Genomic DNA, 57671 nt, shown 5'->3' on the forward strand with positions numbered 1-57671 from the left:
CGTCGGCGAACAGCGACGTCGAGGTCATGCGGAAGTCGATGTTGGTGAGCAGGTCGAGCTTGCCCTCGGGGGCCTCGTCGCGCCAGACGACCTCCTCGGGACGACGCTCGGGCGGGGTCTCGTGCGCACGCAGCGACGAGTCCGCGCCGAGCAGGTGCTTGATGAAGTACTCGTTGCCCTTGGCCGAGTTGCCGATGAGGTTGGCGCGCCAGACCGTCAGGACGCGCGGGAAGTTCTGCGGGTCGTCGGGGTCCTCGACCGCGAACCTGAGGTTCCCGCTGCGCAGCTCGGAGACCACGTGGTCGGCGACCGGCACGCCTGCCGCCGCGGCCTCGTCGCACAGGTCGAGCGGGTTGCGGTCGAACCCGGGGTGCGAAGGCGTCCAGCCCATGCGGGCCGCCTGCGTCAGGCAGTCCATCATGCTGCGGTCCTTGAGCGTGCCCGGCCCGGTCGGCGACGCGAGCTCGTCGGCACCGAAGCCCTCGTAGCGCCACTGGTCCGTCGCGGTGTACCAGAACGCGGTGCCGGCCATGTGGCGGGTGGGGCGCTGCCAGTCGAGCGCGAAGCCCATGTGCTGCTGCCCCGTCACGGGACGGGCCTTCTCCTGCCCGACGTAGTGCGCCCAACCACCGCCGTTGACGCCCTGGCACCCGGTCAAGGTCAGGAGCGCGATGAACGTCCGGTAGATGGTGTCCGCGTGGTACCAGTGGTTGGTCCCCGCGCCCATGATGATCATCGACCTGCCCTTGCTGACCTCGGCGTTGCGCGTGAACTCGCGCGCGATCCGGGTGCACTGCTCGGCCGGGACCCCGGTCAGGGACTCCTGCCAGGCCGGCGTCCCGGGCGACGTCGGGTCGTCGTAGCCCGTGGGCCACGACCCGGGCAGCCCGTCCCGGCCCACGCCGTACTGCGCCATGAGCAGGTCGAACACGGTCGTCACGAGGCGCCCGCCCACGCGGATCGCCGGGACGCCGCGCAGGACCGAGGAACCTCCCTCGGTCGCGCCGACGTCGAAGCGCGGCAGCTCCACGACGACCCCCTGCGCCTCGGCTCCCGCGTGCGTCAGGCCCAGCAGGCTCAGCGCCGGGTCGTGGTCCTCGAGGTCGAGGTTCCAGCGCCCCACGCCGTCCTCGGTCCAGCGGTCGGCGAGCGTGCCGTTCGGCACCGTGAGCGCGTCGGCCGCGGTGTCGAGGAAGACCGGGCGGAACTCGGGGCGCTCGCCCGTCGCCCCCGCGACGGGCAGCCCGTCCAGGTCGGCCGCCGTGAGGAACTTGGCGGGCCGGAAGACCGGGGCGGGCGCGCCGTCGGGCACCTCGGCCCGGCTCGCGTCCTGCGCGGCCCCCGCCGCGCCCTGCGACGCGGGGGCCTCGTCGAGCGTGACGAGGAACGGCGCGTCCGTGTACGTGCGCGAGTACGCCTCGAAGTACGGGACCTGGCGGTCGCGGTAGAACTCGGTGAGCAGCACGTGGCCCATGGCCTGCGCGAGCGCGCCGTCCGTGCCCGGGGCGGGCGCGAGCCAGTCGTCGGCGAACTTCACGTTGTCCGCGTAGTCGGGGCTGACCGCGACGACCTTGGTCCCCTTGTAGCGGGCCTCGGCCAGGAAGTGCGCGTCGGGCGTGCGCGTCACGGGGACGTTCGAGCCCCACATCATGATGTAGCTCGAGTTCCACCAGTCGCCCGACTCGGGGACGTCGGTCTGGTCCCCCCAGATCTGGGGGCTCGCGGGCGGCAGGTCCGCGTACCAGTCGTAGAAGCTCAGCAGGGTCCCGCCGATCATCGACAGGAAGCGCGTCCCGACACCGAAGCTCGCCATCGACATCGCGGGGATCGGGGTGAAGCCGACGCAGCGGTCGGGCCCGTACGCCTTGATCGTGTAGACGTGGGCAGCGGCCATGATCTCGGTCGCGAGCTCCCAGTCCGCGCGGACCAGGCCGCCCTTGCCGCGGGCCCGCTTGTACAGCGTCGCCTTGAGCGGGCTCTCGACGACCTCGGCCCACGCGAGCACAGGATCGCCCAGGCGGCAGCGCGCGTCGAGGTACATGTCGAGCAGCACGCCGCGCACGTAGGGATACCGCACGCGCGACGGCGAGTACGTGTACCAGGAGAACGAGGCCCCGCGCGGGCAGCCGCGCGGCTCGTACTCGGGGCTGTCGAGCCCCGTCGTCGGGTAGTCCGTGCCCTGGTGCTCCCACGTGATGAGGCCGTCCTTGACGTACACGTCCCACGCGCACGAGCCCGTGCAGTTGACGCCGTGCGTCGAGCGCACGACCTTGTCGTGCGCCCACCGGTCACGGTAGAACCGGTCCCACTCCGAGGGGTCAGTCTCGATCATGGCGTGCGCCGAGTCGAACACCTCCGTCTGCGGGAAGTGGCTGCGCGTCTTGAGCAGCTTCTTCATCAGGGGCGACATCGTCGCCGGGTCGTCGATGGTCATGGCGAGTGCTCCTCGGGAACGGCGTGGGGGGCGTTCGTGCGATGGTTGTCGTGGTGAGGACGTCGGCCGGGGGCAGCCGGACGCCTCGATGTCAGTGGTCCACGAGCGGGAAGAAGTGGGGCGAGCAGGTGCCCAGGCAGCAGGTCTACGGAGGGTTCGACGGCACGACGGGTCGCAGCGACCACGGCGGACGACGCACGCACGTCATCCAGCTGCTGCGCGACTCCAAGGCGCCGGTGTCCGTCCAGGACATCGCCGACGAGGTCGGCATCCACCAGAACACCGCGCGCTTCCACCTGGAGTCGCTCGTCGACGCCGGGCTCGCCGAGCGCACCCAGCAGACCCGGACGACTCCCGGCCGGCCCAAGGTGCTCTACCGCGGCACGCTGCCCAACCAGACGCACGAGCGTGCGCAGGCCTACCGGCTCCTGGCCGAGGCGCTCACGACCGCGGTCGCAGCCAACGTGCCCGAGGCCGCGACCCTCACGTACACCGTGGGGCGCACGTGGGGGCACAAGCTCGCCGAGTGCCCCGATCCGGGCGAGGTCCTCAGCGAGGACGAGGTCTCGACCAGGCTCGTGTCCAAGCTCGACGCACTGTGGTTCGCGCCGACGCCGCGCGGCGAGCCGTCCGCGCACGTCTCCGCGCCCGGCAACGGCATGGACGCGCTCGTGCTCAACAACTGTCCGTTCGTGGCGACCGCCCGCAGCACCCCGCAGGTCGTGTGCTCCCTGCACGCGGGCTTCATCAACGGCACCCTGGCCGAGCTCGGCTCCGACCTGCGCGCCACGGCGCTCGTGCCGAACTTCGGCCAGCACCACTGCGTCGCGCGGCTCGAGACCGTCGACCGGGAGAGGCACGACGACGCCGCACCGATCCCGATCGTCGTGTCCGGGGGGCCGGAGGCCGTGGGACCGGGTGCCCCCGGACCGCGGGCCGTGGGCCGGACCGCAGGCCCCGCGCCCGACGCCTGCTGAGCGTCGGGCCCGGGGGCCGGTGTCGGGCACTGCAGGCGACCGCACGGTCAGCTCTTGGCCTCGGCACCGGGCCGTGCGTAGAAGTGCCAGGCGATGCCCGCGCACAGCAGCGCGTAGGCGATGATCCCGCCGAACACCGCCGTCCTCGGCAGGTAGTTGAACAGCATCGAGAACAGGAACGGCCCGAACGCGGCGATCGCGGCCGTCCAGCCGATCACACCGCCGGCCTGGCGGGCCGGGAAGATCATCGGCATCTGCTTGAACGTCGCGGCGTTGCCGATCCCGCAGAAGAAGAAGATGAGGACCATCCCGGTCATGAAGACCGGCAGGCTCGGCGTCTCGCCGTCCGCGACCGTGACCTGGCCGAACAGGACGAGCCCGGCCGAGGCCGCCACGCCCACCCCGGACACCACGGTCCAGACGCCGCCGCCGAACCGGTCGCACAGCGGCCCCCAGCACATGCGGGCGAGCGAGCCGACGAGCGCGCCGAGGAAGACCCACGTGAGGTACTCGGGGCCGAACTGCTGCTTGAGCAGCATGCCGAACGTGCCCGCGAGGCCGGAGAAGATCCCGAAGGTCAGGACGTACTCCATGGTCATGAGCCACGTGTGCTTGTTCTGGAAGATGTCGAACTGCTGCTTGAGGTTGGCCTTGACGGGCACCGACTTGAGCAGGGTCCACGCGAGCACGACGCCGACGAGGGCGAACGGGATGAAGATCAGGCCCGGGTTCTGCAGCCAGACCTGCCGGGGCTCGGCGTTCTGCGGGTGCGCGAGCTGACCGGCGAGGCCGAACATCCCGAACCCGATGGCCCACGGGACGACGAACTGGACGACCGAGACACCGAAGTTGCCGATGCCGGCCTGCAGGCCCAGGGCCGTGCCCTGCTTGCTCTTGGGGAAGAAGTACGACGTCGAGGGCATGTAGCCCGAGAAGACGCCGCCGCCGAGGCCCGCGGCGAGGGCGAGCGCGACGAGCAGCGCGTACGACGGCTGCGTCGGGAGCATCACGACCCAGGTCCACCCGACGAACGGGATGATCATCAGGAGCGCGGACAGCGTGAGCATCTTCCGGGTCCCGAGCATGGGCGGCAGCATCATCCAGACGATGCGCAGGAGCCCGCCCGTCAGGCCGGGCATCGCGAGCAGCCAGTAGGACTGGCTCTCGCTCAGGTCCCACCCGGTGACCGTGCCGAGCGTGGGGATGAGGGCCCCGGGCAGGTACCAGATGATGAACGCGAGCATGAGGTTGAACGTCGTGACCCACAGGGTGCTCCACGCGACCTTCGAGTCCCAGCGCTGGGGATCGTTGGGGTCCCAGTCGAGGAGGTCGCGGCGCGCGTCGGTGCTCACCTGGTGTGCTGGTCTGGGGGCTACGTCGGCTGTGACCACCGGGTGTCTCCGTTCGAGAAATGGGGCTGGGGGCACCCACAACTTATGGACGAGTCCACTCGTGCGTACCGGGACCTTGGTCCCGTCAGGGCGACGTTGGTCCCGAACCGGGACACGGGCCGGGAAGGGCCCCTGACCTGCTGCTTTGCCGGTTCGGGGCGTTGTTGCGGATCAACTCGGGCAGGCCGTGGCCCGCGAGGCCCGTGGTGCCCGACGGCGGGCTGCAGCAGGCGCACGGGCGGCGGCGGGCACGGGTCGTTTCGCCCGAAGAACGGGGCGCCGGCCCGGCGCGGAGCGTTGGTGCTCGAACTTTGTGCTTTCCGTCACAAAGTGCCGTATCAGGGGGGCGGGACGGGCGCCGTCCTGGACGGGCGCCCTCCGGTGTCGGCGCAGGTCGTCCGCTGCGCGGGCGGCTACGCCCGCGTCGCCCAGAACACCACGGCAGCGCTCGCCGCGACGTTGAGCGAGTCCACTCCCCCGGCCATCGGGATCTTCACGACGTGGTCGACGGCCGCGAGCGTCGAGCGGTGCAGCCCGTGCCCCTCGGTACCGAACACGAACGCCGACCTCTCGTCGCCCCGCGCGACGTACTCGTCGAGGGTCAGCGAGTCGTCCGACAGCGCGAGCGCCGCGACGGTGAACCCGTGCTCGCGCAGCTCCTCGACGCCGCCGGGCCACGACTCGAGCCGCGTCCACGGCACCTGGAACACCGTCCCCATCGAGACCCGGACGCTGCGCCGGTACAGCGGGTCCGAGCACCGGGGCGAGACGAGCACCGCGTCCACCCCGAGACCGGCCGCCCCGCGGAAGATCGCGCCGACGTTCGTGTGGTCGACGATGTCCTCCAGCACCGCCACGCGCCGCGCGCCCTGTCCGTCCCGGGCCGTGGTCAGCAGCTCGTGCACGCTCGGCAGGACGGGGCGGTGCATGGCCGACAGTGCACCGCGGTGAAGGTTGAACCCCGTGATCGACTCCAGGACGGCCGGTTCGGCGACGTACACGGGGACGGGTTCGCCCGTCCCGCCGGGCCCGTCGTCCAGCCCGACGGCGGAGATCGCCTCCTCGAGGCCCGGGAGCCACTTCTCGGCCATCAGGAAGGAGCGTGGCCGGTGCCCTGCCGCGAGCGCCCGGTGGATCACCGTGGTGCTCTCCGCGATGTACATGCCCTTCTCCGGCTCGTTCTTCGAGCGGAGCTCGACGTCCGTGAGGTTCGTGTAGTCGGCGAGGCGCGGGTCGGCGGGGTCGGTCACGTGGATGATCTGCACGCTCAGATTCTCCCGCACCGGGCTGTCCTGGGTGCTCACGGCGGCGGCCGGGGACGCCGAGTGTGCACTTCGGGCGGTCACCAGCGCTCCAGGACGACCCGAACTGCACACTCGGCGACCGGACCCCACCCGCCCCCCCGATCGGGCCCACCGGTGCCGAGCACGTTGTTGAGGTCGTTCTGGCGGCGTTCGCGACCTCAACCTCGTGATCGAGCGCGTGGAACCTCGTGCCCGGCGACCGACCGCTCGGCGGCAGCAACGCTCCCGCTCGGCTCGGGCTTCCCGGTCGGAGCCACCGGGCGGAACACCACCCGTCGCTGCGCCTCGTAGCTCGTCGCGAAGAGCAGCATCTCGGTCACGACCTTGGCGGGCAGCAGCGCGAGCCCCAGCCCCGTCAGCCCCCAGAGCATGCCGTACCCGGCGGCCAGCAGCCCGACCGCGAGCGCCGCGTACCGCAGCGCGGCCCGGCGCCCGGATCCGGGACCGCGGCCGTAGCCGTCCCGAAGCCCGCACGCGTGCTGGTCCCTGAGCCCGCGCGCACGAGCATCCGCCGCCGAGCCCGCACGACCGCCCTCGCCCTCGCCCGCGCCCTCAGCAACCGCAGCAGCAGCCGACCCCACGTCCGCACTGCCGCCCCCGCCCACAGCACCACCACCCGCACCCGCGCGCCCCCCGAAGACCCGCCGGTTCACCACGAAGTTCACGGCCCCGCTGACGCCGCGCGCCCCGACGACCGCCAGCAGCAGCGACCCCGTCAGGGCGTCGAGCACGAGCAGCATCGCGGTGTCGATCCCGAACGCGAGCAGCGACGACAGCGAGAACGCGAGCAGCGGCGCGTAGATGCGGGCCGAGTCGGTGAGCGGGCGGAAGTGCGAGGACGCGTTGTCGTCGAGGTAGATCGTCTCGATCTCGACCTCGACCACGGCCAGCCCTTCGCGCGCCGCGGCCAGGAGCACGTTGAGCTCGTACTCGTAGCGGTCTCCGCGCACGTCGAGCAGCCATCCGATCATCGAGGCGGGGTACCCGCGCAGCCCGGTCTGCGTGTCCTGGACCCGCGTCCCGGTCGCGGCCTGGAACAGCCAGCGGGTCGCGGAGTTCCCGAGCCGGCTGCGCAGCGGCACGTCTCCCGTGAACGTCCGCGCACCGAGCACCATGGCCGCGTCTCCGGCGCGCACCCGCTCCCCGACCCGCAGGACGTCGGCGACGGCGTGCTGCCCGTCGGCGTCGGCGCACACCACGTCCTCGCCGGGCCAGCGTCGCGCGACCTCGGCGAACCCGCGCCGCAGCGCCGCTCCCTTGCCGTGGTTGGCAGGGAACCCGACGACGACCGCCCCGAGGCGAGCGACGTCGTCGAGCACGGGCCGCGAGCCCGGGCCGCTGCCGTCGTCGACCACGACGATCCCCCGCACGTCACCCGTCGCGCGCAGCGCTGCGACCAGGCGGACGAGAGCCGTGCCCGGCTCGTAGGCCGGGACGAGCACGATCACGGCGGCTCACTCCCCGACGTACAGGATGTCGGAGGTGCCGCGCTCGGCGCCGCGTCCGAGCGGGTCGTTGACGAGCTCGCCGTCGTAGTACATGGTCGACGACCCGCCGCCGTCGAGGTTGTACGCGGTCGTCGCGCCGAGGCCCTGCATGATCTCGGCGAGCCCGGTCATGGTCACGCCGCGGCTGTACCCCGTGCTGCGCCCGTCGACCACGACGAGGACGAGGTGGTTCTGGTCGACCACGCCGACGGCGGTCCGGGGCTGCTCGCCCTGGATCGAGTGGTTGCCCACGTTGGTGTCGACCTCGACGTCCTCGATGCCGTCGACCACCTCGCCGCCGTCGAGCAGCGCGGGCCCGAACGACAGCGTGTTCCACACGCCTGCGTCCACGAGCTCCTGCGCGGTCGTCGCGGTCTCGTCGTAGACCTCGACGGTCCCGTCGCGGTAGAACGCGAGGCCCTCGCGCGCGCCCTCGTCGCGGTAGACGACCCCGTTGCGGATCACGATGCCCGTGGACCGGAAGCCGTAGTAGTCGCCGTTGATCGCGAGGAGCGCGTCGTTGTCGGCCGCGATGTCCGAGGTCTTCTCGGTGATGTTCTCGCCGAACGCGTTCTGGGCGAAGGCCGAGCGGAGGTCGGTCGCGTCGCCCAGGACGACGTCCGCGACGTAGTACGTCACGGTGTCGTCGCCCGACCCCTCGACGACCTGCCGCACGCTCACGCTCGTCCCGTCGGACGAGGTCGAGCCGTCGGCACCGGCACCGGACGACGTGCCCGACGACGTCCCCTCCGTCCCGGGGTCCGGCGCCGACGCCTGGCTCGCCTCGTAGGCCGCGACGTCGGCGATCTCGACGTGCTCCACCACGTACCGGTCGAGGGCCCACGCGGTCGCTCCGCCGAGGCTCAGCGTCAGGGCGAGCCCGCCCGCGAGGAACGTTCGCCGTCGTCGACGCCGCCGAGGGGGCGGGGGCTGGGGCATGCTGCTGGTGTGCTGGTCGTCCGTCATGCACCCAGGTCTACGGAGCCCGCGTGTGCCGGGCACAGGTGCCGGCTGAGGGGTCGCTGTGAGGTGCGTCCTGACAGCGGCGCGTGATCGCCGTCACGACGACACGCTCCCACCGAACTCTCAGGTGAGACGTCGCTCACTCTTGCACCTCGGTACGACTAATACATACTTTCAGCCGGGTTCCCGCGTGATTTCATGGATGCATGAAGAAGCAGATGATGGCACTCGCTGCCGTGGGCGCGATCGCGCTCCTGAGCGCGTGCGGTACCGACACCACGACCGACAGCGGCTCCTCCACCGACGAGACCCCTGCCGGCGCGACCAACCTCCAGGTGTGCGCGAAGTACTTCGACGGCGGTGAGCAGTCGGTCGCGCAGCGCGTCACGGACGAGCTCGAGTTCGACATGGCGGCCCTCACGGACGACCAGTCGAACGCGATGCGCAGCACCAACATCCAGCTCGAGGCCATCCTGCGCCTCGCTGGCCCCGAGGACACCAACCTCGTCATCAGCAAGATCAAGACCCCGTTCCAGATGGCTGACGACATCGCCGACGAGACGGGCACCTCGATCGACACCACCGGGGTGACCGAGGCCGTCGCCGACCTCCAGTCGATCTGCGACAACGCCGGGTACACCGCTTCCTGACCCTCAGCAGCGACCTCGCCCCCATCCCGGGCGAAACCCCGAGAGCCGGTACCGCCCAGAAGGCGGCACCGGCTCTCGTCGTTCACGGGGACCCGCGTCAGCGGGTCATCTCCCCCTCGGCGACCTCCTCGACCGCTGCGGCCGCGAACTGGCTCTCGTAGAGCCGCGCGTACGCGCCGCCCTTCTCGATGAGCACCTCGTGGTTGCCCATCTCCACGATCGCGCCGTCCTCCATGACGAGGATGACGTCGGCGTCGCGGATGGTCGAGAGCCGGTGCGCGATGACGAACGACGTCCGCCCGGCGCGCAGCGCGTTCATGGCCTGCTGCACGAGCACCTCGGTGCGCGTGTCGACCGAGCTCGTCGCCTCGTCGAGGATGAGGATCGCCGGGTCGGCGAGGAACGCGCGCGCGATGGTCAGGAGCTGCTTCTCCCCCGCGCTCACGCCCGAGCCCTCGTCGTCGATCACGGTCGCGTACCCGTCGGGCAGCGTGCGCACGAACGGGTCGACGTGGGTCGCCCTCGTCGCCTCGAGGAACTGCTCCTCGGTGACCTCGACACCGTCGGGCACGCCGTAGCGCAGGTTCTCCTCGATGGTCCCCTTGAAGAGCCAGGTGTCCTGGAGCACCATCCCGATGTTGGACCGCAGCCCGTCGCGGCTCATCGTCCGGGTGTCGACGCCGTCGAGCGTGATGCGCCCGCCGTCGACCTCGTAGAACCGCATGATGAGGTTCACGAGGGTCGTCTTGCCGGCCCCGGTGGGCCCGACGATCGCGACCGTCTGGCCGGGCTCGGCGACGATCGACAGGTCGTCGATGAGCGGGCGGTCGGGCACGTAGCGGAACGAGACGTCCTCGAACGCGACCCGCCCCTGCACGTCCGTGACCACGACCGCGGGCGACGGGTCCGGGGACTGCTCGTCGGCGTCGAGCAGCTCGAACACGCGCTCCGCGGAGGCGACGCCCGACTGCAGGAGGTTCATCATCGAAGCGATCTGGGTGATCGGCTGCGTGAACTGGCGCGAGTACTGGATGAACGCCTGGACGTCACCGAGCGAGAGCTGGCCGGACGCGACCCGCAGGCCTCCGACGACCGCGACGATCACGTAGTTGAGGTTCGCGACGAAGCCCATCGCGGGCTGGATGATCCCCGAGATGAACTGCGCCTTGAAGCTCGCCTCGTACAGCTCGGCGTTCTCGTCGGTGAACGTGTCGACGGCCGTCTGCTGGTGGCCGTAGACCTTGACGAGCGCGTGGCCCGTGTACATCTCCTCGACGTGCGCGTTGAGACGTCCGGTCGCGGCCCACTGCTTGATGAACTGGGGCTGCGAGCGCTTGGCGATCAGCGCCGTGACGAGCACCGACAGGGGCACGGTCACGAGCGCGATGACCGCGAGCAGGGGCGAGATCCAGAACATCATGGCGAGCACGCCGACGACGGTCAGGACCGAGGTCACGAGCTGCGAGAGCGTCTGCTGGAGCGTCTGGGCGACGTTGTCGATGTCGTTGGTGACGCGGCTGAGGACCTCGCCCTTCTTCTGGCGGTCGAAGTACGACAGCGGCAGCCGGCCGAGCTTGGCCTCGACCTCGGCGCGCAGGCGACGCACGGTGCGCTGCACGACCGACGTCGTCACGCGGCCCTGGATCCAGCCGAAGAAGAAGGAGCCGACGTAGATCGCGAGGACCCAGAGCAGGATGACGCGCAGCGCGGTGAAGTCGATGCCCTGGCCGGGTACGACGTCCATGGCCGAGAGCATGTCCGCCTGCGTGGTCTGCCCGGTGGCGCGCAGGTTGTCGACGGCCTGCTGCTTGGTGATGTCGGCGGGCATCTGCGAGCCGATCACGCCCGCGAAGATGACGTTGGTGCCGTTGCCGAGGAGCTTGGGGCCCAGCACGGCGAGCGTCACGGACAGGATCGACAGGACCGTGATGACCGCGACCGCGAGCCGTTCGACGCGCAGGTAGCCCGCGAAGCGCTTGAGCGACCCGGTGAAGTTCATGGCCTTCTCGGTGGGCATGCCCATGCCGCCCATGGGGCCGTGGCCGCCACCCTGGGGGCGCCCCTTGAGGCGCGTCGTGGACAGGTCGGGCTTGTCGCCCTCGGGTGCGTCCTGCACCCCGCCCGACGGCGTCACGTGCGGCTCGGCGTTCTTGTCGCCCGGGTTGTCGCTCGGGCGGGGGGTCTGGGTGCTCATGCTGCCTCCTGCGCCGAGAGCTGCGAGTACACGATCTCCTGGTACGTCTCGCACGTCTCCAGGAGCTCGTCGTGGGTGCCGGTGCCGACGATGCGGCCGTGGTCGAGCACGACGATCTGCTCGGCGTGCCGGATGGTCGCGACGCGCTGGGCGACGAGCAGGACGGTGGCCTCGCGGGTCCGCGGGGCGAGGGCGAGCCGCAGGGCCGCGTCGGTCGCGTAGTCGAGGGCCGAGAACGAGTCGTCGAACAGGTAGACGCTGGGCTTGCGGACGATCGCGCGGGCGATCGCGAGCCGCTGACGCTGACCGCCGGAGAAGTTGGTGCCGCCCTGCGCGACGGGGGCGTCGAGCTGCCCGTCGAGCTGCTCGACGAACTCGCGCGCCTGCGCGACCTCGAGCGCCTCCCACACCTCCTCGTCGGTCGCGTCCTCCTTGCCGTAGCGGACGTTGTCCGCGACGGTCCCGGAGAACAGGTACGCCTTCTGGGGCACGTAGCCGATCATCGACCACAGGTCCTGGAGCGAGACGTCACGGACGTCGGTGCCGTCGATGCGGACCGACCCGGCTGTCGCGTCGAAGAGCCGGGGGACGAGCTGGAGCAGCGTCGTCTTGCCCGAGCCCGTGGACCCGATGATCGCGGTCGTCCCACCCGGCCGGGCCGTGAACGTGAGGTCGTGGAGCACGGGGTCCTCGGCGCCGGGGTACCGGAAGTCGACGTCGGAGAACGTGATGACGCCGGTGCGGTCGGCACGGGCAGCCAGGTGCACGGGCGCCTGCGGCTCGACGACGGTCGTCTCGGTGTCGAGGACCTCGCCGATGCGCTCGGCCGAGACCGCCGCACGCGGGACCATCATGAAGATCATGGTCGACATCATCACGGCCATGAGGATGTACATGATGTAGCTGAGGAACGCCGTCAGGGCCCCGATCTGCATCCCGTTCTCGACGCGGTACGCACCGAACCACAGGACGGCGACGCTGGTCGCGTTCATGACGAGCATGACGGTCGGGAACATGAGCGCCATGAGCTTGCCGACGCGCAGCGACGTGTCGTAGAGCCGGTCGTTCGCGACGGCGAACCGCTCCTCCTCGCGACGCTCGCGCACGAACGCCCGGATGACGCGGATGCCGGAGATCTGCTCGCGCAGCACGCCGTTGATCGCGTCGATGCGCTTCTGCATCTTGCGGAAGTACGGCACCATGCGGGACACGATGAGCCCGACCACGATCCCGAGGACGGGCACGACGACCAGCAGCAGCGCCGAGAGCTCGACGTCCTCCTGGAGCGCCATGATGACGCCGCCGACGAGCATGATGGGCGCCATGACCATGATGGTGAACGCCATGAGCACGACCATCTGGACCTGCTGGACGTCGTTGGTGGTGCGGGTGATGAGCGACGGGGCGCCGAGCACGCCCATCTCCTGCGCGGAGAAGGACTGGACGCGCGTGAAGAGCCCGTTGCGCACGTCGCGACCGAACGACATGGCGACCTTGGCGCCGAAGTACACCGCGACGATCGCGCAGATCACCTGCCCGAGGCTGATGACGAGCATGACGCCGCCCGTGCTCATGATGTAGGCGGTGTCGCCCTGCGTGACGCCCTTGTCGATGATGTCGGCGTTGAGACTGGGCAGGTAGAGGGTCGCGATGGTCTGCACGAGCTGGAGCACGAGCAGGATCACGATGGGCGTCCGATAGGGACGCAGGTACGTCCTCAGTAGACGAAGGAGCATGTGGGGGGTCCTGTCAGGGGTGGGGGACGAGAGGAGGACGGGGATCTCGACGGTGCCCGACGACGGAGCGCGCGTCGAGCGATTTCGGTGGCCTCGCCGACCGGTCCAGCATGCGTCGCCGTGGCGGCGACCGCGAGGGCGAGGGGCGGCGTCAGGCGAGCGACGCCGTCGGGACGGGGGCTGCGGGCGGGCCGTTCGCCCGGCACGGGTCCTCGAGGACACCGTGCAGGAAGACGTCGACGATCTGGGTCGGGTCGAGCGGGCCACCCTGGGACATCATGGGGCTCGCGTGACCGTGCACCAGGAAGAAGAACACGCTCGCCGCGACGCGCGGGTCGGTGCGCAGCTCGGGGGCGAACGGCGCGATGCGCGCCTCGATCGCACCGACGACGTCCTGCACGGCCGACATCCGGGCGTCCCGGTGGGAGTCCCCGCCCTGGTCGCCGTGGCGGCGGTGCGGGGCGTCGCCCTGGCCGCCGGACCGGGAGTGCTGGCCGGGCCGGCCGTGCCGGTCCCCCATGAACTGGTGGGCGACCTGGACGATCCTGGCCGTCGCGCGCTGGCTCTCCTGGATGAGGTCCGCCAGGGCGACGAGGGTCGTCTCGAGCGAGTCCTGCTGCGGGAGGTCGTGGATCGCACGGACCAGCGGCGCGGGGTCGAGCGCCGCGACCAGGGCCGCGTGGAGGAGCTCGTCCTTGTCCTCGAAGGCCCGGAACAGCGTGCCCTCGGCGACGTTCGCAGCCTCGGCGATCTGCCGGGTCGTCACCGCGGCGCCGTAGCGCGCGAGCAGCGGGACGGTCGCGGTGGCGATCGCCGCGCGACGGTCGTCGCGGCTCATGGGTCGGGCTCGGCCCGAAGGTGTGGTCACACCCCGACCCTAAGTGAGTGAGCACTCACTCGTCAAGGTTGCCCGGCGCAACCGACCGGCTGCTGGGTGCCGAACCTGCTCGACACCGGACCGAGACCGGTCAGGCACGTGACCCCGCCTTCCTGACCGCCCCTGGCCCCCGGGCAACACCGGAGGGGCGCCGCTCGCGCGACGCCCCTCCGGGTACCGATGTCCTGCTGCGCCTCACCGGAGGCGTGCCGGCCGAGGCTACGGGCGCTCCTCCGGACCGCCCTCGACGTCCTCCGGCGCGTCGGCCGGGGGCGCACCGAGAGGGCGCGGCGCGGCCGTGCCCGGCTCGGGGGCCTGTGCGAAGCGCTGCCCGGGACCACCGGGACGCTGCCCGCGCTCAGCCTGCTGGTCGAACGGCAGGCCGGAGTGCGTGCCCGCGCTCGTCGCGTCGGCGGTGGCGGCCTCGGCCTGACGACGAGCCTCGGCGAGGGCCTCGGCCGGGTCGACCAGCGCCGGGGTCCCGAACTTCACGCGGTCACGGTCCCGCTCGCGACGCGCGGCCTCGGAGGCCTCCGAGCCGTCGCCCGACGGGGTCGGCACGCCGCCGAAGCCCTGGGCGATCGATCCCAGCGCGGCCGTGAACTCGGTGGGGACGACCCACAGCTTGCTCGCGGTGCCGTCGGCGATCTTCGGCAGCATCTGGAGGTACTGGTAGGCGAGCAGCTTGGGGTCGGCGTCGCCCTCGTGGATGGCGTCGAAGACCTGCAGGATGGCCCGGGCCTCACCCTCGGCGTTCAGGATCGCGGCCTGGGCGTTGCCCTCTGCCCGCAGGATCGCGGCCTGCTTCTCGCCCTCGGCCGTCAGGACCTGGGACTGCTTGATGCCCTCGGCCGTCAGGATCGTCGCGCGGCGGTCACGCTCGGCGCGCATCTGCTGCTCCATCGAGCCCTGCACGCTCGCGGGCGGGTCGATCGACTTGAGCTCGACGCGGTTGACGCGCACGCCCCAGCGTCCCGTCGCCTCGTCGAGCACGCCACGGAGCTGGCCGTTGATCTGGTCACGGCTCGTCAGGGTCTGCTCGAGGTCCATGGAGCCCACGACGTTGCGCAGCGTGGTGACCGTGAGCTGCTCGATGCCCTGGATGTAGTTCGCGATCTCGTAGACCGCGGACTTGGGCTCGGTGACCTGGAAGTAGATGACGGTGTCGATGCTGACCACGAGGTTGTCCGACGTGATCACGGGCTGCGGCGGGAACGAGACGACCTGCTCGCGCAGGTCGACGCCCGCACGCACGCGGTCGACGAACGGGATGAGCAGGTGCAGTCCCGGCTCGAGCGTGCTCGAGTAGCGACCCAGCCGCTCGATGATCAGCGCGGTCGCCTGCGGGACGATCCGCACAGCCTTGACGAGCGCGATGATCACGAACAGCAGGATCAGTCCGAGCACGACGTACACGGCGATCATTCCGGGGTCTGGATCACTCATCGATCTTCTCCTGAGGATGGTTCTCGGTGGGCTGACGGGTCACGCGGTACTGGTCGTGCGGTGCGGTGGGGGCGGGGAACGGTCGGGCGGTGCAGCGTGGCCGCCGAGCGACGGCACGAGCCGCCTCGGGGAGCGATCGCCCGCGGCCGACGGGACGCCGCTGAGGACCGCGGGTGCACCGAGGCGCCGAGGACGGACGCCGCGGCCACGGTCAGACCGTGTGGCTGTCCGAGGCGAGCGACTGGACGACCGCGGTCGCGCCGTCGATGCGCACGACCCGGACCTCGGCACCGATCGGCAGCTCGGGCGAGCCGTCCACGGCCCGGGCGCTCCAGATCTCGCCCTGGAGCTTGATCCGGCCGCTGAGCTCGGTCACGCGGTCCACGACGACGGCGGTCCGGCCGATCTGGGCAGCCGCCCCGGTCTCGGCGAGCGGGACGCGGTGGCGCAGGTGACGAAGGAGCCAGGGGCGCAGCGAGAGCAGCAGGGCGGCCGACACCACGGCGAACGTGATGATCTGCAGCCACAGCGGGCCACCGGCCGCGTTCACGCCGGCCGCAGCGAACGCCCCGCCTGCGAACATGATCAGCACGAGGTCGAGGGAGATGATCTCGATGAGGACGAAGAGCAGACCTGCCCCGACCCACCACAACCAGTCCATGACGGTTCCTTCCGTCGTGAGGCTCGTTCGCTGCACGTCGTCGACGTGTCGACACCACCTGCGTTCTTTGCCCAGATTTTACCGGAAGAACGAGATCCGTGCACCTATCGGGCGTGTCGCGTACGCCACCGTGCGCGACCTTCGACGGGCCCCGTCAGCCACCTCGTCCAACGACGGGCGACGAGCCACGACGGCCCGTCAGCGGGCCGCGCGCGCCAACCAGCGACCGCCGCCGTGCGCGACGAACAGGGGCAGGCCGAACGCCTCGCTGAGGTTCTCGGCCGTGAGCACCTCGGTCAGCGGGCCCGCGCGGTGCACCGCACCGTCCTTGAGGAGCAGGACGTGCGTGAAGCCCGGCGGGATCTCCTCGACGTGGTGCGTGACCAGCACGAGCACGGGCGAGGCGGGATCCGTCGCGAGCTCCGAGAGGGCACCCACGAGCTCCTCGCGCCCACCCAGGTCGAGACCCGCTGCGGGCTCGTCGAGGAGCAGCAGCTCGGGGTCCGTCATGAGGGCGCGGGCGATCTGGACGCGCTTGCGCTCGCCCTCGCTCAGCGTCCCGAAGAGGCGCTCGGCGAGCGGCAGGACGTCGAAGGCCGCGAGGAGGTCGTCCGCACGCTCGGCGTCGAAGTCCTCGTACGTCTCCCGCCAGCGACCCGTGACCCCGTACGCCGCGGTCAGCACCACGTTGCGCACGGTCTCCTCGGCGGGGATCTGCTCCGCGAGCGCCGCGCTCGCGAGCCCGATGCGGGGGCGCAGCTCGAACACGTCGGTGCGCCCGATGCGCTCGCCCAGCAGGTCCGCGGTCCCCGAGGTGGGGTGCATGCGCGCGGCCGCGATCTGCAGCAGGGTCGTCTTCCCGGCGCCGTTGCGGCCCAGGATCACCCACCGCTCGCCCTCGTTCACCTGCCAGTCCACGGAGTCGAGGATGGTCTTCGTGCCACGGCGCACCGTGACTGCCTGCAGGTCCAGAACCGAGCTCATGGGACACGACCCTATAGGTTGGCTGACGTGGAATCCCACTCGACCCTCCCGCTCCCCCGCGCCGTCGTCCTCGCCCTGTGGGTGCAGGCCCTGGCCCCGCAGCCCGGCGCGGCCCGGACCCCCGACGACGCGCTGATCCGTCGTGCCGTCGCAGCCGTCCGGCAGGACGACGAACCTCACACCGTCGAGGGGTCGGACGACGCCTCGACGCTCCTCGAGCTCCTCACGCGCTGGACCCGCGGCCCGGTCGAGGTCTGCGCGGTCCTCCCTGCCCCGGGCGACGTCCTGGGCACACCGGCCGCCGTGAGCGCGGACGCGACCGACGCGCAGGAGTGCCTCCTCGTGCAGTCCGCCGACGGCGCCTGGGCTCTCGTGCCCGAGATCACGGAGTTCGGCTCGGTGTACGAGACGGGTCACCTCGTCGCGTGGCACGTGACGCCCGTCCCGGCGTGGCGCACCCAGGTGCTCGCCGCCGTCGGGCCGCTGGCCGACGCCGAGCGCGACCTGCGCGTGGCCCTCCTGACCGCGACCGAGGCCCTCGCCTCGCTCGACGTCGCTCGCTGGCGCGAGGACGCGGCCGAGACCATCGCGTCGCTGCGGTCCACGACTCCCCCGGACTGGCCCCTGCCCGCGGTGCGCGGGGAGGCCGAGGCGCGCCGCGTGCGCGTGCTCGCGCAGGCCGCACGGCTGCGGGCCATCGTCGACCTCGCCACGGCCGACGACGGCGGCGCGGTCAACCTGTGGCAGGCCGACCAGCGCTCGACCGCCCTGCGCGAGGTCGACCGGGCCGCGCGGCGGGCCATGTCCGCCGCGACGGCGCGCTACGCGACCGGGCCGGACCCGAGCACGCTGCGGTAGACCTCGAGCGTGCGGTCCGCGATCGCGTCCCACGCGAAGTGGTCCTCGACCCGGGTGCGGGCCGCGCGGCCCATCTCCCGGGCCCTCTCCGGGTCGGACACGACCGCGACGAGCGCCGCGGCGAGGTCGGCGACGAACCGGTCCGGGTCCACGGGCGCGCCCGTCCCGTCGTCGACCTGCTCGATCGGGACCAGGTGGCCCGTGACGCCGTCGTCGATCACCTCAGGGATGCCGCCCGTCGCGGACCCCACGACCGGCAGGCCCACGGCCATCGCCTCGAGGTTGACGATGCCGAGCGGCTCGTAGACCGACGGGCACACGAAGACCGTCGAGGCGGCGAGGACCGCGACGAGCTCCTCGCGCGGGAGCATCTGCTCGATCCAGACCACCCCGGTGCGCTGCTCGGCCAGGCGGGCCACGGCCTCGCTGACCTCCGTCGCGATCTCGGGGGTGTCCGGGGCGCCCGCGCACAGGACCAGCTGGACCTCGGGGGGCAGCTCGGCGGCAGCCCGCAGCAGGTACGGCAGGCCCTTCTGGCGCGTGATGCGCCCCACGAAGACCACGGCCGGGCGCTCCGGGTCGATCCCGAGGTCACGGACCACGCGGTCCGCCGCGGCGACCTGCGCCTCGGACTCGGGACGACGCCACCCGTCCAGGTCGATCCCGTTGTGGACCACGTGGACCTTGGCCGGGTCGACGTCCGGGTAGCAGCGCAGGATGTCCGCGCGCATGCCCGCCGAGACCGCGATGATGCCCGCGGCCGCCTCGTAGGCCGTCTTCTCGGCCCAGCCGGACAGCGCGTAGCCGCCGCCGAGCTGCTCGGCCTTCCACGGCCGCAGCGGCTCGAGCGAGTGCGCGCTGAGCACGTGCGGGATCCCGTGCAGGAGCGAGGCCAGGTGGCCGGCGAGGTTCGCGTACCAGGTGTGCGAGTGCACGAGGTCCGCGCCCGCGACGTCGTCCGCCATCGCCAGGTCCACGCCGAAGGTGCCCAGCACCGGGTTCGCCGACGAGAGCGAGCCGGGGACCGAGTAGCCCGTCACTCCCTCCTCGGCACGCGGTCCGTCGAACGCGCGGACGTGCACGTCGATGCGCTCGCGCAGCACACGGGACAGCTCGGCGACGTGCACGCCCGCGCCTCCGTAGACGTAGGGCGGGTACTCACGGGTCAGCAGGTCGACTCTCACGCGCCACACGCTAGCGCGGTCCGCGGGACTCGTGCGCACCGCCCCACCCGTCGGTCGTCACCACGTCGTGGGACGAACCGCGCCCACCCTGCGGTTCGGGCGATACGAACCACGCTCTGGGCCTTAAGGTTTTGCCCATGGCCGCCCCACGTGTCCTTGCAATCGTCCTCGCCGGTGGCGAGGGCAACCGGCTCATGCCGCTCACCGCCCACCGCGCCAAGCCGGCCGTACCGTTCGGCGGCATCTACCGCCTGGTCGACTTCGCGCTGTCGAACCTGGTGAACTCGCACTACCTGCACATCGTCGTGCTGACGCAGTACAAGTCCCACAGCCTCGACCGCCACATCACCAAGACGTGGCGCATGTCGTCGTTGCTCGGGAACTTCGTCGCGCCGGTGCCGGCACAGCAGCGGGTGGGCAAGCACTGGTACCTCGGCAGCGCCGACGCGATCTACCAGTGCCTCAACATCATCGAGGACGAACGCCCCGACATCGTCGTGGTCGTCGGTGCGGACCACGTGTACCGCATGGACTTCTCCCAGATGGTCGACGCGCACATCGCCTCGGGCGCCGAGCTCACCGTCGCCGGCATCCGCCAGCCCATCTCCATGGCAGACCAGTTCGGGGTCATCGACACCGACCCCGAGGACCCGGCCAAGATCCGCGCATTCCTCGAGAAGCCGACCGACCCCGTCGGCCTGGCCGACTCCCCCGGCGAGATCCTCGCGTCGATGGGGAACTACGTCATCGACGCCGACGCGCTCGTGGCCGCCGTCACGGCCGACGCGAGCGACCCGGACTCCCGCCACGACATGGGCGGGGACATCGTCCCGGCCTTCGTCGCGCGCGGCACCGCGGGCGTCTACGACTTCATCCGCAACGACGTCCCCGGCTCCACGGACCGGGACCGCGACTACTGGCGCGACGTCGGGACCCTGGACGCGTACTACGACGCGAACAAGGACCTCATCTCGATCACGCCCGTCTTCAACCTGTACAACGACGAGTGGCCCCTGCACACCGGGTACGTGGGTCTGCCGCCGGCCAAGTTCGTCCACTCGGGACAGGGCCGTCTGGGGCACGCCGCGGACTCGCTCGTCTCCCCCGGCGTCATCATCTCCGGCGCGACCGTCGTGGGCTCCGTCCTGTCCCCCGGCGTCTACCTGCACTCCTGGTCGTCCGTCTCCGACTCCGTCCTCATGGACGGGGTCCAGGTCGAGCGGCACGCCCAGGTCCACCGCGCGATCCTCGACAAGAACGTGATCGTGTCCGAGCGCGCCCGCATCGGCCTCGACCCCGAGCAGGACCGCGCCCGGGGCTTCACGGTCACCGACTCGGGCATCACCGTCGTCCCCAAGGGAACCATCGTTGAATAGCACCATGACCGCCCGCCCCGCCTCGACCCGCCGCCTCGTCGTGATGGACGTGGACTCCACGCTCATCACGCAGGAGGTCGTCGAGCTCCTCGCCGACCACGCCGGGACGCGCGAGCTCGTCGCGGACGTCACCGAGCGCGCGATGCGCGGTGAGATCGACTTCGCCGAGTCGCTGCGCGAACGGGTCGCGACCCTGGCCGGGGTCCCGGTCAGCGCGTTCGAGGACGTGCTCGAGCGGGTCACGCTCACGCCCGGCGCCCCTGAGCTCGTCGCCGAGCTCCAGCGCCGCGGGTGGACCGTGGCGCTCGTGTCCGGTGGCTTCGAGGAGATCGTGGCCCCGTTGGCCGCGCGGCTGGGGATCACGCACTTCCGCGCGAACCGCCTCGAGGTCTCGGACGGTCGCCTCACGGGTCGCACGACCGGTCCCGTGATCGACAGGGCCACCAAGGAGGTCACGCTGCGCGACCTCGCGACCGCCGAGGGCGTCGACATGGCGGACACCGTCGCGATCGGCGACGGCGCCAACGACCTCGACATGATCGGCGCCGCGGGGATCGGGATCGCGTTCGCCGCCAAGCCCCTCGTGGTCGACCAGGCGCCCTACTCGGTGCCGGGACCGCGCCTCGACGCCGTGCTGGACATCATCGACGCGCAGGACCGGACGGCCTGACCTCCGGCACGACGACGGCCCCCTCTTCCCGGTCTGCGGGAGGAGGGGGCCTTCGAGACGTCGGGAGCGGTCGCGAGCCGACCTCAGCTCGACGGGCGCCCGACGTACGTCAGGTTCGCGACGCCGTCGGTCCACTCGCTCCACGGCGTGAGGGACTCCAGCACGCTGTACGTCGCGGTCGGGACCCCGACACGGACCTGCGCCAGGGCGCCCGAGTCCGAGCCGGAGGAGGCCAGGTGCGCGGCCGAGGCCGCCATGGTCGGCTCGTGACCGATCACGAGGAGCGTCCGCACACGCGAGTCGGCGCCGTGGACCAGGTCCACGACGTCCTTGACCCCCGCGGCGTACAGCGTGTCCGTCACCACGACCTCGGGCGCGACGTCGCCGAGGTTCGCGGCTAGCAGCTCCCAGGTCTGGCGCGTGCGCAGCGCCGAGGAGCACAGGACGAGCTCGGGGACGAGCGCGGAGTGGGCGAGAGCAGCACCGACCCGGCCGGCCTGGCGCCGACCGTTGAGCGCGAGCGGGCGCAGGACGTCGTCGACGCCCCCCGCAGGCTCCGCCTTGGCGTGCCGGAGCAGCACCAGCCGGTGCGTACGGCCCGGTGCCCCGGACCCGGTGGCGTCGAACGACACCGCCGATCGGCCATCTCGCACGTTCGTCCCTCTCGTCACAGACCCATGGCGTGCACGCCGCCGTCGACGTGCACGATCTCCCCCGTCGTCGCCGGGAACCAGTCTGACAGGAGAGCGACGACCGCGCGTGCGGCGGGCTCGGCGGACATCTGGTCCCAGCCGAGCGGTGCGCGCGTCGGCCAGCCGTCCTCCATCTGCTCGAACCCGGGGATCGACTTCGCGGCCGTCGTGCGGATCGGGCCCGCGGAGACGAGGTTCGTGCGGATGCCCTCGGGACCGAGGTCGCGCGCGAGGTAGCGGTTCGCGGACTCGAGCCCGGCCTTCGCGACGCCCATCCAGTCGTACACGGGCCACGCGAACTGCGCGTCGAACGTCAGACCGACGACGGCGCCACCGTTCGTCATGAGCGGCTTGGCGGCCACGGCGAGGGACTTGTACGAGAAGGTCGAGACCTGCAGAGCCGTCGCGACGTCCTCCCAGCTCGCGGAGAGGAAGTTGCCGCCCATGACGGACTGCGGCGCGAACCCGATCGAGTGCACGACGCCGTCGAGCGAGTCGACGTGCTCACGGACCGCGTCCGCCAGGGCCGCGAGGTCCTCCTCGTTCGTCACGTCGAGCTGCACGACGGGCGCCTCGACGGGCAGGCGCTTGGCGAACGCCTGCGTGAGCTTCATCTGGCGACCGAACGAGGAGAGCACGACCGTGGCCCCCTCCTCCTGCGCGAGCCGGGCCGCGTGGAACGCGATCGAGGAGTCGGTGAGGACACCGGTGACCAGGAGCTTCTTGCCTTCGAGCAGACCCATCAGTTCTTCTTCCGTTCTTTCGTCGTGCGCTGCTTGAGCGTACTCATGGACGACCCGCACCGACAGTTCTGGAGGGGTCGTGCGGTGTGTCGAGGAACACGCCGTGCTCCCCGGTGGCGTGCGCGGCGGTCCGGGTCCGCCCGGTCCGCGCCCGCCGGTGGCCTCAGTGGCCCATGCCGAGGCCGCCGTCGACGGGGATCACGGCGCCGCTGATGTACCCCGCGTCGGGCGAGGCGAGGAACTGCACGACCCCCGCGACCTCGTCCGCCTGGGCGAAGCGCCCCGCAGGGATGTTGGCCTTGTACTGCTTCTGACGCTCCTCGGGCAGCTCGGCCGTCATGGCGGTCTCGATGAAGCCGGGGGCCACGACGTTCGCCGTGATGCCGCGCCCGCCCAGCTCACGCGTGATGGAACGGGCCATGCCGACCAGCGCGGCCTTGGAGGCCGAGTAGTTGACCTGCCCCGGGCCGCCGTACAGGCCCACGACCGAGGAGATGAGGACGATGCGGCCACGGCGCAGGCGGATCATGCCCTTGGAGACGCGGCGCACGCAGCGGAACGTCCCCGTGAGGTTCACGTCGATGACCGACTCGAACTCGTCGTCGGTCATGCGCATGAGGAGCTGGTCGCGCGTCACGCCCGCGTTCGCGACGAGGACCTCGACGGGGCCGAGCTCGGCCTCGATCGCGGTGAACGCGGCGTCGACCGCGTCGGTGTCGGTGATGTCGCCCACGACGCCGAAGACTCCCTCGGGGAGGTCGCCGCTGCGGTAGATCGTCGCGACGCGGTCGCCGTTGGCGACGAAGCGCTCGGCGATCGAGCGGCCGATGCCCCGGTTGGCGCCCGTGACGACCACGGTGCGCGGGGCGGGGGAAGCGGGGGCTTCGGACACGACATCTCCTCGTTCGGGTGGCTGGGAGGCGACGCCTGCGGCGGGAGAGGTCCCGCACGGCCGGCACGTCGCCGCCACGACCGTACCCCGCGCCCCGGACCGCGTGCGCGCAGGGACCATCACAGGCGGCGGGGGTCCTTTGTCGGGTTCCGACAAACGTAGGATGGAGGGGTGAGCAGCAACAACCAGGTGCCGAGCATCTCGAACGCACCGGAGTCGCTCGCGGAGGACCAGGCGCGGCGCACCAAGCGCTACCTCATCCAGATGGGGATCCGGCTCGTGTGCTTCCTCGCGGCGGTGATCGTCCACGGGTGGTTCTCGTTCGTCCTGATCGGCGCCGCGATCGTCCTGCCGTACGTCGCGGTGCTGCTCGTCAACGCGGGACGCGACCAGAAGTCCTACGACGTCTCGCCCATGGAGCGCCTCCAGGTCGAGGCCGCGCCCGACCACCCGAGCCTCGGGCGGGTCGTCGAGGTCGACGACGAGGGCCGGGTGCGCGACGACGCTCCCGCCGCCGGCGACGCACCGGGCGCTGCCGACGCTCCCTCCGCTGCCGACGCGCCTCCTGCTGCCGACGCGGCGGACACGGCGGACACGGCGGACACGGCCCGGTCCGCCGACCGGGCCCCGAGCCGGACCCCCGACCAGGCCGCACACCCGACGACCGACCGAACCGACCGAACCACCGACCAGGAGCCGCACGATGGTTGACCTCCTCCACCTCGCCGACCCCGTCGACGAGGGCGAGCTGATCTGCAGCGGCAAGGGCTGCCCCGCCGAGGCCGTCTGGGGGCTGCTCTGGAACAACCCCAAGCTGCACACGCCCGAGCGCCGCAAGGTGTGGCTCGCGTGCGACGACCACCGCGAGCACCTCGAGACGTTCCTCGGCGCCCGTGACTTCTGGAAGCAGACCGTGCCCGTCGCGGACCTCGAGCGCCGGCCCGAGCTGTGACCCTGCCCTCTCCCGGCCCCGACCTCCCCGCCGGGCCCACCGGGCCCGACGAGGCCGCCCCGCAGGGCGCCCGGCAGCCCGACGCGGCCCAGCTCGCGCACGACGTGTCGCGTGACGCCAAGGCCGAGCCCCGGACGCTGCGCCAGTGGGTCACGCTCGCGCTCGGGGTGCTGCTCGTGGCCGCGCTGTGCGTCCTCGCGGGGCGCTGGCAGTGGCACCGGTACGAGTCGCGGTCGGCGCAGATCGAGATCATCGAGTCGAACTACGACGCCGAGCCCGTGCCGCTCACGGACGTCCTCGACGGCCCGGGCACCGTCCTGGACCCCCAGGACGTGTGGCAGCGCGTCACGCTCGAGGGCTCCTACGTCGAGGACGCCACGGTCCTGCTGCGCAACCGTCCCGCCGGCGGCAAGGCCGGGTTCCACGTCCTGGTGCCGTTCGTGACGACCCCGACCGACGGCAGCGAGAAGGTCGTCATGGTCGTCGACCGCGGCTTCGTGCCGCTCGGCGCGGACGCGAGCGCCCCCGACGCGGTGCCCGCTCCCCCGGCGGGCACGGTCGAGGTGACCGTGAGCCTGCGCGCGGACGAGCCCGCGTCCCGTCGTGACGCCCCGGCCGGGCAGGTCCAGGCCATCAACACGGCCCAGGTCCTCGCCGAGGGGCCCGACGGCGCCGCGTGGGCCGAGGGGGCGACCGTCGGTGCGTACGGCTCGCTCCGGGCCGAGGATCCCGCTCCTGCTGCCTCGCTGCGCTCGCTCCCGGTGCCGGACACCGACCCCGGCTCGCACCTGTCGTACACGTTCCAGTGGTTCGTGTTCGCGGCGGGCGCGATCGGCGGGTTCCTCATCCTGATCCGCCGCGAGAAGCGCGAGACCGTGACCGCGGGCGACCTGCTCGGCGAGCAGCGGGCGTCGGGCCGCGGTCCGGGCGAGACCCCGCCGCGCCGCAGGCGTGGCCCCACGGCCGAGGAGGAGGAGGACGCGCTCGTCGACGCGCAGCTCCCTGAGCCGCGCCCCTGACCGGGCGGGCGGCCCCGCTCCACGAACGGCGAGAGACGACGACGGCCCGCCCGCTCCGAGGAGCAGGCGGGCCGTTCGTGTCCCCGCGCCCGGCGCGCCGGGTGGCGCTGCGGGCCCTCGGCCCGCGTCAGGCCAGGGAGATGAGCTCCGCGTAGGAGTCGTTCCACAGGTCCTCGTCGCCGTCGGGCAGCAGCAGGACGCGCTCCGGGGAGAGCGCCTCGACCGCGCCGTCGTCGTGGGTGACCATGACGACCGCTCCCTCGTAGTTCTTGAGGGCGTCGAGGATCTCGGCGCGCGAGGCCGGGTCGAGGTTGTTGGTGGGCTCGTCGAGGAGCAGCACGTTCGCCCCGGAGACCACGATGGTCGCGAGCGCGAGGCGCGTCTTCTCGCCACCGGACAGGACGTTGGTCGGCTTGTTGGCGTCGTCCCCGGAGAACAGGAACGAGCCGAGGACCGAGCGGACCTGGGTGTCGGTGAGGTCCGGCGCGGCGTGGCGCAGGTTCTCGACGACCGTCACGTCCATGTCGAGCGTGTCGTGCTCCTGGGCGTAGTAGCCCAGCTTGAGCCCGTGCCCCGCGACGACCTCGCCCGTGTCGGGCTTCTCGACGCCCGCGAGGATGCGCAGCAGCGTGGTCTTGCCCGCACCGTTGAGCCCGAGGACGACGACGCGGCTGCCGCGGTCGATCGCGAGGTCGACGCCCGCGAAGATCTCCTGCGAGCCGTACGACTTGGACAGGCCCTCGGCCGTGATGGGCGTGCGCCCGCACGGGGCCGGGGTCGGGAACCGCAGCTTGGCGACCTTGTCGCTCACGCGCTCACCCTCGAGACCTGAGAGCATACGTTCGGCGCGCTTGATCATGTTCTGCGCCGCCACGGCCTTGGTGGCCTTGGCGCGCATCTTCTCGGCCTGCGCGAGCAGCGTGCCGGCCTTCTTCTCGGCGTTGGCGCGCTCACGACGACGACGGCGCTCGTCGGTCTCGCGCTGCTCGAGGTACGCCCGGTAGCCCAGGTTGTACTGGTCGAGGACGCCGCGCGTCGCGTCGAGGTAGAAGACCTTGTTGACGGTCGCCGAGAGCAGCTCGACGTCGTGGCTGATGACCACGAAGCCGCCCGAGTAGTTCTTCAGGTAGTCGCGCAGCCACAGGATCGAGTCGGCGTCGAGGTGGTTGGTCGGCTCGTCGAGCAGCAGCGTCTCGACGCCCGAGAACAGGATGCGCGCGAGCTCGATGCGTCGGCGCTGACCACCTGAGAGGGTCTTGAGGGGCTGCGCGAGGATGCGGTCGTCGAGCCCCAGGTTCGAGGTGATGCGCTGCGCCTCGCTCTCCGCGGCGTAGCCGCCCGCGGCAGTGAACCGCTCCTCGAGCTTGGGGTAGCGCTCCATCGCGGCGAGGTGGGTGTCCGCGTCGGCGCTCGCCATCTCGCCCTCGGTCTCGCGCATCTTGCGCACGAGCACGTCGAGCCCGCGCGCCGAGAGCACGCGGTCCATCGCGATCACGTCGAGGTCGCCCGTGCGCGGGTCCTGCGGCAGGTAGCCGACGTCGCCCGTGCGCACGATCTGCCCGGCCGTGGGCTGGGTCTCCCCCGCGAGGGTCTTCGTCAGGGTGGTCTTGCCCGCTCCGTTGCGACCCACCAGGCCGATCCGGTCTCCGGCAGCGATGCGGAAGGACGCCTCGTCCAGCAGGACGCGGGCGCCGACGCGCAGCTCGACGGCGTGGGCAGTGATCACAGAGAGTTCCTCCGGCGGGATGGTGGGGTGTTCAGGGGGTGTAGGGGTTTGCGCGGTCGCGCTGTGCGCGAGACACAAACGCCACCGATTCTAGTGCCGCGAGACCGGGGACGGAACGGGATTTCGCGGGCTGGTCCGTCACAGTGCGGGCCGGCCGGTCTCGCCTGGTTGTCGAGAACGGGGTTGCGGCCGTTCTGGGGGCTGTGGCGGCCTCAACCCCGTTCTCAGCCCCCGCCTGCCCGACGGCGGTGCTCGCCTTCCGGGGGCGGGCTGCGGCCCGCGTGCTGCGGGTGGGGGCGGCGACGGCTGGGGTGAGCGGCGTCGTCGGGCCGCTAGCCGCGCCGTTGGAGCCGACGGTGCCGCGACGCCCGATCCGGCGGTGCACCGCAGAGCGCCGTGACCTGCGACGACGAGTAGCGTTGACCCGTGACGTTCAACGAGGGTGGTTCATTCGAAGGTGGTCGGGTCCGCAAGGGCGGGCGCGGCAAGGCGCCCGTGATCGCGGGCGGCGGCATCGCGGCCGTGCTCGTGGCGGTCGTGATCGCGCTCCTCAACGGTGGTGACCTGGGGAGCGTCCTCGGCGCGGTGAGCGACGAGGTCGTCCAGCCCTCGGGGGCGGAGGACACGGGGCAGCAGCAGTTCGTCGACGACTGCACGGCCGAGCAGGCCAACAGCGAGCGCGAGTGCCGCCTGTCGGCGACAGCCCAGTCGCTCGACGCCTACTGGGCCGAGGCGCTCCCCGCGCAGGTCGGCGTCGAGTACGTCCTCCCGGAGGTCTACAGCTTCACCAGCTCGACGCAGACCGGCTGTGGCGGGGCGACGAGCGCCGTCGGGCCGTTCTACTGCCCGCCCGACCAGACCGTCTACATCGACGTGTCGTTCTTCGACGAGCTGCGCGACCGCTTCGGGTCCTCGGGCGGCCCCCTCGCCGAGGAGTACGTCACGGCGCACGAGTTCGGCCACCACATCGAGCAGCTCTCCGGTGTCATGGCGTCGGCAGACCGCTCCGGGACGGGGCCCGAGTCCGACTCGGTGCGCATCGAGCTCATGGCCGACTGCTTCGCAGGCATGTGGGCGGGGAACGCGGCCACGACGATCGACCCCCAGACCGGCGTGCCGTTCCTCCAGGAGATCACGCCGGCCGAGCTGAAGGACGCCCTCTCTGCAGCCTCCGCCGTGGGAGACGACCGCATCCAGCAGTCCGCGACCGGCTCGGTGAACCCCGAGGCGTGGACCCACGGGTCGAGCGAGCAGCGGCAGCGCTGGTTCATGACGGGCTACGACGGCGGGACGTTCCAGGACTGCAACGCGCTGGAGGCGTCGACGCTCTGAGCGCCACGGACCGATGAGTTCTCGGTCGTGCCGCCGTCTCACCGAGGAGGCAAGGCCGCCGCCGAGCGGCACCATCGCACGGTGACGGCACCATCGCACGGGAACGACGAGAACGGGGACGGACAGATGGCTGAGCTGCTGGTCGACTTCATCACCTCGCTCGACGGCTACGCGTCGGGCGAGGGCTGGCCCGGGTTCTGGGGGCTCGAAGGCCCTGAATACCTCACGTGGCTGCAGGAGCAGCCCGAGGTCACCTACCTGATGGGCGCGAACACCTACCGGCTGATGTCGGGCTTCGCGGCCGGTCAGATGCCGGAAGGGACGGACGAGTTCACGGCCGACGAGGAGGCGTCGGTCGACGAGCTCACGGCGGCTCGGAAGGTGGTCTTCTCCAGCACGCTCGCCGAGCCGTTGACGTGGGCCAACTCCACGCTGGTGCGCGGCGACGCCGTAGAGGCGGTGCGCGCCATGAAGGACGAGGAGGACGGGATCCTCAGCACGATCGGCAGTCTCAGCGTGGCACGGGCGCTGCTGAGCGCCGGCCTCGTCGACCGGTTCCGGGTCGGGATGTTCCCCGTGATCACCGGCGCGACGGGATCGGAACGGATCTACGACGGCTACCCCGACGTGGCCCTCGAGATGATCGACCATCGCACGTTCGACACCGGCATCCAGTTCGTCGAGTACCGCCCACGCGTCCTGGACGGCCCTCCCCTCCAGCCTGCCGACGGATAGAGCGGATGCAGCGAGGTCCGCCACCCCGTGAGGGGTGACGGACCTCGGCGAAGCCGTTGCTCAGGTCAGACGTTGAAGCCCAGCGCGCGCAGCTGGTCCTTGCCGTCCTGCGTGATCTTCTCGGGGCCCCACGGCGGCATCCAGACCCAGTTGACGCGGAAGCCGTCGATCAGCCCGTCGAGGGACTGCGCCGTCTGGTCCTCGATGACGTCGGTCAGCGGGCAGGCCGCGGACGTGAGCGTCATGTCGATGACCGCGTGGTTGTTCTGGTCGACCTGGATGCCGTAGACGAGGCCGAGGTCGACGACGTTGATCCCGAGCTCGGGGTCGATGACGTCGCGCATGGCCTCCTCGACGTCGGCCGCGGTCGGCGGGGTCGGCGCCGCGGAGGCGGCGGGGGTCTCGGTCGTCATCGGTTCTCCTGAGGTGACTGAGTGGACGGGGTCTGGTCGAGCTCGGGCTGGGTGGCGTGGGCGTCTGCGAGGACCCCGGACGTCGCCAGGGTGTCACGCAGGGCGGCCCAGCCGAGCAGCGCGCACTTGATGCGGGCCGGGAACTGTGCGACCCCGGTGAAGGCCGTGGCGTCGCCGAGCTGGTCCTCGAGGTCGTCGTCGAGGCCCTTGCCGCGCGACTGCATGAGCTGGCGGAAGACGTCGCCGAGGTGCTCGGACTCCGCGACGGGCGCGCCGGTCACGAGGTCCGTGAGCACGGACAGCGAGGCCTGCGAGATGCTGCAGCCCTGACCCTCCCAGCTCACGCTCGAGATGGTCGGGGCCTTCGGGTCGGCGGTGTCGAACTCGACGCGCATCGTGACCTCGTCGCCGCACGTGGGGTTGATCTGGTGCGACTCACCGTGGAGGTGGCCCTCCGACAGCTCGACGAACCCTCGCCCGTGCGGGGACTTCGCGTGGTCGAGGATGACCTGCTGGTACATCTGCTCCAACGAGCTGCTCATGGCGGGGGTCGTGCTCCTTCGGTACATCCTGCGGGGCCGTGGGGACCGCGCGAACAAGTGAGGGACGTGCGGGTACTCAGTCCACTGAGAAGAACGCCCGGACCCCCGCCAAACCTTCCCGGAACGCCGTGACGTCCTCGGACGTCGTGTACACCGACGCCGAGGCGCGTGCCGTGGCGGCGATCCCGAAGCGGCGGTGCAGGGGCTGGGCGCAGTGGTGACCGACCCGCACGGCGATGCCGGCGGCGTCGAGCACCTGGCCCACGTCGTGCGCGTGGACGCCCTCGACGACGAACGAGACCACCGCGAGGCGGTCCTCCGGGACGGCCGGGCCGATGATGCGCACGCCCGGGATGTCCGCGATCCTGAGCAGCTCGACCGTGAGGTCGTGCTCGTGGGCCGCGACGTTCTCCATGCCCAGCTCGTCGAGGTACTGCGCGGCGACACCCAGACCGATGATCTGTGCGACGGCCTGCGTGCCGGCCTCGAAGCGCTGCGGCGGCTGCATGTACGTCGCCTCCGTCATGGTGACGACCTCGATCATGGACCCGCCGGTCGTGACCGGGGGCAGCGCCTCGAGCAGCTCACGGCGCCCGTAGAGCGCCCCGATCCCCGTGGGACCCAGCATCTTGTGCCCCGAGAACGCCGCGAAGTCGACGTCGAGGGCGTGCAGGTCCACGGGTAGGTGCGGCACGGACTGGCACGCGTCGAGGAACGTGAGCGCCCCGACCTCCTTGGCCCGCGCCACGATCGGCGCGACCGGGGTGATCGCGCCCGTCACGTTCGAGGCGTGCGTGAACGCGACGACGCGCGTGCGCTCGGTGATGACCGAGGCCGCCTCGTCGACGCGGATGCGCCCCTCGTCGTCGACCCCGAACCAGCGCAGCACGGCGCCCGTGCGCGCGGCGAGCTCCTGCCACGGCACGAGGTTGGCGTGGTGCTCGGCCTCGGTCAGGACGATCTCGTCGCCCGGAGCCAGGGCGAAGCGGCGGGCCGCCTCTCCCCCACGACCGATCGTCGCGTTCGACAGCGCGTACGTGACGAGGTTGATCGCGGCCGTCGCCCCGGACGTCCACACGATCTCGTCGGCGTCGGCCCCGACGAAGCGGGCGACCGCGGACCGGGCGTCCTCGAACGCCTCGGTCGCCTCCTCCGCGAGCTGGTGCGCGCCGCGGTGCACCGCGGCGTTGCGCTCCTCGTAGAAGTCGACCTCGGTGTCGAGGACGACCTGCGGCTTCTGCGACGTGGCGCCCGAGTCGAGGTAGACGAGCGGACGGCCACCCCGCACCGTGCGGGCGAGCAGCGGGAAGTCGGCTCGCACGGCGGCGAGCTCGGTGGCGCTCAGGCCGGTCCGCACGGTGTCGGTGGTGGTCATCGGATGTCTCCTCAAGGTGTCAGGTGCCCGCCGGCGGTCCGGCGGGCGGGAGGCCGGCGGACCGGCCCCCCGCAGGCCCAGGTCAGGCCGTGGCCGCGCCCGTCGTCAGGAAGCGGTCGTAGCCCTCGTTCTCGAGGCGCTCGGCGAGCTCGGGGCCGCCCTCCTCGGCGATGCGGCCGTCGACGAACACGTGCACGAAGTCCGGCTTGATGTAGCGCAGGATGCGCGTGTAGTGCGTGATGAGCAGCACGCCGACGTCCGTGGACTCCTTGGCGCGGTTGACGCCCTCGGAGACGATGCGCAGCGCGTCGACGTCGAGGCCCGAGTCGGTCTCGTCGAGGATCGCGATGCTCGGCTTGAGGAGCTCCATCTGCAGGATCTCGTGGCGCTTCTTCTCACCACCGGAGAAGCCCTCGTTGACCGAGCGCTCCGCGAAGGACGAGTCCATGCGCAGGTTCTCCATGGCGCCCTTGACGTCCTTGACCCACGTGCGCAGCGCGGGGGCCTCGCCGTCGATCGCGGTCTTGGCGGTGCGCAGGAAGTTCGAGACGGACACGCCGGGGACCTCGACCGGGTACTGCATGGCGAGGAACATGCCCGCGCGGGCACGCTCGTCGACCGTCATCGCGAGGACGTCCTCGCCGTCGAGCGTCACGGTGCCGCTCGTGATCGTGTACTTGGGGTGGCCGGCGATCGAGTACGCGAGGGTCGACTTGCCCGAGCCGTTGGGGCCCATGATCGCGTGCGTCTCACCGGCGTTGATGGTCAGGTCGACGCCGCGCAGGATCGGCTTCGGGCCTTCCTTGGTCTCGACGCTGACGTGCAGGTCGCGGATCTCCAGAGTGGACATGTGGTGTTCTCCAGTATTCGAGAAAGTTCAGGGGTCAGGACGGGGAGACGGTCTGGTCGATGTCGACGAGCACGCGCTCGCCGTCGATCGTGACCGGGTAGACGGGCACGGGGCGCATCGCGGGCAGCGCGGTGGGCATGCCGGTCCGCAGGTCGAACTGCGAGCCGTGCAGCCAGCACTCGATGAAGCAGCCCTCGACCTCGCCGTCGGACAGCGAGACCGCGCCGTGGGAGCAGATGTCCGAGATGGCGTGCCAGTTCCCGTCACCGTCGCGGACGACCGCGACCTCGACGGGGCCGCTCTCGCCCTCGAGCTCCACACGCAGCGCCTCCTCGGGCGCCACGTCGTCGGTCATGCAAGCAAGCTGTGCAGTCATGCGGGTCGGGTCACCGGCCTTCGATGACGCTCATCGACTTGGCGAGCTCGGCCTCGATCGACTCGAGCAGTCGCTCCTCGACCGACGGGACGCCGATCTCCTGGATGAGCTCGGCGAAGAAGCCGCGGACCACGAGGCGACGGGCGTCGGCCTCGGGGATACCTCGGGCCTGCAGGTAGAAGAGCTGCTCGTCGTCGAAGCGACCGGTGGCCGAGGCGTGCCCGGCCCCCTCGATGAGGCCGGTCTCGATCTCGAGGTTCGGCACGGAGTCCGCGCGCGCGCCGTCCGAGAGGACGAGGTTGCGGTTGAGCTCGTAGGTGTCGGTGCCCTCGGCCTCGGTGCGGATCAGCACGTCGCCGACCCAGACCGTGTGCGCGCCCTCGCCCTGCAGCGCGCCCTTGTACGTGACGCGGGACTTGCAGCTCGGGACGGCGTGGTCGACGAAGAGGCGGTGCTCCTGGTGCTGGTCGGCGTCCGCGAAGTACAGGCCGACCATCTCGACCTCGCCACCGGTGCCGGTGAACTCGGCGTCGGGGGTCACGCGGACGACGTCGCCGCCGAACGTCACGACGACGTGCTTGAGCTTGGCGTCGCGGCCGATGCGGGCGCGGTGCGAGCTCGCGTGCACGGCGCCCTCGCTCCAGTCCTGCACCGAGACGACCGTGAGGTGCGCGCCGTCCTCGACGACGATCTCGACGGTCTCGGTGAGGGTCGCGGAGCCCACGTGGTCGATGACCACGACGGACTCGCTGTGGCGCTCGGCGTGGACGAGCAGGTGCGTCGCGGTGGGCTCGTCGGACAGCCCCTCGATGCGCACGGACGTGATGTCGCTGGCCACCGCCTCGGCGGGGATCGTGACGACGGTCGCCTCGGCGAACGCGTTCCACGCGGTCACGGCGGTGCGGTCGCCCGGGACGCCCGCGCGGCCGAGGCGCTCGTCGTCACGGCCGACGATCGCGACGTCGACCTCGGGCGCCTCGACCACGGTCGTGCGCACGCCGGCGCTGCCGAGCGTCGTCGAGAACAGCGGGGCGAGGCGCTTGACCGGGGAGAAACGCCACTCCTCCTCGCGGCCCGTGGGCGCGGTGATGACGTCCGGGTCGAACGAGGTGATGCGCTCGGCGCGCGAGCCCTGCGGCGTGCCGCCGACCCCGTGCGAGTGAGCGCCGTCCTGGACGGCCTGGGAGTGGTCCGTGCTCAGGCCGACCGGCTCGGTCTGTGTGGTGCTCGCAGTAGTAGTCATTTAGCCGACGGACCCTTCCATCTGCAGTTCGATGAGGCGGTTGAGCTCGAGCGCGTACTCCATGGGCAGCTCACGGGCGATGGGCTCGACGAACCCGCGCACGATCATGGCCATGGCCTCGGTCTCCGCCATGCCTCGGGACATGAGGTAGAACAGCTGGTCCTCGCTCACGCGCGACACGGTCGCCTCGTGACCCATCGAGACGTCGTCCTCGCGGACGTCGACGTACGGGTAGGTGTCGGACCGGGAGATCTGGTCGACGAGCAGCGCGTCGCACAGAACGGTGGAGGCGGAGTGCTCCGCTCCCTCGAGGACCTGGACGAGGCCGCGGTAGGACGTGCGCCCACCGCCGCGCGCCACGGACTTCGAGACGATCGAGGAGGACGTGTGGGGGGCGGCGTGCACCATCTTGGCGCCCGCGTCCTGGTGCTGGCCCTCGCCCGCGAACGCGATCGACAGCGTCTCGCCCTTGGCGTGCTCGCCGAGCAGGTAGATCGCGGGGTACTTCATGGTGACCTTGGAGCCGATGTTGCCGTCGACCCACTCCATGGTCGCGCCCTCGGCGGCCGTCGCACGCTTGGTGACGAGGTTGTACACGTTGTTCGACCAGTTCTGGATGGTCGTGTAGCGCACGCGGGCGTTCTTCTTGACGATGATCTCGACGACCGCGGAGTGCAGCGAGTCGCTCGAGTAGATCGGGGCGGTGCAGCCCTCGACGTAGTGCACGTACGAGCCCTCGTCCGCGATGATCAGCGTGCGCTCGAACTGGCCCATGTTCTCCGTGTTGATGCGGAAGTAGGCCTGGAGCGGGATCTCGACGTGGACGCCCGGGGGGACGTAGACGAACGAGCCGCCGGACCACACCGAGGAGTTGAGCGCGGCGAACTTGTTGTCGCCCGAGGGGATGACGGTGCCGAAGTACTCCTGGAAGAGCTCGGGGTGCTCGCGCAGCGCGGTGTCGGTGTCGAGGAAGATGACGCCCTGCTTCTCGAGCTCCTCGTTGATCTGGTGGTAGACCACCTCGGACTCGTACTGGGCCGCGACGCCCGCGACGAGGCGCTGCTTCTCCGCCTCGGGGATGCCGAGCTTGTCGTACGTCTCCTTGATGTCCTCGGGCAGGTCGTCCCAGGACGTGGCCTGCTTCTCGGTGGACCGCACGAAGTACTTGATGTTGTCGAAGTCGATGCCCGACAGGTCGCTGCCCCAGTTGGGCATGGGCTTCTTGTCGAACAGGCGCAGGGCCTTGAGGCGGTAGTTCAGCATCCACTCGGGCTCGCTCTTGAGCGCGGAGATGTTGCGCACGACCGCCTCGGAGAGGCCGCGCTGCGCCGTCGCACCGGCGTCGTCCTTGTCGTGCCAGCCGTAGCCGTAGGAGCCGATCGAGGCGATGATCTCCTCGTCGGACTGGCCGGTGCTCTGGGACACGCCAGCGGTGTCCTGGGTGGGAGCGCTCATGTCATTCCTTCCACGTTCCGTCGACGACGGAGGGGGGCGGTGGGGCGGTGGTCGATGAACCTGTCGGTTCGGGGTGTCGTGCTGGGGGGTGCGCCGGGGCGCGCGGTCCGCGCGCGGTGGCACGGCGTTCGGTGGTCTGGTGCCCGACGGCGTCGCGCGCCTCGGGTGCGCGGGTCGCCGCGGGGAGCACGGGGACGTTGGTGGTGCAGGCGTGCCCGCCGCCCGCGAGGGTCGCGAGCCGCTGGACGTGCGAGCCGAGGAGCTGGGAGAAGACCTGGGCCTCGGCGTCGCAGAGCTGGGGGAACTCCTCGGCGACGTGCTGGACCGGGCAGTGCCCTTGGCAGAGCTGGACGGTCGCGGTGCCCGCGACGGGTCGCACGCTCGCCGCGAACCCGTCCTCCGCGAGGACGGTGGCGAGCTGCTCGGCCCGGCCCGCGACGTCGTCGGCCGTGATGCGGCTCGCGTAGCGGTCGGTGAGCTCCTCGAGGCGGCGGTGCGCGAACTCCTCGACCGCGTCCTCCCCGGCGACGTCGCGCAGGTAGCGCAGCGCCTGGGTCGCGAGGTCGGGGTAGGCGCCCGAGAGCTCGGACTGGCCGCGGTTCGTCGCGACGTAGTGGCGGGCCGGGCGACCGCGCAGCCCGGTGCCCGCGCCCGACTCGTGGACGGCGATGAGCCCGTCGGTCTCGAGCTGGGCTAGGTGACGGCGGACGCCTGCGGGCGTGAGGCCGAGGTCGGTCGCGAGCGAGGCGGCGCTCACTGGACCGTCGGAGACGATGAGCGCGAGCACGCGCTCGCGCGTGGTGCCGTCACCGTCGGCGTGGAGCGAGTCGTTCCCGACCTGGACGGCGAGGGGTCCTGCGGGCGGCACGGCGCGGGAGGTACGTGCGTTGTCGCTCATGCCTCACCTCCACGTCGTCCGGCCTGCTGGGATCCTTCCGCCTGGCCCGCGGGCGCGCACGATCCCGGGAGGCGTCTTCGATATAGGTAACAGTCTCATGCGCTAAATGTTCCGGCGCAAGCAAGGCCTACCTCACAGCCGCCCCCAGCCCGCTCCCCTACAATCGCCACCGTGCCCGACTCCCCCGCCGTCGTCCTCCAGGACGTGGTCAAGCGTTATGACGGCCGGGCGGTCGTCGACCACCTGAGCCTGACCGCCTCCCGAGGCGCCGTGACCGCCGTCCTCGGCCCCAACGGGGCCGGCAAGACCACCACGATCGAGTGCTGCGAAGGCCTGCGCGCCCCCGACGAGGGCAGCGTGCGGGTCCTCGGGCTCGATCCGCTGCTGAACGCGCGCGACCTGCGCCCGCGCGTCGGCGTCATGCTCCAGGACGGCGGGCTGCCCACGGGCGTGCGCGCGCTCGAGATGCTCCACCACGTCGCGTCGATGTACGCGAACCCTCGGGACGTGGCGGAGATCACGGAACGCCTGGGGCTCGCGAGCTTCGCCCGGACCACGGTCCGGCGGCTGTCGGGTGGTCAGCGCCAGCGCCTCGCGCTCGCCGCGGCGATCGTGGGCCGCCCCGAGGTCGTGTTCCTCGACGAGCCGAGCGCGGGCATGGACCCCCAGAGCCGGCACGCGGTGTGGGAGCTCGTGCGCGAGCTGCGCGCGGACGGCGTCGGGATCGTCCTGACGACCCACCTCATGGACGAGGCCGAGGACCTCGCGGACCACGTGTACATCGTGGACCACGGGCAGGTCATCGCCTCGGGCGCGACCTCGGAGCTCCTGCACGCGGGCCCCTCCGCGGACGGGAACCGCACGCTGCGGCTCGAGGCGCACGAGGGCCTGGACGTGGAGGCCTTGCGCAAGCGGGTCGAGTCCGGCCCGACGACGTCACCCACCTCCCCGTGGACCGTCACCGAGACGCAGCCCGGCTCGTACAGCGTGACCGGGCCGGTCGACCCGTCGACCGTCGCCGTCGTGACGGCGTGGCTCGCGGACGAGGGCGCGCTCGCCTCACGCCTCACGATCGGCCGCCGCACCCTCGAGGACGTGTTCCTCGACCTGACAGGACGAGAGCTCCGATGACCGACCAGACGACGGCCGGCCCGGTCGCCTCGGACCCCGCCGCACCGGCCCCGACCGACGGAGCCGCCCCCGCGTGGCGCCGGGTCGCGTCGCAGACGGCGTTCGAGACGCGCATGATCCTGCGCAACGGCGAGCAGCTGCTCGTGACGATCATCCTGCCCGTGATGCTGCTCGTCGGGCTCGCCCGCACGTCCTTCATCGACCTCGACACGCAGGGGTACTCGCGCATCGACTTCGTGACCCCGGGCGTCCTCGCGCTCGCCGTCATGTCGACGGCGTTCACGTCGCAGGCCATCGCGACGGCCTTCGACCGCCGCAACGGCGTCCTGCGGCTGCTGTCCACCACGCCGCTGGGGCGAGGGGGCCTGCTCGCGGGGAAGATCCTCGGGGTGCTCGCGGTCGAGGTGGTCCAGGTGGTCGTGCTCGGCGGCGTCGCGCTCGCGCTCGGCTGGTCCCCGGACCCAGCGGGCATCCTGCCCGCGCTGCTCGCGGTCCTGCTCGGCACCGCGGCGTTCACGAGCCTCGCGCTCCTGCTGGCGGGGACCCTGCGCGCCGAGGGCGTGCTCGCGGTCGCGAACCTCCTGCTGGTCCTGCTGACCGTCGCGGGCGGCGTGCTCGTCCCCGCGGCCCAGCTCCCCGGCGCGCTCGAGCAGGTCGCGCTGCTGCTCCCGTCGGGTGCGCTCGGCGAGGCCATGCGCGGCGCCCTGCTCCTCGGCGAGGTGCCCGCGTTCTCGGTGGTCGTGCTGCTCGGCTGGACCGCGGCCCTCGGCTGGGGTGCGGGCAAGCTGTTCCGCTGGCACTGAGGAGCAGCCGGTACCGGGACGCGCCTCAGGCGCCTGCCCACGCTCCTGCGGCCTCGGCGGCCGTGGCGGGCAGGCGGAGCCACTCCAGCACGCTGGACCAGGCCTTCTCGTCGATCGACGTGCCCGTGCACTCGAAGGACAGGACGGTGCTGGTCCGCATCGCCACCCCGGAGTAGCTCGTGCGCGTGGTCGCCCGAGCCAGGACCCGGCTCCGGACGGGCGATCCTGAGCGCTCGACGGTCCATTCCTGGGTCGCGACGTTCGTGCCCTTGCGCGGTTCGGTCCGCTCCTCCCCGAACACGAGCGACTCCGACTCCGCGGACACGTTCTTCGCTCCCCGCTCGGCCGCGAGGACGTCCCGCAGGACGCTGAACGAGGCGTCCCGCGCGGCACCCGGGACGTCGTCCGTCGGGCCGTCCGTCGGGGCGGCGACCGTGGTGCTGGACAGGGCGCACCGCCCGTTCGAGCTCAGGACGGTCCACCCGTCGCGGGCCGTGAACCGGTGGGACGCCGAGAAGCCCTTCGGCTGGAGCACCATGATCGGCGTGTGGGTGTCGACCAGCGCCTGGCGCACCTCCTCGGGGTCCGGCACGTACTCGTCGGGGTCGTCCGCAGGTCCTGTCACGGCGGGCGGTTCCTCGGCCCCGTTCCCCGCTCCGTCCGCGGCGGTCGAGGTCGGGCCCGGCACCGGGCTCTCGGGGGCCTCGCTCGCCGCGCCACGGTCGGTCTCCGGCGCGGTGCTCGGACCGGACGGCGACCCGCCTCCCGACGTGCAACCCGTCAGGAGGAGCAGGGTCACGGCGGTCGCGAGCAGCCGGCTGGGTCGAAGGGCGACGGACGGACGGTGAGCGACCATGGAACCCCCTGGCAGTCGAGAAAGAGTCTGGTCAGAGTATCGACCGTGTCAAGAACTCGCCTTCCCAGAGGTTCGCGCCGCGGGTCGGCGCCCGTGATCGGGACCGATCCGGGTCAACGTCACACCCGGACCCCGCCCAGCGAGTCAAGACGCCCCCGCCCGCGCGGCTACCTTTGGACGGTGAGCAGCGCAGAACTCGCCCCGGTACCCACGTCCCCCGCCTGGTACGCGAAGGTCGACCGCTTCCGCCGCTGGACCCGACCGGTCCTCGTCGCGAACCTCGTCGGCCAGATCGGCATCATCGTGACGGGCGGTGCGGTGCGCCTCACGGGCTCGGGCCTCGGCTGCTCGACGTGGCCCTTGTGCGAGCCCGGCAGCTTCACGCCCGAGTTCCACTCCGCGATGTCGATCCACCCGATCATCGAGTTCGGCAACCGCACGCTCACGGGCGTGCTGGGCGTCATCGCGGTCGCGCTCCTCGTGCTCGTGTGGACGGACACCTCGCGCTCGTCCTCCTACCGGCGCCTCGGCTGGGCGCCGCTCGGTGGCGTCGCGGCGCAGGCCGTGATCGGCGGGATCACGGTGCTGCTGCACCTGCACCCCGCGGTCGTCGGGTTCCACTTCCTCGTCTCGGCAGCGCTCGTGTGGGTCTCGGCCTACCTGCTCTACCGCCACGGCGAGGGTGACAAGGCGCCCGTCGCCGTCGTCGACGCGAGCACGCGCGTCGTCGGCCGCGTGCTCGCAGCGCTCTCGGTGCCGCTCCTCGTCCTGGGGGTCCTGGCCACGGGTTCGGGACCGCACGGGGGCGACGACGAGGTCGCGTACCGCTTCGCCCTCGACCCGGCGCTCATCAGCAAGGTCCACGCGGCCTCGGTGTGGCTGTTCCTGATCGTGCTCGTCGTGCTCGCGGTCCGGGTGCTCCGGCAGGCGGACGCACCTGCCCGCGCCCGCAAGGCCGTCGTCGTGCTGATCGTCGTGACCCTGCTGCAAGGCCTCATCGGCTACGTGCAGTACTTCACGGGACTGCCCGAGGTCCTGGTCGCGGCGCACATGCTGGGCGCGGGTCTGCTCATCACGTCGCTCACCTGGACGCTGCTCTCGTTCCGCGTCCGCGACTGAAACGCTCGACCGTCGTCCACGGCGGGCGAGACGGGCCACCGTCCCCTCGGGGACGGTGGCCCGTCTGCGTCCCGGTAGCCCCCAGGGGTCCTCGACAGCCCCCGGTAGTCCCAGGAGCCCTCGGTGGCCGCCGGCGCGGCAGAGCCGTGACAGCGCACTGACACCGGCGTGACAGACACCTCCCGGAGACTGGGTCCATCAGCCACCAGGAGGAATCCATGACCCACGAATGGGCGGTCGAGGCGCACGGCCTCGTCAAGACGTTCGGCGACAACCGGGCGGTCGACGGCGTCGACCTGAGCATCCGCACCGGCTCGGTGTACGGCGTGCTCGGCCCGAACGGCGCCGGCAAGACCACCACCATCAGCATGCTCGCGACGCTCCTGCGGCCCGATGCGGGCGAGGCCCGGGTCTTCGGGCACGACGTCGTCCGCGAGGCGCAGGTCGTGCGCCAGCTCATCGGCGTCACGGGTCAGTACGCCTCGGTCGACGAGACGCTGAGCGCGACCGAGAACCTCGTGATCTTCTCGCGCCTGCTCGGCCTGGGCCGGGCCGAGGCGCGGCGCAAGGCCGCCGAGCTCCTCGAGACGTTCGGCCTGACCGAGGCCGCCACGCGCCCCCTGAAGAACTTCTCGGGCGGCATGCGCCGTCGTCTGGACCTCGCGGCGAGCCTGATCGCCCAGCCGCCGCTGATCTTCCTCGACGAGCCCACGACGGGCCTCGACCCGCGCACCCGTGCGCAGATGTGGGACACGATCCGCGAGCTCGTCGCGACGGGGTCGACGGTCGTGCTCACGACGCAGTACCTCGACGAGGCCGACCAGCTCGCGGACCGGATCGCGGTCATCGACCGCGGACGCGTCGTCGCGGAGGGCACGGCCGACGAGCTCAAGGACGCGGTGGGCAACCAGTCGCTCCAGCTCGGCCTGGTCGCGGCCGCAGACCTGGGGTCGGCTCTCGACATCGTCGAGACGACGTTCGGCGTGCCCGCGACCACGTCCCCCGAGGCGCGGCGCATCACCGTCCCGGTGACGGGCCCCGACGAGGTCACCGACCTCCTGGTCCGGCTGCGCGAGGCCCGCATCGCGGTCGACTCGATCAGCATGGACAAGCCGAGCCTCGACGAGGTCTTCCTGACCCTCACGGGCCACGGCGTCGCCGCCGAGGAGGACCCCACGGGCGCGTCCGCCACGGGCGACGCCACCCGCGCCACCACCAGCACGCGAGAGGAAGCCCTGCGATGACCACGACCCTCACCGCTCCCCGTCAGCAGATCCAGGCCGGCTCCGACCGCAGCCTGTCCAACCGCACGAGCGTCGGCCAGACCGTCCGCAACACGTTCACCATGGCCTACCGCGGGCTCCTGAAGATCCGCCGGACGCCCGAGCAGCTCGTGGACGTGACGCTCCAGCCCATCCTGTTCACGCTCATGTTCACGTACATCTTCGGCGGCGCGATCGCGGGCGACGTCGTGAGCTACCTGCCCACGATCATCCCGGGGATCCTCGTGCAGACCGTGATCACGACGTCGGTCGTGACGGGCGTCCAGCTCCGAGAGGACATGGACAAGGGCGTGTTCGACCGCTTCCGGTCCCTGCCGATCGCGCGTATCGCGCCGTTGTCGGGCGCGCTGCTCGCGGACACCGTCCGGTACGGCATCGCGACGACCCTCACGTTCGCGATGGGCTACGCGATGGGCTACCGCCCCGAGGGCGGCCTGGGGTCGGTCGTCCTGGCGGGCCTGCTCGTGATCGTGTGCTCGTGGGCCGTGAGCTGGATCTTCGCGTTCTTCGGCGTGATCGCCCGGACGGCGTCGAGCGTCCAGGGGATCTCGATGATCATCCTGTTCCCGCTCACGTTCCTGTCGAACGCGTTCGTCCAGCCCGACACCATGCCGGGCTGGCTCCAGGGCTTCGTGAACGTCAACCCGGTCTCGCACCTGGTCACCGCGGTGCGCGAGCTGACGAACAACGGGGTGCTCGGCGCGGACGCCGTGATCTCGCTCGTCGGCGCGGCGGTCATCGTCGCGGTCTTCGCCCCGCTCACGGTGCGGGCGTACATGCGCAAGGCCTGAGCGTCCGCGCTCAGGCACGGACGGGCGGTGCTCCGGCGGATCTCGCGGGGCACCGCCCGTCCGTCATGCCGTGGACCGGGTCCAGGGGCCGGTGCGCAGGATCTCCATGACCCGGCGGGGCAGGTCGTCGTGCCCCAGCCGCCCGACGGCGTCGCGCACCTCGTCCACGTGCGCGTCGCCGTGCAGGGTGCGCGCCCAGGCGACGTGCGCGGGCGTGCGGAGCGAGGGCACGTCCTGACGTGCTCCCATGCGACGCGCGAGCTCGAGGAGGGCGAGCCCGTCGTCGACCCGGTCGAGCCCCGGGGACGCCCACAGGTACGCCCCGAGCGCGAGAGCGGCCGTGCCGAGGACGGGGTAGTCGACCATGCCGGGTGCGGCGCGGTGACCGGCGACCATCCGCACCCGCAGCTCCCGGGCCAGCCGTTCGGCCTCGACCGAGGGCAGCGGGTCCGGCCCCCACGGCCCGGTCGTCCCGGGCGCGGGCAGCAGCATGGTCGACAGCCACCCGGCCGCGAACATCGTGTACCAGGGCGAGCGGCGCGCGGCCCCGCTCCCGACCGCCGCGTTGGCCGCCTCGAGCTCGGCCAGTGCGCGTGCGTGGTCGCCGCGCGCGACGGCGATCTCGGCCAGCCCGGCATGCCCGATCGAGCGCAGCTCGTGCGCGCTACCGCCGATCCCGGAGGGCACGGGGTCGTCGTCGGTCTCGACGAGCGCGGTGAACAACGGTTCGGCCTCGGCGACGCGTCCCACGAGCGCGAGGTTGGTCGCCTCGAGCCAGTCGAGCTGGCGCAGGTCCTCGTCGGCGTGCAGCCGGCCGAGCCCCTCGCGGGCCGTGGCCACCCACTCGAGCGCTCGCGCGGCGTCGCCCTGCTCGCTCGCGAGCTGGGCGAGGAAGAGGGCCGAGGTCGCGACTCCCCACGTGTCCTGGGTGCGTGTCGCGAACCCGTGCGCGACCGTGACCTGCGCGATCGCCTCGTCGAGGCGTCCGGCGTTCTCGGAGAGCTGCGCGCTGAGCAGGTGTGCCACGAGTGCGACGAACGGGTCGTCGGACGTGTGGAGCTCAGCCAGCCGCGGACCCATGCCGAGCGGGTCGCCCGCGTCGGCCAGGAGGTCGGTGAGCGCGCCGGCCCGCGAACCGATGTCGGCGCCGCGGTGCAGGCGCCGCAGCCGTGCCGCGGCCCGGACCCCGGTCGCCGGGTCGCCGTTGGGCGTCGAGGCCGTGAGCAGGAACAGCACGATGCCCGCCTCGCGCGTGAGCTGCGCGACGGGGGCGTCCGGCGTCCCCCGCACGAGCCTGCCCTGCCAGCCCGCGACGACGCGCAGCACGTCACGGCCGAGCGCGACGACCTCGGTGTGCGCCCCGCGCAGCGACCAGTGCAGGCCGAGCGCGTGGAAGACGGGCAGGACGACGTCGGCGCGGTCGGCCGCGAGCGCCGTGCGCAGCACGTGCAGGAGGTTCTCCTGCTCGACGCGCAGGGCGAGCATCGCGGGGACCTGCGTGGGTCCTTCGAGGCGCGCGACCTCGCGGCGCGCGAGGTCGACCGCCCAGCGGTAGGTCGCCTCCTGGGCGGTCTCGCGCTCGCCGGCCTCGTCGAGCGCGAGCGCCCCGAACTCGCGCACGGTCTCGAGCATGCGGTAGCGCGCGGTGCGGCACAGGGGTTCGTCGGTCACGGTCAGGAGGGACTGGTTGACGAGCGCCTCGACGTCGTCGAGCCCGACGGCGGAGGCCGCCTGGGCGGTCTGCACCCCGAAGCCGTCGGGCAGCAGGGACAGTCGGCGCAGCAGCTCCTGCTGGGGTGCCGTGAGGAGGTTCCAGCTCCAGTCGATGACGGCGTGCAGGGTCCGGTGGCGGGCGGGGGCGCTGCGGTCGCCCGTGGTGAGCAGCGCGAAGCGGGCGTCGAGCCGGCGCTCGATCTCCTGGACCGACAGCGTGCGCACGCGCGCCGCGGCGAGCTCGATCGCGAGCGGCAGGCCGTCGAGGTGGGTGCAGAGCCGGTCGAGGACGTCGTCGGGCAGGTCGGCGCCGGGGCGGGCCGCGAGCGCCCGGGCGCGGAAGAGCTCGACGGCGGGTCCAGCCCCGCCGACCCCGGTCGTCGCGAGCGGTTCGAGGGGGTGCACCTGCTCGCCGCCGACCTGGAGCGGCGACCGGCTGGTCGTGAGGATCGTGAGCCCGGGCGCCACGGCGAGGAGCTCGGCGGCCCACCGGGCGGCCTCGTCCACGACGTGCTCGCAGTTGTCGAGCACGAGCAGGGTCTCGGTCTCCCCGAGGCGGTCGGCGACGAGCTCGTGGACCTCTGCGCGCGCGACCTGGTCGCCGAGGCGCAGGCCGCGCGTGTCCCGGATCTCGAGGGCGGACGTGAGAGCCAGGCCGATGTCCTCGCCCGTGCGCACGCTCGCGAGCTCGACGACGGCGACGAGCGGGGTCGTCGTGCTCGCGCGCCGCGCGACCTCCTGGACGACGCGGGTCTTGCCCATGCCGCCGGGCCCGAGCACCGTGACGAGCCGGGACCGTCCCAGGAGGCCGACGATCGTGACGACGTCGGCCTCGCGGCCGACCAGGGCGTTGGGGGCCGCTCGCAGCCCGAGGGCCGTCCCGCGGCGGGGCGCGCGGGGTCCGGGTGCGAGGGCACGAACGGAACCCGCAGCCTGCAGGATCCGGGTGTTGAGCGCGACGAGGTCCGCTCGCGGGTCGGTGCCCAGCTCTGTCGCGAGCCGGGTCCGCAGCACACCGAAGGCCCGCAGGGCGTCGGCGCCGCGTCCCCTCGTAGGCGAGGAGCAGGGCGAGGTACGCGTCCTCGTCGAGCGGGGCGCGCTCGACGGCGCGCTCGGCCCACCCGACCGCGGCCTGGTGGTCGCCCGTGGCGAGGAGGGCGTCGAGGAGGGCCCGCTCCGCCTCGGCCCGGCGGCGCCCGGCCGTCGCGACGAGCTCCTCACCGACCGGACCGTCGACCAGGTCGAGCAGGTCGTCGCCGGGTTCGCCCCGCCACAGGTCGAGCGCCGCGCGCGCCGGGTCGACCGCCCCTCGGGGGTCGCCCGCCGCGAGCGCCTGCGTGGCCTCACGGGTGTGATCGCGCGCGACGTCGAGGTCGCTCTCGGTGAGCAGGGAGTAGCCCCCCGGTCCCGAGACGAGCATCCCCTCGACCAGCGCCGCGCGCGTGCGGGAGACGAGGCTCTGGAGCGCGGCGCGAGGGTCGGCAGGCTGGGCGTCCGGCCACAGGTCGTCGACCAGCGCGGCGGCGCTCACCGTGCGGCCGCGCGCGAGCACGAGCGCGACGACGAGCGCACGGGCACGCGCGCTGGAGGGTGCGACGAGAGTCCCGTCGCGGCTCTCCACGAGCACCGGTCCGAGGACGAGGGCGCGAGGGCGCGGGACCGACGAGGACACCCGCCCCACTCTAGTGCGCACGGACCTCGCGCCCGCGAGGTGGGACGAGCCGCCGAGGCGAGCGACGCCGTCGGGCGGGCTCGGAGCAGGCGCTGCCGCCTGGCGGGCGGCACGGTCCTCCCCCCGTCCCGACCGAGCGCCCGACCGGGAGGCCCGACCTTCAAACGAACAGTCTACGTTTACATTCGTAACTTCGGTCTGTACGTTTGAACGATGGACAGTGCCACCACCAGACAGCAGCGGATCGTCCAGCGGCTCCGCGAGACCGAGCGCGTGGACGTCGCCGACCTGGCCCTCGAGCTCGACACCTCCGAGGTCACGGTCCGCCGCGACCTCGACACCCTCGCGGCCGCCGGAGCGCTGCGGCGCGTCCACGGGGGCGCCGTCAGCCTGCTCCTGCGCGGCGAGGAGCTGCCGTTCGCGCTGCGCGAGATCGAGTCGACCCCGGCCAAGGAGCAGATCGCACGCACGGTCGCGGACCTGCTCAGCGACGGCGAGGCCGTGATCGTCGACAGCGGGACCACGGGGCTCGCGATCGCCCGCGCGCTCGTCGGGCGCCGTCTGACGGTCGTGCCCCTGTCGATCCCCGCGGCCCACGTGCTCTCCGCGAGCGCCTCGACCACCCTCAAGGTCCCCGGCGGCACGTCGCGGTTCGGCGAGGGCTCGCTCGTCGGTCCCCTGGCCGAGGCCTCGTTGCGCTCGCTGCGCGTGGACACCGCGATCATCAGCTGCTGCGGCCTGTCCGTCGTCGACGGGGTCACCGCCTACGACGACGTCGAGGCGGCGACCAAGCGCGCCGCGATGGCCAGCGCCCGCCGCACGATCCTCGTCGGGGAGGCCGCGAAGTTCTCCCGCACCGCGCTCGCGGTCGTGTGCCCCCTGACCGACTTCGACGTCCTCGTGACCGATCCCGAGGCCCCTGCCGACGCGGTCGCCCAGCTCCGCCAGGCAGGGGTCGACGTCCTCGGCGTCTGACACCGACGCCCTCCACGCGACCGTCGGCCCGCACCGCCTCCCACCCGCCCCACGACCCCGAGAGGGCACACCTCATGTCCGACCCCACCGTGGCACCACCACGCCCCCGCACGGCCCGAGAGAGAGCGGTATCCCGCGACCTCCGGCAGGCCCGCGTCGCCGTCGCGGCCCTGTTCTTCACGAACGGCGCGATCTTCGCCAACCTCTTCCCCGAGTACCCCGCGATCAAGGCCGAGCTCGGGCTCAGCAACGCCCAGTACGGGCTCGCGATCGCGGCGTTCCCCACGGGAGCGCTCGTCGCGGGCCTCGCCGCAGGGGTCCTCGTCAGGCGCCTGCGCTCGTCACGCGTCGCGGTGGCCGGAACCGTCCTCACCGGTACCGGCGTCCTGGCCGCGGGGCTGTCCTCGACCTGGACCATGCTCGCGGTCGGGCTCCTGCTCGCAGGAGCCATGGACGCGATCACCGACGTCGCCCAGAACGCCCACGGCCTGCGGGTCCAGCGCCGCTACGGCCGGTCGATCCTGAACTCGTTCCACGCGGTGTGGAGCATCGGGGCGGTCACGGGCGGGCTCATGGGTGCGGGGGCCGTCGCGATCGGCATGTCGCGCGGTCTGCACCTGGGCCTGTCGGCCCTGGTCTTCGCGGTCGTCGCCCTCTCGTGCTACCGCTTCCTGCTGCCCGGACCCGAGGACGGGGACCGGGCCGCGGCGGGTGCGAGCACGGGCACCGTCAGCGAGGAGGTCGCCGCCCACGGCTCCGCGGGGACGGTCGAGACCGTTCGCCCCTCGCGCCTCCCGGGCCTCCTCGTCCGCGTCGGGACGCTCGCCGCCCTGGTCCTGATCGCCGCATCAGGCTCGGTCGTGGAGGACTCGGGCAGCACCTGGGCGGCCGTCTACCTCTCGCAGTCGTTGGACGCCCCGCTCTCGCACGCGGCGTTCGGCTTCGTCGCCCTGACCGGCGCCCAGTTCGTCGGCCGTCTCGTCGGAGACCGGGTCGTCGACCGGTTCGGGCAGCGCGCCGTGGCCCGCTCGGGCGGCGCCCTGGTCGCGCTCGGCATGGGGCTGGCCCTGGCCTTCCCGACCGCGCCCGGCACGATCGCGGGGTTCGCCGCGGCGGGGCTCGGCATCGCGACCCTGGTCCCTGCTGCCATGCACGGGGCCGACGAGCTTCCCGGGCTGCGGCCCGGGACAGGGCTGGCGGTCGTGAGCTGGCTCATGCGGATCGGCTTCCTGCTCTCGCCGCCGCTCGTCGGCCTCGTCGCCGACCACGCCTCGCTCCGGGCAGGGCTCCTGGTGGTCCCGGTGGCCGGGCTGGTCGTGGTGCTCGCCTCCCAGGTCCTCGACACGCGCCGCGCCGTCCGGGCCTGACACCACGCCGCCGGGCAACGGCTCGTGCGGCGCCCGGGGCACCGGGGCACGGCGAACACGAGGGGCCCGACGGCGTCGGGCCCCTCGCACGTGCGGTCCGCGACGCTCAGGCGCCGTCGAGCGGCAGGCCCGCCGCGACCGCGGCGCGGTCCTGGTCGTCGACCGGGCGCACCACGCGGCAGGGCGAGCCGACCGCGACCACGCGCGGCGGGACGTCGCGCGTCACGACGCTGCCCGCACCGATGACCGAGCCCGCGCCGATCGTGACCCCGGGCAGGATCACGACGTTCGAGCCGATCCAGACGTCGTCCCCGATGTGCACGGGCAGCGAGAACTGCGTCCCGCCGCGACGGGCCTCGGGCGAGAGGGGGTGCCCGGCTGTGGCGATCGTGACGTGGGGGGCGAACATGACCCGGTCGCCGACGTGGATGTCGGCGTCGTCGACCAGCACCAGGTCGAAGTTGGCGTAGACGTGGTCCCCGAGGTGCACGTGCGACCCGTAGGACACGCTCAGCGGCGGCTCGATCCACACGCCCTCGCCGATCGACCCGAACAGCTCGCCCAGGATGGCGGCACGCTCGGCGACCTGGCTCGGGCGCGAGTGGTTGAAGTCGTACGCGAGCTCCTTGCCCGCGACCCGCTCGGCCTCGAGCTGCTCGAGGCCGTCCCCGAAGTCCACGTAGGGCTCGCCCGTGTTCATGCGTGCGCGGACGGAGCGGTACTGCTCGGTGGTCATCGTCGTCTCCTGGTCGTTCGGTGGTCGTCGCACGCTACCGGTCGGTAGCGCGGGTCGCGCATAGGATCGTCGGGTGGCGAGGGACGGGGTGTACGCGAAGGGGCGGCTCAAGCGTGAGGAGATCCTCGACGTCGCGCTCGAGGTCTTCGCCGACGAGGGCTACCGCGGCACGAGCCTGCGGACCATCGCGGCACGCTGCGGCCTGACGGTCGCGGGTGTCATGCACTACTTCGACTCGCGCGAGGACCTGCTCACCCAGGTGATCGTGCGCCGTGACCAGACGGGCCGTCCCATCTATCACGACGCTCCCCGCACGCTCGCCGACAACCTCCGGGGCAACGCCGAGCGTCCCGGGCTGGTCGAGCTCTTCGTGTCCCTCTCGGCGGCGGCGCACGACCGCGAGCACCCTGCCCACGAGGTCCTGGCCCATCGTTACGCGGGTCTGCGGGCCACGCTGCGCGAGGACGTGGTCGCCCGGCAGGAGGCCGGCGAGCTCCCCGCCCACCTGGACCCCGAGGCGCTCGCGCGCCTGATCATCGCGACGGCCGACGGCGCGCAGCTCCAGTGGATGGTCGACGACGAGGCCAGGCTCGAGGGCCCGCTGAGCACGCTGCTGTACGACGTCCTGGGACTTCCGCGCCCCTGATCCTCGACGGGCCGCGGGCCCGTGCGCACGACTCACCCTCGCTGCCCTCCTCGGCCGCCACGACAATTACCTATCAGTGTATGGTTTTCTCGAACCGCTCGCGGGCGACCCCGACGCCCCGGGCCTCCGCGAACCCGCGCCACCGTCGTCGTCTCCGAAGGGACCCGCACATGTCCGCCCGCCTGCCCTACCAGGACCCCACGCTGCCCGTCCCCGAACGCGTCGCCGACCTCGTCGGGCGCATGACGCTCCCGGAGAAGGTCGGGCAGATGATGCAGCTCAACGCGGCCGACGGCGTCGAACGGCTCGTGAACGAGGTGCACGTCGGCTCCATCCTGCACACGTCCCCCGAGAACGCCCTCCTCGCGCACGAGCTCACCGCGCGCAGCCGCCTGCAGATCCCGCTCCTCGTCGCCGAGGACTGCATCCACGGGCACTCGTTCTGGCACGGCGCGACGATCTACCCGACCCAGCTCGGCATGGCCGCGACCTGGAGCCCCGAGCTCCTCGAGCGCGTCGCCCGGGCCACCGCGGTCGAGGTCGCCGCGACGGGCATCCACTGGACCTTCTCCCCCGTGCTGTGCATCACGCGCGACCTGCGCTGGGGCCGCGTGAGCGAGACGTTCGGCGAGGACCCGTTCCTCATCGGCGAGCTCGCGTCCGCGATGGTCCGGGGCTACCAGGGCGACGGGCTCGACGACCCCACGGCGATCCTCGCGACCGCCAAGCACTTCGCCGGCTACTCCGAGACCCAGGGCGGGCGCGACGCAACCGAGGCCGACATCTCGCGCCGCAAGCTGCGCTCCTGGTTCCTCCCGCCGTTCGAGCGCGTCGCCCGCGAGGGCTGCCGGACCTTCATGCTGGGCTACCAGTCGATGGACGGCGTGCCGATCACGGTCAACGAGTGGCTGCTCAGCGACGTGCTGCGCGGCGAGTGGGGATACACCGGCACGCTCGTCACGGACTGGGACAACGTGGGCCGCATGGTCTGGGAGCAGCACATCCAGCCCGACCACACCCACGCGGCCGCGGCAGCGGTGCGCGCCGGGAACGACATGGTCATGACCACGCCCCAGTTCTTCGAGGGCGCCCAGGAGGCCGTGCGCCAGGGCCTGCTCGACGAGGCGCGCCTCGACGCGGCCGTCGCCCGCATCCTCACGCTCAAGTTCGAGCTCGGCCTGTTCGAGAACCCTCGCCGCCCCGACCCCGAGCGCCAGGCCCAGGTCGTCGGCTCGTCCGAGCACACCGACCTCAACCTCGAGGTCGCACGCCGCTCGCTCGTGCTGCTCACGAACGACGGGACGCTCCCCCTCGGCGGCACGCTCGTCGCAGGACCGGACGGACGTGCGGTCGCCGCGAGCACCGACGCCCCGACCCGGCGGATCGCGGTCGTCGGACCCAACGCCGACGACCCGCACACCCAGCAGGGCGACTGGGCCGGGGCGTCCGGGCAGGTCGACTGGCTGCCCGACGGCCACCCGCGCGAGATGACCCAGACCGTCCTCGACGGCTTCCGGAACCACGTCCCCGCCGGCTGGGAGGTCACGCACGCACGCGGCGCCGACATCCTCACGCTCGTCCCGGACCCCGAGGGCGCCTTCTTCCCCGACGGGCAGCCGCGCCCCCAGGTCGTGCTGCCCGCCGAGCCCGACGCGGCCATGATCGCCGAGGCGGTCGCGGCCGCGCGCGACGCCGACCACGTCGTGGCCGTCGTCGGGGACAGGATCGAGCTCGTGGGCGAGGGCCGGTCCACCGCGACGCTCGACCTCGTGGGCGCCCAGGTCGCGCTCCTCGACGCCCTCGCCGCGACCGGCACCCCGCTGGTCGTCGTGGTCGTCGCCTCCAAGCCGCTCGTCCTGCCGCCCTCGGCGCGCGACGCCGCCGCGATCGTGTGGGCCGCCAACCCCGGCATGCGCGGAGGACGCGCGGTCGCGGAGCTCGTGCTCGGCCTGGTCGAGCCCTCCGGCCGCCTGCCCCTCTCCTTCGCCGAGCACGTCGGACAGCTCCCCGTCTACTACAACCAGCTCCCCGGCCAGCACGGGACCCGCTACGCCGACCTCACGCAGCGCCCGCCCTTCGCGTTCGGCGAGGGACTGAGCTACACGAGCGTCGAGTACTCGGCGCTGACGATCCCCCACGACGTGCTCGGTCTCGACGACACCGTGCACGCGCAGGTCACGGTCACGAACACGGGCGCACGGCCGACCCGCGAGACCGTCCAGGTGTACGTGCGGGACACGGTCACCTCGGTCACGTGGGCCGAGAAGGAGCTCAAGGCGTACCGCCAGGTCGACCTCGCCCCGGGCGAGTCGGTCGTGGTCGACCTCGACGTCCCCGTCGCGGACTGCACCCTCGTCGACGCCCAGGGCCGGCGCGTCGTCGAGCCGGGCGCGTTCGAGCTGCGCGTCGGCCCGTCGTCGCGCGACGAGGTGCTGCTCGTGGCCGGTTTCACCGTCAAGGGCTGAGGCGAGCGACCCGGGCGACCCCGACCGGGACGCGACGAAGGGCCCGACGGCGCGTGACGCCGTCGGGCCCTTCGTCGCAGTGCTGCGGTCCGCGCCTCAGGCGCGAGGGTCTCCCCCGCGCCGCTCCGGCCACGGGCTGTCGGCCGGGCGCAGGGCGGACCAGCCGGTCGCGCGCGCCGCGGCGACCGCCAGGACCCCGACGACGGCCGACGGGTTGTGCAGGTCCCCCGCGAGGACCGCGGACACGGCCTCGTCGAGAGGCACCCAGCGCAGCTCCATGCCCAGCTCCTCGGCCTCGCGCTCGTGGCGCTCGGCCTCGGGGACCGGCGACAGGTCGCGTGCGAGGAACACCCGCAGGGCCTCGTTGCTGCCGCCAGGCGACGTGTAGTAGTCCACCAGCACGTCCCAGCGCGCGGCGCGCAGGTCCGCCTCCTCGAGCAGCTCGCGGGCGGCCGCGGCCTGCGCGTCCTCCCCGTCAACGTCGAGCAGACCGGCCGGCGGCTCCCACAGCTCGCGCCGCACCGGGTGCCGGTACTGGTGCAGCAGCAGGACCCGCTCGTCCTCGTCGAGCACGACGATCGCGACCGCACCGGGGTGGTCGACGAACTCGCGCGTCACGACGCCGCCCTCGCCCAGGTCCACGGACTCCGAGCGCAGGTCGAAGATGCGGCCCGCGTGCAGGACGCGCGCCTCGCCGACGTCCCGGGAGACCGGGACGTCGGCGAGCGGGCGGACGCTCACGTCAGGCCGTCCGGGCCTCGAGCGCCGCCGCGACCAGACCCGCGAACAGCGGGTGGGCGCGCGTCGGACGGCTCTTGAACTCGGGGTGCGCCTGCGTGCTCACGTAGTACGGGTGCACGTCGGCCGGGAGCTCGACGAACTCGACGAGCGACGAGTCGGGCGACGTGCCCGAGACGACCAGCCCGGCCTCCTCGAGGCGTGCACGGTAGGCGTTGTTCACCTCGTAGCGGTGACGGTGGCGCTCCGTGACCGACTCGGAGCCGTAGGTCTTGGCGACCACGGACCCCGGGCGCAGCGCGGCCTCGTACGAGCCCAGGCGCATCGTGCCACCCAGGTCGCCGGCACCGTCGACGATCGCGAGCTGCTCCTCCATCGTGGCGACCACGGGGTTCTTGCTCTCCGGGTCGAACTCGCTCGACGACGCGTCCTCGATGCCCAGCACGTTGCGCGCGTACTCGATGACCATCGACTGCAGGCCCAGGCAGATGCCCAGCGTCGGCACCTTGTTCTCACGGGCCCAGCGCAGCGCGCCGAGCTTGCCCTCGATGCCGCGCACGCCGAAGCCGCCCGGGACCAGGATCGCGTCGGCACCGCCGAGCGCGTCCTCGGCGCCCTCGGGCGTCTGGCAGTCGTCCGAGGGGACCCAGCGGATCGTGACCTTGGCGTCGTTGGCGAAACCTCCCGCGCGCAGCGCCTCGGTGACGGACAGGTAGGCGTCCGGCAGGTCGATGTACTTGCCGACGAGCGCGACCTCGACCTGGTGCTCGGGCTGGTGCACGCGCTCGAGGAGCTGCGACCACCCGTCCCAGTCCACGTCGCGGAACGCCAGGCCCAGACGGCGCACGACGTACGCGTCGAGGCCCTCCGAGTGCAGCACGCGCGGGATGTCGTAGATGCTCGGCGCGTCGATCGCGTTGACCACGGCCTCGTTGTCCACGTCGCACATGAGCGCGATCTTGCGCTTCACGGGCTCCGGGACCACGCGGTCCGCACGCAGGACGATCGCGTCGGGCTGGATGCCGATCGAGCGCAGGGCCGCGACCGAGTGCTGCGTCGGCTTGGTCTTGAGCTCGCCCGACGGGCCGATGTACGGCACCAGCGAGACGTGCAGGAAGAAGACGTCGTCGCGGCCGAGCTCGTGCCGGACCTGGCGGGCCGCCTCGAGGAAGGGCTGGGACTCGATGTCGCCGACCGTGCCGCCGATCTCCGTGATGATCACGTCGACGCCCTCGCCCGCCTGGGCGCGCATGCGCGACTTGATCTCGTCGGTGATGTGCGGGATGACCTGCACCGTGTCGCCGAGGTACTCGCCGCGACGCTCCTTGGCGATGACCTGCGAGTAGACCTGGCCCGTCGTCACGTTGGACGAGGCCGGGAGCTCCACGTCGAGGAAGCGCTCGTAGTGACCGATGTCGAGGTCCGTCTCGGCGCCGTCCTCGGTCACGAAGACCTCGCCGTGCTGGAACGGGTTCATGGTGCCGGGGTCGACGTTGAGGTAGGGGTCCAGCTTCTGCATCGTGACGCTCAGGCCACGGGATCGGAGCAAGCGACCCAGGCTCGAAGCCGTCAGCCCCTTACCGAGAGAGGAGGCCACGCCGCCGGTCACGAAGATGTGCCGGGTGCTGTGGTCCGAGCGGCCGCCGGTGAGGGCGTGGGGTCTGTTCAGGTGATCTGCCACGGAACTCCATCCTAACAGTGACTCGTCGGGGCCGCTCCGGATCCGGGGGTCCGCGACCGTGGGATGACTCTCAGTCGGGCTGTTCGCCCTCCAGTCTGCGCCCGGCGGGCGGGTACCGCTCTCAGGCGTCCGGGCTCGTGCCTGCAGGTGCAGTACCCTGCCCGCGCCGTACCAGCCCGACGACGGACGACCGGTCCGCGACGAACGCCAGGCCGACCACGACGAGGGCCGCCAGGACGGCGACCCCCACGCCCACCGCGAGCGCCACCGCGACGTGCGCGTCGTCGGGCAGCACGAGCGCGCTGAGGACACGCCCCGCGGCGCCGCCGAGCACCACGCCCAGGGTCACGACGGCGACCGTGCGCGGCACGCCCGCCACCGCCTCCGGGCCCGCGTGACGACGCACCGCGAGCAGGAGCAGGAGGCCCGCGACCGTCATGCCCACCGCGGTCGCGAGGCCGAGGAGACCCAGCACCCGCACCTGGTCGCCCTCGCCGAGGACCGCGGGGCCCACGACCGCCAGCACGGCGACGACGCCCCACCCCGTCGCCGTCGCGACCACGGCCGCACGCTGCCGGTCCAGGACGTAGAGCGCGCGCGACAGGTGCAGGATGAGGGCGAAGCCCACGATGCCCGGCGCCATGGCAGCCGTGGCCGTGCCCAGGCCCTCGACCGATGATCGGGTCACGACGTCGAAGACCGACTCGACCGCGGCCGAGGCCGCCACGAGCGCCGCCACACCCACCCCCGACACCAGGAGCAGGGTGCGTGTCGTCGACGCCAGCAGCCTGTCGAAGAGCTCGCGGCTCCCCTGGGCCACGTGCTCGGCCAGGCGAGGGAACGCGCTCGTGGCGAGCGGGAACGCGAGCACCGCGTACGGCAGCAGGTAGACCTGCTGCGCGTAGAAGTATGTCGGGAACGTCGCCTCGGGTCCGGAGGTGTTCGCTGCGTACATCGCCGCGAGCACCGAGACCTGCTGCGCGACGAGCGCCCCGACCCCGGCGAACGCCAGGTTGCGGGCACGGACGCCCTCGCCGCCGGGAAAGCGCAGGGTCGGGCGCAGCCGGGTGCCGGTGCGTGCGACGGGCAGGACGAGCGGCAGGGCCAGCGCCGCGACCCCGAGCGTCGTCCCCCAGCCCAGCCAGGCGATCGCGCTCGACGACAGCGCCGCCACGTCGTTCTGGTCCCCGCCCGCCATGCCCGCGAACACCAGGTACACCCCGATGACCACGAGGCTCGAGACGAGCGGCGCGAAGGCCTGCCAGAAGAAGCGCTTGTGCGCCTGGAGGATCCCGCCGAGGATCACGGCGAACCCGTACATCGGGATCTGCAGGGCGAACACGCGCACGAACAACGCCGTGACGTCGACCAGATCGGGGTGCGTGTCCATCAGCACGTACGCGATCGGGTACGCCAGCGCGGCGAGGAGAGCGCCCAGCGGGACCAGGACCAGGAGGGTCCATCCGAGCAGCGCCGAGGCGATCCTCGAGACGTCGACGCGGGCACCCCGCGCGATGGGGCCTGCGAGCAGCGGGACGACCGCGCCGGCCAGCGCGCCACCGGCCGCGACCTCGAACAGGACGTTCGGCAGGATGTTGGCCGACGTGTACGCCGTCCCGATGCCCTCGGTGCCGACCGCCGACGCCATGACGAGCGAGCGGGCGAAGCCCACGAGACGGCTCGCGATCGTGACGACCGTGATCATGAGCGCCGCACCCGCGAGCGTCTGCGTGCCCGCGCGCAGCCGGGAGCCGCGTGCGGGTCGTGGCGCGGTCTCCGGACCCGGCGTCACCTCGTTCAAGCCGGCGTGTCCAGACCGGACCGCGACGGGTCGGTGGCCGCTGCGGAGGCTGCGGAGGCTGTGGGCGCCGCGGCGGCGGGCGCCGCCGGGGCGGGCGCCGGACGGCGGCCCCACTGGTCCACGCGACGCAGCACGTCGTTGCCGTCGATGATCTTCGAGAAGCTGACCTTCTCGCTCGCGACGTTGAGGCCCAGGATGCCGGCGAGCGCGAGCAGCCGGACGGCCCGCGGCGCACCGAACGCGATCTGCGTGCCGACCAGCGCGCCGAGCGCGTTCGCGCCCCCGTCACCGAGCATGTCGCGCTCGCCCAGGTCGCCGGGCGCGGCCGCGGCTGCGGCGCCGAGCACCGCGCCCGACGTCGCCCCCACGGGCGTCGCCGCGAGCGGGACCGCCAGGGCGGCACCCGCCTTGAGCGCGCGCCCGGGACGAAGGTCCAGGAGGTTGAAGAGGTTGGCGCTGAGCGCGACGATCGAGCCGTTGACCGCGACGTCCGTCAGGTACCCGAGGGTCGAGCCCGTCCTGCGCGTGCCGACGAAGGCCGCGGTGAGCGACGTCGTCCCGATCCCGAGGACCTTGAGGCCCCCCGTGGTGACGCGGCCCTCGAGCAGCGCGCCGACGTGCCCCTTGATGCCCTTGGTCCGCGTGGACGTGTCCTCGGCGAGGTCGTCGACCAGCCCGAAGGCTCCCCCGCCCGCCGTCGCCAGCGCGGCCGCGGTCCGGGTACGAGCGTCCGGCCCCGCGACGAGAGCCCCCGCCACGAGGCCCGCGGCGACCGCAGGGCCCTCGAGCAGGCTGATGGGCTCCCCCCGGTGGTTGGTCCGGGTCCAGCGTTCCGGGCCGCCGGGCGGGTTCGAGTCGAGGATCGCGCGCGTGGTCGCGGTGGTCGCGGCCGACGTGATCGCGGTTCCCACCGCGCGCCAGAACGTGCCCATGCGCGTCAGCCCTCCGTCTGCGTGTCGGTGGCACCTGCGGTCGCGTCGGTGCCCGAGGTCGCGTCCGTGCCCGAGGTCGACTCGGGGGCGCCCGGAGGCGTGCGGTCGACCGGGGGGAGCTGGACGGCGGGCGGGATGACCGCGGTCGCCCCGTCCTCGAAGCCGTACTGGCCGACCTTGTCGCCGAGGCGCGCGGCGAGGGCGAGAGGCACCGAGATCTGACCGGGGGCCTCCTCGATGCCGCTGACGGTCGAGAGCACCGCGGCGAGGTCGCCGTCGGCCGTGATGGTCGAGATGAGGTCTCCGGTGACCGGGGTCGACCCCGCGACGAGCGCACCCTCGGACCGTGCCTGGGCTGCCTGCGCGAGCAGGACCTCGACCGAGACGGCGTACGCCTTGGCCTCGTCGACGGTCGCCTCTCCGGTCGCGTCGCTGGACGGTGCCGTGGACGCCTGGGGCTCGAGCAGGAGGACGACGTCCGCGGGCACGTCCTGCGGCTGCACGACCTCGATGAGCTTCACGTCGGC

Annotated in this window: 50 protein-coding genes and 1 pseudogene (2 of these 51 running past the window's edge); 19 read left to right on the forward strand and 32 right to left on the reverse strand. The window is 72.3% G+C overall.

What is annotated here, in order from left to right; all coding sequences use genetic code 11:
- On the reverse strand, nt 1-2434 hold the 5' portion of the coding sequence (locus ACFVQ3_RS06035; RefSeq protein ID WP_387636320.1) for a nitrate reductase subunit alpha. It extends 1355 nt beyond the left edge of the window; 2434 of the gene's 3789 nt are visible here — the first part of the coding sequence; its start codon is at nt 2432-2434; the stop codon falls past the left edge of the window.
- Between the two features lie 128 nt (nt 2435-2562).
- Between ACFVQ3_RS06035 and ACFVQ3_RS06040 the strand changes: the two genes are divergently transcribed.
- Entirely contained in the window at nt 2563-3411 is an 849-nt protein-coding gene (locus ACFVQ3_RS06040; RefSeq protein ID WP_387636322.1) for a helix-turn-helix transcriptional regulator, read from the forward strand.
- Nucleotides 3412-3458: 47 nt separating this feature from the next.
- Here the strand turns inward: ACFVQ3_RS06040 and ACFVQ3_RS06045 are convergent, their stop codons facing one another.
- The 4 genes from ACFVQ3_RS06045 to ACFVQ3_RS06060 form a co-directional block, all read right to left on the reverse strand.
- Complete coding sequence (locus ACFVQ3_RS06045) at nt 3459-4763, reverse strand: MFS transporter (RefSeq protein WP_387636324.1); 1305 nt, start codon at nt 4761-4763, stop codon at nt 3459-3461.
- Between the two features lie 452 nt (nt 4764-5215).
- Nucleotides 5216-6073, reverse strand: coding sequence for a TrmH family RNA methyltransferase (locus ACFVQ3_RS06050; RefSeq protein ID WP_387636462.1), 858 nt, complete (start codon nt 6071-6073; stop codon nt 5216-5218).
- 191 nt (nt 6074-6264) lie between these two features.
- A complete protein-coding gene (locus ACFVQ3_RS06055; protein WP_387636326.1) occupies nt 6265-7554 on the reverse strand; it encodes a glycosyltransferase family 2 protein in 1290 nt (429 codons plus the stop codon).
- 6 nt (nt 7555-7560) lie between these two features.
- Entirely contained in the window at nt 7561-8559 is a 999-nt protein-coding gene (locus tag ACFVQ3_RS06060) for a phosphodiester glycosidase family protein (RefSeq protein ID WP_387636328.1), read from the reverse strand.
- A gap of 203 nt (nt 8560-8762) precedes the next feature.
- On the opposite strand from ACFVQ3_RS06060, the gene ACFVQ3_RS06065 reads away from it, so the two are divergent.
- Nucleotides 8763-9206, forward strand: a complete 444-nt coding sequence (locus ACFVQ3_RS06065) for a hypothetical protein (protein ID WP_387636331.1) — start codon at nt 8763-8765, stop codon at nt 9204-9206.
- 97 nt (nt 9207-9303) lie between these two features.
- Here ACFVQ3_RS06065 and ACFVQ3_RS06070 read toward each other — a convergent pair whose 3' ends face one another.
- The 6 genes from ACFVQ3_RS06070 to ACFVQ3_RS06095 form a co-directional block, all read right to left on the reverse strand.
- The gene (locus ACFVQ3_RS06070) at nt 9304-11223 is read right to left on the reverse strand and encodes an ABC transporter ATP-binding protein (RefSeq protein ID WP_387636465.1); all 1920 of its coding nucleotides are present in this window, start codon (nt 11221-11223) and stop codon (nt 9304-9306) included.
- Nucleotides 11224-11396: 173 nt separating this feature from the next.
- On the reverse strand, nt 11397-13136 hold the full coding sequence (locus ACFVQ3_RS06075) for an ABC transporter ATP-binding protein (RefSeq protein WP_387636334.1): 1740 nt from the start codon (nt 13134-13136) through the stop codon (nt 11397-11399).
- 151 nt (nt 13137-13287) lie between these two features.
- Nucleotides 13288-14004: a TetR/AcrR family transcriptional regulator gene (locus tag ACFVQ3_RS06080; protein ID WP_387636336.1), complete on the reverse strand. Its 717-nt coding sequence runs from the start codon at nt 14002-14004 to the stop codon at nt 13288-13290.
- 228 nt (nt 14005-14232) lie between these two features.
- Nucleotides 14233-15459: an SPFH domain-containing protein gene (locus ACFVQ3_RS06085; RefSeq protein ID WP_387636338.1), complete on the reverse strand. Its 1227-nt coding sequence runs from the start codon at nt 15457-15459 to the stop codon at nt 14233-14235.
- Between the two features lie 211 nt (nt 15460-15670).
- Nucleotides 15671-16120 carry an NfeD family protein gene (locus ACFVQ3_RS06090; RefSeq protein ID WP_387636341.1) on the reverse strand — a complete coding sequence of 150 codons (450 nt, stop codon included), beginning with the start codon at nt 16118-16120 and terminating at the stop codon, nt 15671-15673.
- A 198-nt stretch (nt 16121-16318) separates the two neighbouring features.
- Nucleotides 16319-17104 carry an ABC transporter ATP-binding protein gene (locus tag ACFVQ3_RS06095; protein ID WP_387636343.1) on the reverse strand — a complete coding sequence of 262 codons (786 nt, stop codon included), beginning with the start codon at nt 17102-17104 and terminating at the stop codon, nt 16319-16321.
- Nucleotides 17105-17131: 27 nt separating this feature from the next.
- Between ACFVQ3_RS06095 and ACFVQ3_RS06100 the strand changes: the two genes are divergently transcribed.
- Nucleotides 17132-17962, forward strand: a complete 831-nt coding sequence (locus ACFVQ3_RS06100) for a hypothetical protein (protein ID WP_387636345.1) — start codon at nt 17132-17134, stop codon at nt 17960-17962.
- Here ACFVQ3_RS06100 and glgA read toward each other — a convergent pair.
- The gene (gene glgA, locus ACFVQ3_RS06105; protein ID WP_387636347.1) at nt 17926-19146 is read right to left on the reverse strand and encodes a glycogen synthase; all 1221 of its coding nucleotides are present in this window, start codon (nt 19144-19146) and stop codon (nt 17926-17928) included. The two genes, ACFVQ3_RS06100 and glgA, sit on opposite strands and share 37 nt — an antisense overlap.
- 137 nt (nt 19147-19283) lie before the next feature.
- Here glgA and ACFVQ3_RS06110 point away from each other — a divergent pair, with 137 nt between their 5' ends.
- Nucleotides 19284-20522 carry a glucose-1-phosphate adenylyltransferase gene (locus ACFVQ3_RS06110; RefSeq protein ID WP_387636350.1) on the forward strand — a complete coding sequence of 413 codons (1239 nt, stop codon included), beginning with the start codon at nt 19284-19286 and terminating at the stop codon, nt 20520-20522.
- 4 nt (nt 20523-20526) lie between these two features.
- Nucleotides 20527-21192, forward strand: coding sequence for a phosphoserine phosphatase SerB (serB, locus tag ACFVQ3_RS06115; RefSeq protein ID WP_387636352.1), 666 nt, complete (start codon nt 20527-20529; stop codon nt 21190-21192).
- A gap of 83 nt (nt 21193-21275) precedes the next feature.
- Here serB and ACFVQ3_RS06120 read toward each other — a convergent pair whose 3' ends face one another.
- The 3 genes from ACFVQ3_RS06120 to ACFVQ3_RS06130 all read right to left on the reverse strand — a co-directional run bounded on the left by ACFVQ3_RS06120 (nt 21276) and on the right by ACFVQ3_RS06130 (nt 23519).
- Entirely contained in the window at nt 21276-21824 is a 549-nt protein-coding gene (locus ACFVQ3_RS06120) for a SixA phosphatase family protein (protein WP_387636355.1), read from the reverse strand.
- Between the two features lie 35 nt (nt 21825-21859).
- A complete protein-coding gene (gene fabI / locus ACFVQ3_RS06125) occupies nt 21860-22627 on the reverse strand; it encodes an enoyl-ACP reductase FabI (protein ID WP_387636357.1) in 768 nt (255 codons plus the stop codon).
- A gap of 163 nt (nt 22628-22790) precedes the next feature.
- A complete protein-coding gene (locus ACFVQ3_RS06130; protein WP_030152232.1) occupies nt 22791-23519 on the reverse strand; it encodes a beta-ketoacyl-ACP reductase in 729 nt (242 codons plus the stop codon).
- A gap of 171 nt (nt 23520-23690) precedes the next feature.
- Between ACFVQ3_RS06130 and ACFVQ3_RS06135 the strand changes: the two genes are divergently transcribed.
- From ACFVQ3_RS06135 to ACFVQ3_RS06145, 3 genes are read left to right on the forward strand one after another with little or no spacing between them, the layout of a single operon-like run.
- Nucleotides 23691-24230 carry a DUF3099 domain-containing protein gene (locus ACFVQ3_RS06135; protein ID WP_387636360.1) on the forward strand — a complete coding sequence of 180 codons (540 nt, stop codon included), beginning with the start codon at nt 23691-23693 and terminating at the stop codon, nt 24228-24230.
- Complete coding sequence (locus ACFVQ3_RS06140) at nt 24223-24471, forward strand: hypothetical protein (RefSeq protein ID WP_030152230.1); 249 nt, start codon at nt 24223-24225, stop codon at nt 24469-24471. Before ACFVQ3_RS06135 ends, ACFVQ3_RS06140 begins: the two co-directional genes overlap by 8 nt.
- Nucleotides 24468-25490 carry an SURF1 family protein gene (locus ACFVQ3_RS06145; protein WP_387636363.1) on the forward strand — a complete coding sequence of 341 codons (1023 nt, stop codon included), beginning with the start codon at nt 24468-24470 and terminating at the stop codon, nt 25488-25490. The genes ACFVQ3_RS06140 and ACFVQ3_RS06145 overlap by 4 nt, the downstream gene beginning before the upstream one ends.
- 127 nt (nt 25491-25617) lie before the next feature.
- Here ACFVQ3_RS06145 and ACFVQ3_RS06150 read toward each other — a convergent pair whose 3' ends face one another.
- Nucleotides 25618-27216 (reverse strand): ABC-F family ATP-binding cassette domain-containing protein, encoded by a 1599-nt coding sequence (locus ACFVQ3_RS06150; protein ID WP_387636365.1) that lies wholly within the window; start codon nt 27214-27216, stop codon nt 25618-25620.
- 426 nt (nt 27217-27642) lie between these two features.
- Between ACFVQ3_RS06150 and ACFVQ3_RS06155 the strand changes: the two genes are divergently transcribed.
- The gene (locus tag ACFVQ3_RS06155; RefSeq protein WP_387636368.1) at nt 27643-28548 is read left to right on the forward strand and encodes a neutral zinc metallopeptidase; all 906 of its coding nucleotides are present in this window, start codon (nt 27643-27645) and stop codon (nt 28546-28548) included.
- Nucleotides 28549-28674: 126 nt separating this feature from the next.
- Nucleotides 28675-29283: a dihydrofolate reductase family protein gene (locus ACFVQ3_RS06160; protein WP_387636370.1), complete on the forward strand. Its 609-nt coding sequence runs from the start codon at nt 28675-28677 to the stop codon at nt 29281-29283.
- Between the two features lie 65 nt (nt 29284-29348).
- On the opposite strand, the gene ACFVQ3_RS06165 is transcribed toward ACFVQ3_RS06160, so the two are convergent.
- From ACFVQ3_RS06165 to ACFVQ3_RS06200, 8 genes are all read right to left on the reverse strand, one after another.
- A complete protein-coding gene (locus ACFVQ3_RS06165; RefSeq protein ID WP_056647167.1) occupies nt 29349-29696 on the reverse strand; it encodes a metal-sulfur cluster assembly factor in 348 nt (115 codons plus the stop codon).
- Nucleotides 29693-30238, reverse strand: a complete 546-nt coding sequence (gene sufU / locus ACFVQ3_RS06170; RefSeq protein ID WP_387636374.1) for a Fe-S cluster assembly sulfur transfer protein SufU — start codon at nt 30236-30238, stop codon at nt 29693-29695. Before sufU ends, ACFVQ3_RS06165 begins: the two co-directional genes overlap by 4 nt.
- Nucleotides 30239-30314: 76 nt before the next feature.
- Nucleotides 30315-31613, reverse strand: coding sequence for a cysteine desulfurase (locus tag ACFVQ3_RS06175; RefSeq protein ID WP_387636377.1), 1299 nt, complete (start codon nt 31611-31613; stop codon nt 30315-30317).
- A gap of 82 nt (nt 31614-31695) precedes the next feature.
- The gene (sufC, locus tag ACFVQ3_RS06180) at nt 31696-32463 is read right to left on the reverse strand and encodes a Fe-S cluster assembly ATPase SufC (protein WP_387636379.1); all 768 of its coding nucleotides are present in this window, start codon (nt 32461-32463) and stop codon (nt 31696-31698) included.
- 34 nt (nt 32464-32497) lie between these two features.
- A complete protein-coding gene (locus tag ACFVQ3_RS06185) occupies nt 32498-32839 on the reverse strand; it encodes a non-heme iron oxygenase ferredoxin subunit (protein WP_030152220.1) in 342 nt (113 codons plus the stop codon).
- A gap of 10 nt (nt 32840-32849) precedes the next feature.
- Nucleotides 32850-34082, reverse strand: coding sequence for a Fe-S cluster assembly protein SufD (gene sufD, locus ACFVQ3_RS06190; protein ID WP_387636381.1), 1233 nt, complete (start codon nt 34080-34082; stop codon nt 32850-32852).
- On the reverse strand, nt 34083-35537 hold the full coding sequence (sufB, locus tag ACFVQ3_RS06195; RefSeq protein ID WP_191791376.1) for a Fe-S cluster assembly protein SufB: 1455 nt from the start codon (nt 35535-35537) through the stop codon (nt 34083-34085). It abuts the gene before it with no gap.
- A 1-nt stretch (nt 35538) separates the two neighbouring features.
- Nucleotides 35539-36435, reverse strand: a complete 897-nt coding sequence (locus ACFVQ3_RS06200; protein WP_387636384.1) for a helix-turn-helix transcriptional regulator — start codon at nt 36433-36435, stop codon at nt 35539-35541.
- Between the two features lie 171 nt (nt 36436-36606).
- On the opposite strand from ACFVQ3_RS06200, the gene ACFVQ3_RS06205 reads away from it, so the two are divergent.
- Together ACFVQ3_RS06205 and ACFVQ3_RS06210 are read left to right on the forward strand one after the other, a co-directional pair.
- A complete protein-coding gene (locus tag ACFVQ3_RS06205; protein ID WP_387636387.1) occupies nt 36607-37566 on the forward strand; it encodes an ABC transporter ATP-binding protein in 960 nt (319 codons plus the stop codon).
- Entirely contained in the window at nt 37563-38369 is an 807-nt protein-coding gene (locus ACFVQ3_RS06210) for an ABC transporter permease (RefSeq protein ID WP_387636389.1), read from the forward strand. Before ACFVQ3_RS06205 ends, ACFVQ3_RS06210 begins: the two co-directional genes overlap by 4 nt.
- Nucleotides 38370-38394: 25 nt before the next feature.
- On the opposite strand, the gene ACFVQ3_RS06215 is transcribed toward ACFVQ3_RS06210, so the two are convergent.
- On the reverse strand, nt 38395-39225 hold the full coding sequence (locus ACFVQ3_RS06215) for a hypothetical protein (protein WP_387636392.1): 831 nt from the start codon (nt 39223-39225) through the stop codon (nt 38395-38397).
- 180 nt (nt 39226-39405) lie between these two features.
- On the opposite strand from ACFVQ3_RS06215, the gene ACFVQ3_RS06220 reads away from it, so the two are divergent.
- From ACFVQ3_RS06220 to ACFVQ3_RS06230, 3 genes are all read left to right on the forward strand, one after another.
- Nucleotides 39406-40344, forward strand: coding sequence for a heme A synthase (locus tag ACFVQ3_RS06220; RefSeq protein ID WP_387636395.1), 939 nt, complete (start codon nt 39406-39408; stop codon nt 40342-40344).
- Between the two features lie 218 nt (nt 40345-40562).
- On the forward strand, nt 40563-41588 hold the full coding sequence (locus ACFVQ3_RS06225) for an ATP-binding cassette domain-containing protein (RefSeq protein ID WP_387636398.1): 1026 nt from the start codon (nt 40563-40565) through the stop codon (nt 41586-41588).
- Entirely contained in the window at nt 41585-42418 is an 834-nt protein-coding gene (locus tag ACFVQ3_RS06230) for an ABC transporter permease (protein ID WP_387636400.1), read from the forward strand. The genes ACFVQ3_RS06225 and ACFVQ3_RS06230 overlap by 4 nt, the downstream gene beginning before the upstream one ends.
- 63 nt (nt 42419-42481) lie before the next feature.
- On the opposite strand, the pseudogene ACFVQ3_RS06235 reads toward ACFVQ3_RS06230, so the two are convergent.
- A pseudogene (locus ACFVQ3_RS06235) lies at nt 42482-45551 on the reverse strand (ATP-binding protein).
- Nucleotides 45552-46016: 465 nt separating this feature from the next.
- On the opposite strand from ACFVQ3_RS06235, the gene ACFVQ3_RS06240 reads away from it, so the two are divergent.
- Nucleotides 46017-46778 (forward strand): DeoR/GlpR family DNA-binding transcription regulator, encoded by a 762-nt coding sequence (locus tag ACFVQ3_RS06240; RefSeq protein WP_387636402.1) that lies wholly within the window; start codon nt 46017-46019, stop codon nt 46776-46778.
- A 74-nt stretch (nt 46779-46852) separates the two neighbouring features.
- Nucleotides 46853-48145 carry an MFS transporter gene (locus tag ACFVQ3_RS06245; protein ID WP_387636404.1) on the forward strand — a complete coding sequence of 431 codons (1293 nt, stop codon included), beginning with the start codon at nt 46853-46855 and terminating at the stop codon, nt 48143-48145.
- A gap of 106 nt (nt 48146-48251) precedes the next feature.
- On the opposite strand, the gene ACFVQ3_RS06250 is transcribed toward ACFVQ3_RS06245, so the two are convergent.
- Nucleotides 48252-48881, reverse strand: a complete 630-nt coding sequence (locus ACFVQ3_RS06250; protein ID WP_387636407.1) for a sugar O-acetyltransferase — start codon at nt 48879-48881, stop codon at nt 48252-48254.
- 73 nt (nt 48882-48954) lie between these two features.
- On the opposite strand from ACFVQ3_RS06250, the gene ACFVQ3_RS06255 reads away from it, so the two are divergent.
- Both ACFVQ3_RS06255 and ACFVQ3_RS06260 read left to right on the forward strand, forming a co-directional pair.
- A complete protein-coding gene (locus tag ACFVQ3_RS06255; protein WP_387636409.1) occupies nt 48955-49527 on the forward strand; it encodes a TetR/AcrR family transcriptional regulator in 573 nt (190 codons plus the stop codon).
- 170 nt (nt 49528-49697) lie between these two features.
- A complete protein-coding gene (locus ACFVQ3_RS06260; RefSeq protein ID WP_387636411.1) occupies nt 49698-51992 on the forward strand; it encodes a glycoside hydrolase family 3 N-terminal domain-containing protein in 2295 nt (764 codons plus the stop codon).
- A gap of 96 nt (nt 51993-52088) precedes the next feature.
- On the opposite strand, the gene ACFVQ3_RS06265 is transcribed toward ACFVQ3_RS06260, so the two are convergent.
- From ACFVQ3_RS06265 to ACFVQ3_RS06285, 5 genes are all read right to left on the reverse strand, one after another.
- Nucleotides 52089-52733 (reverse strand): NUDIX domain-containing protein, encoded by a 645-nt coding sequence (locus tag ACFVQ3_RS06265; protein WP_387636414.1) that lies wholly within the window; start codon nt 52731-52733, stop codon nt 52089-52091.
- Nucleotide 52734: 1 nt separating this feature from the next.
- The gene (locus ACFVQ3_RS06270) at nt 52735-54411 is read right to left on the reverse strand and encodes a CTP synthase (protein ID WP_387636417.1); all 1677 of its coding nucleotides are present in this window, start codon (nt 54409-54411) and stop codon (nt 52735-52737) included.
- Between the two features lie 121 nt (nt 54412-54532).
- The gene (gene murJ / locus ACFVQ3_RS06275; RefSeq protein ID WP_387636468.1) at nt 54533-56203 is read right to left on the reverse strand and encodes a murein biosynthesis integral membrane protein MurJ; all 1671 of its coding nucleotides are present in this window, start codon (nt 56201-56203) and stop codon (nt 54533-54535) included.
- Nucleotides 56204-56208: 5 nt separating this feature from the next.
- On the reverse strand, nt 56209-57144 hold the full coding sequence (locus ACFVQ3_RS06280; protein ID WP_387636420.1) for a hypothetical protein: 936 nt from the start codon (nt 57142-57144) through the stop codon (nt 56209-56211).
- Nucleotides 57145-57149: 5 nt separating this feature from the next.
- Nucleotides 57150-57671, reverse strand: the final stretch of a protein-coding gene (locus tag ACFVQ3_RS06285) for a copper transporter (RefSeq protein WP_387636422.1). Its footprint extends 555 nt past the window's final position; 522 of the gene's 1077 nt are visible here — the last part of the coding sequence; the start codon falls outside the window, past its right edge — the gene reads right to left on this strand; its stop codon occupies nt 57150-57152.

The sequence above is a fragment of the Oerskovia sp. NPDC057915 genome (assembly GCF_042887685.1).
Taxonomy (GTDB): domain Bacteria; phylum Actinomycetota; class Actinomycetes; order Actinomycetales; family Cellulomonadaceae; genus Oerskovia.

Coding starts and splice junctions, on each gene's coding strand:
- ACFVQ3_RS06250 (WP_387636407.1), bottom strand. CDS start 48,881: ATGACCACCGAGCAGTACCGCTCCGTCCGCGCACGCATGAACACGGGC.
- ACFVQ3_RS06230 (WP_387636400.1), top strand. CDS start 41,585: ATGACCACGACCCTCACCGCTCCCCGTCAGCAGATCCAGGCCGGCTCC.
- ACFVQ3_RS06095 (WP_387636343.1), bottom strand. CDS start 17,104: ATGAGCTCGGTTCTGGACCTGCAGGCAGTCACGGTGCGCCGTGGCACG.
- ACFVQ3_RS06245 (WP_387636404.1), top strand. CDS start 46,853: ATGTCCGACCCCACCGTGGCACCACCACGCCCCCGCACGGCCCGAGAG.
- ACFVQ3_RS06240 (WP_387636402.1), top strand. CDS start 46,017: ATGGACAGTGCCACCACCAGACAGCAGCGGATCGTCCAGCGGCTCCGC.
- ACFVQ3_RS06070 (WP_387636465.1), bottom strand. CDS start 11,223: ATGCCCACCGAGAAGGCCATGAACTTCACCGGGTCGCTCAAGCGCTTC.
- fabI (WP_387636357.1), bottom strand. CDS start 22,627: ATGGGTCTGCTCGAAGGCAAGAAGCTCCTGGTCACCGGTGTCCTCACC.
- ACFVQ3_RS06085 (WP_387636338.1), bottom strand. CDS start 15,459: ATGAGTGATCCAGACCCCGGAATGATCGCCGTGTACGTCGTGCTCGGA.
- sufU (WP_387636374.1), bottom strand. CDS start 30,238: ATGAGCAGCTCGTTGGAGCAGATGTACCAGCAGGTCATCCTCGACCAC.
- ACFVQ3_RS06140 (WP_030152230.1), top strand. CDS start 24,223: ATGGTTGACCTCCTCCACCTCGCCGACCCCGTCGACGAGGGCGAGCTG.
- ACFVQ3_RS06090 (WP_387636341.1), bottom strand. CDS start 16,120: ATGGACTGGTTGTGGTGGGTCGGGGCAGGTCTGCTCTTCGTCCTCATC.
- ACFVQ3_RS06110 (WP_387636350.1), top strand. CDS start 19,284: ATGGCCGCCCCACGTGTCCTTGCAATCGTCCTCGCCGGTGGCGAGGGC.
- ACFVQ3_RS06065 (WP_387636331.1), top strand. CDS start 8,763: ATGAAGAAGCAGATGATGGCACTCGCTGCCGTGGGCGCGATCGCGCTC.
- sufD (WP_387636381.1), bottom strand. CDS start 34,082: ATGACTACTACTGCGAGCACCACACAGACCGAGCCGGTCGGCCTGAGC.
- ACFVQ3_RS06210 (WP_387636389.1), top strand. CDS start 37,563: ATGACCGACCAGACGACGGCCGGCCCGGTCGCCTCGGACCCCGCCGCA.
- ACFVQ3_RS06280 (WP_387636420.1), bottom strand. CDS start 57,144: ATGGGCACGTTCTGGCGCGCGGTGGGAACCGCGATCACGTCGGCCGCG.
- serB (WP_387636352.1), top strand. CDS start 20,527: ATGACCGCCCGCCCCGCCTCGACCCGCCGCCTCGTCGTGATGGACGTG.
- ACFVQ3_RS06260 (WP_387636411.1), top strand. CDS start 49,698: ATGTCCGCCCGCCTGCCCTACCAGGACCCCACGCTGCCCGTCCCCGAA.
- sufC (WP_387636379.1), bottom strand. CDS start 32,463: ATGTCCACTCTGGAGATCCGCGACCTGCACGTCAGCGTCGAGACCAAG.
- ACFVQ3_RS06160 (WP_387636370.1), top strand. CDS start 28,675: ATGGCTGAGCTGCTGGTCGACTTCATCACCTCGCTCGACGGCTACGCG.
- ACFVQ3_RS06075 (WP_387636334.1), bottom strand. CDS start 13,136: ATGCTCCTTCGTCTACTGAGGACGTACCTGCGTCCCTATCGGACGCCC.
- ACFVQ3_RS06060 (WP_387636328.1), bottom strand. CDS start 8,559: ATGACGGACGACCAGCACACCAGCAGCATGCCCCAGCCCCCGCCCCCT.
- ACFVQ3_RS06200 (WP_387636384.1), bottom strand. CDS start 36,435: ATGAGCGACAACGCACGTACCTCCCGCGCCGTGCCGCCCGCAGGACCC.
- ACFVQ3_RS06175 (WP_387636377.1), bottom strand. CDS start 31,613: ATGACCACCACCGACACCGTGCGGACCGGCCTGAGCGCCACCGAGCTC.
- ACFVQ3_RS06185 (WP_030152220.1), bottom strand. CDS start 32,839: ATGACTGCACAGCTTGCTTGCATGACCGACGACGTGGCGCCCGAGGAG.
- ACFVQ3_RS06165 (WP_056647167.1), bottom strand. CDS start 29,696: ATGACGACCGAGACCCCCGCCGCCTCCGCGGCGCCGACCCCGCCGACC.
- ACFVQ3_RS06225 (WP_387636398.1), top strand. CDS start 40,563: ATGACCCACGAATGGGCGGTCGAGGCGCACGGCCTCGTCAAGACGTTC.
- ACFVQ3_RS06215 (WP_387636392.1), bottom strand. CDS start 39,225: ATGGTCGCTCACCGTCCGTCCGTCGCCCTTCGACCCAGCCGGCTGCTC.
- sufB (WP_191791376.1), bottom strand. CDS start 35,537: ATGAGCGCTCCCACCCAGGACACCGCTGGCGTGTCCCAGAGCACCGGC.